Source organism: Pseudomonas sp. MF6776, assembly GCF_016613125.1.
Taxonomy (GTDB): domain Bacteria; phylum Pseudomonadota; class Gammaproteobacteria; order Pseudomonadales; family Pseudomonadaceae; genus Aquipseudomonas; species Aquipseudomonas iridis.
In genome coordinates this window covers 1-55,780 of the sequence record NZ_JAENSQ010000028.1, presented here as the reverse complement: position 1 = coordinate 55,780, position 55,780 = coordinate 1, and the positions used below count along the sequence as shown (strand labels likewise).

At 60.7% G+C, this 55,780-nt stretch carries 52 protein-coding genes; 26 read left to right on the top strand and 26 right to left on the bottom strand.

The genetic code is table 11. The features are described from left to right. The first annotated feature begins 131 nt into the window (after nucleotides 1–131). From JJD74_RS24385 to JJD74_RS24365, 5 genes are all read left to right on the top strand, one after another. Nucleotides 132–434, top strand: coding sequence for a MazG-like family protein (locus tag JJD74_RS24385; protein WP_007951009.1), 303 nt, complete (start codon nucleotides 132–134; stop codon nucleotides 432–434). After that, nucleotides 434–1,183 carry a methyltransferase gene (locus JJD74_RS24380; protein ID WP_200617008.1) on the top strand — a complete coding sequence of 250 codons (750 nt, stop codon included), beginning with the start codon at nucleotides 434–436 and terminating at the stop codon, nucleotides 1,181–1,183. The genes JJD74_RS24385 and JJD74_RS24380 overlap by 1 nt, the downstream gene beginning before the upstream one ends. 12 nt (nucleotides 1,184–1,195) lie before the next feature. Further along, nucleotides 1,196–1,816, top strand: a complete 621-nt coding sequence (locus tag JJD74_RS24375; protein WP_200617007.1) for a DUF4136 domain-containing protein — start codon at nucleotides 1,196–1,198, stop codon at nucleotides 1,814–1,816. Between the two features lie 27 nt (nucleotides 1,817–1,843). Then, a complete protein-coding gene (locus JJD74_RS24370) occupies nucleotides 1,844–2,401 on the top strand; it encodes a DUF4136 domain-containing protein (protein ID WP_042557488.1) in 558 nt (185 codons plus the stop codon). A gap of 251 nt (nucleotides 2,402–2,652) precedes the next feature. Further along, complete coding sequence (locus JJD74_RS24365) at nucleotides 2,653–4,650, top strand: pilus assembly protein TadG-related protein (protein ID WP_200617006.1); 1,998 nt, start codon at nucleotides 2,653–2,655, stop codon at nucleotides 4,648–4,650. Here JJD74_RS24365 and JJD74_RS24360 read toward each other — a convergent pair. Both JJD74_RS24360 and JJD74_RS24355 read right to left on the bottom strand, forming a co-directional pair. Continuing rightward, the gene (locus JJD74_RS24360; protein WP_200617005.1) at nucleotides 4,635–7,382 is read right to left on the bottom strand and encodes a PAS domain-containing sensor histidine kinase; all 2,748 of its coding nucleotides are present in this window, start codon (nucleotides 7,380–7,382) and stop codon (nucleotides 4,635–4,637) included. The two genes, JJD74_RS24365 and JJD74_RS24360, sit on opposite strands and share 16 nt — an antisense overlap. Beyond that, entirely contained in the window at nucleotides 7,379–7,819 is a 441-nt protein-coding gene (locus JJD74_RS24355) for a TadE/TadG family type IV pilus assembly protein (protein WP_047299555.1), read from the bottom strand. Before JJD74_RS24355 ends, JJD74_RS24360 begins: the two co-directional genes overlap by 4 nt. A 75-nt stretch (nucleotides 7,820–7,894) precedes the next feature. Here JJD74_RS24355 and JJD74_RS24350 point away from each other — a divergent pair, with 75 nt between their 5' ends. After that, the gene (locus JJD74_RS24350) at nucleotides 7,895–8,365 is read left to right on the top strand and encodes a prepilin peptidase (protein WP_042557492.1); all 471 of its coding nucleotides are present in this window, start codon (nucleotides 7,895–7,897) and stop codon (nucleotides 8,363–8,365) included. Nucleotides 8,366–8,489: 124 nt separating this feature from the next. Further along, the gene (locus tag JJD74_RS24345; protein ID WP_200617004.1) at nucleotides 8,490–9,263 is read left to right on the top strand and encodes a response regulator; all 774 of its coding nucleotides are present in this window, start codon (nucleotides 8,490–8,492) and stop codon (nucleotides 9,261–9,263) included. A 51-nt stretch (nucleotides 9,264–9,314) separates the two neighbouring features. Here JJD74_RS24345 and JJD74_RS24340 read toward each other — a convergent pair whose 3' ends face one another. Together JJD74_RS24340 and JJD74_RS24335 are read right to left on the bottom strand one after the other, a co-directional pair. Next, entirely contained in the window at nucleotides 9,315–9,722 is a 408-nt protein-coding gene (locus JJD74_RS24340) for a response regulator (protein WP_042557493.1), read from the bottom strand. 71 nt (nucleotides 9,723–9,793) lie between these two features. Further along, nucleotides 9,794–10,003, bottom strand: a complete 210-nt coding sequence (locus JJD74_RS24335; protein ID WP_047299557.1) for a Flp family type IVb pilin — start codon at nucleotides 10,001–10,003, stop codon at nucleotides 9,794–9,796. 336 nt (nucleotides 10,004–10,339) lie between these two features. Here JJD74_RS24335 and cpaB point away from each other — a divergent pair, with 336 nt between their 5' ends. The 8 genes from cpaB to JJD74_RS24295 are packed head-to-tail and all read left to right on the top strand — an operon-like array spanning nucleotide 10,340 to nucleotide 17,780. Beyond that, nucleotides 10,340–11,290 carry a Flp pilus assembly protein CpaB gene (cpaB, locus tag JJD74_RS24330; protein WP_200617003.1) on the top strand — a complete coding sequence of 317 codons (951 nt, stop codon included), beginning with the start codon at nucleotides 10,340–10,342 and terminating at the stop codon, nucleotides 11,288–11,290. Between the two features lie 21 nt (nucleotides 11,291–11,311). Beyond that, the gene (locus JJD74_RS24325) at nucleotides 11,312–12,559 is read left to right on the top strand and encodes a type II and III secretion system protein family protein (protein ID WP_200617002.1); all 1,248 of its coding nucleotides are present in this window, start codon (nucleotides 11,312–11,314) and stop codon (nucleotides 12,557–12,559) included. Then, nucleotides 12,556–13,746: a pilus assembly protein gene (locus JJD74_RS24320; RefSeq protein ID WP_200617001.1), complete on the top strand. Its 1,191-nt coding sequence runs from the start codon at nucleotides 12,556–12,558 to the stop codon at nucleotides 13,744–13,746. The genes JJD74_RS24325 and JJD74_RS24320 overlap by 4 nt, the downstream gene beginning before the upstream one ends. Beyond that, nucleotides 13,743–15,014 carry a CpaF family protein gene (locus tag JJD74_RS24315; RefSeq protein WP_115145880.1) on the top strand — a complete coding sequence of 424 codons (1,272 nt, stop codon included), beginning with the start codon at nucleotides 13,743–13,745 and terminating at the stop codon, nucleotides 15,012–15,014. Before JJD74_RS24320 ends, JJD74_RS24315 begins: the two co-directional genes overlap by 4 nt. Nucleotides 15,015–15,025: 11 nt before the next feature. Continuing rightward, nucleotides 15,026–15,910, top strand: coding sequence for a type II secretion system F family protein (locus tag JJD74_RS24310; RefSeq protein WP_200617000.1), 885 nt, complete (start codon nucleotides 15,026–15,028; stop codon nucleotides 15,908–15,910). Then, on the top strand, nucleotides 15,907–16,797 hold the full coding sequence (locus JJD74_RS24305) for a type II secretion system F family protein (RefSeq protein WP_042557500.1): 891 nt from the start codon (nucleotides 15,907–15,909) through the stop codon (nucleotides 16,795–16,797). Before JJD74_RS24310 ends, JJD74_RS24305 begins: the two co-directional genes overlap by 4 nt. Before the next feature lie 10 nt (nucleotides 16,798–16,807). Continuing rightward, nucleotides 16,808–17,497 carry a tetratricopeptide repeat protein gene (locus JJD74_RS24300; protein WP_042557501.1) on the top strand — a complete coding sequence of 230 codons (690 nt, stop codon included), beginning with the start codon at nucleotides 16,808–16,810 and terminating at the stop codon, nucleotides 17,495–17,497. A gap of 10 nt (nucleotides 17,498–17,507) precedes the next feature. Then, entirely contained in the window at nucleotides 17,508–17,780 is a 273-nt protein-coding gene (locus JJD74_RS24295; RefSeq protein WP_042557502.1) for a DUF3613 domain-containing protein, read from the top strand. 150 nt (nucleotides 17,781–17,930) lie between these two features. On the opposite strand, the gene JJD74_RS24290 is transcribed toward JJD74_RS24295, so the two are convergent. The 4 genes from JJD74_RS24290 to JJD74_RS24275 form a co-directional block, all read right to left on the bottom strand. Further along, nucleotides 17,931–19,598 (bottom strand): ShlB/FhaC/HecB family hemolysin secretion/activation protein, encoded by a 1,668-nt coding sequence (locus JJD74_RS24290; protein WP_200616999.1) that lies wholly within the window; start codon nucleotides 19,596–19,598, stop codon nucleotides 17,931–17,933. Nucleotides 19,599–19,731: 133 nt separating this feature from the next. Then, the gene (locus tag JJD74_RS24285) at nucleotides 19,732–21,507 is read right to left on the bottom strand and encodes a collagen-like triple helix repeat-containing protein (protein ID WP_200616998.1); all 1,776 of its coding nucleotides are present in this window, start codon (nucleotides 21,505–21,507) and stop codon (nucleotides 19,732–19,734) included. Between the two features lie 313 nt (nucleotides 21,508–21,820). Next, nucleotides 21,821–22,675: a MaoC family dehydratase gene (locus tag JJD74_RS24280; RefSeq protein ID WP_200616997.1), complete on the bottom strand. Its 855-nt coding sequence runs from the start codon at nucleotides 22,673–22,675 to the stop codon at nucleotides 21,821–21,823. Between the two features lie 2 nt (nucleotides 22,676–22,677). Then, on the bottom strand, nucleotides 22,678–24,030 hold the full coding sequence (locus JJD74_RS24275; protein WP_200616996.1) for a 3-oxoacyl-ACP reductase: 1,353 nt from the start codon (nucleotides 24,028–24,030) through the stop codon (nucleotides 22,678–22,680). Between the two features lie 177 nt (nucleotides 24,031–24,207). Here JJD74_RS24275 and JJD74_RS24270 point away from each other — a divergent pair, with 177 nt between their 5' ends. From JJD74_RS24270 to JJD74_RS24260, 3 genes are all read left to right on the top strand, one after another. After that, nucleotides 24,208–25,485 (top strand): acetyl-CoA C-acetyltransferase, encoded by a 1,278-nt coding sequence (locus JJD74_RS24270; protein WP_047299623.1) that lies wholly within the window; start codon nucleotides 24,208–24,210, stop codon nucleotides 25,483–25,485. Between the two features lie 256 nt (nucleotides 25,486–25,741). After that, nucleotides 25,742–26,638, top strand: coding sequence for a PA4780 family RIO1-like protein kinase (locus tag JJD74_RS24265; protein ID WP_200616995.1), 897 nt, complete (start codon nucleotides 25,742–25,744; stop codon nucleotides 26,636–26,638). A 103-nt stretch (nucleotides 26,639–26,741) separates the two neighbouring features. Then, a complete protein-coding gene (locus JJD74_RS24260; RefSeq protein ID WP_200616994.1) occupies nucleotides 26,742–27,944 on the top strand; it encodes an MFS transporter in 1,203 nt (400 codons plus the stop codon). Here JJD74_RS24260 and cueR read toward each other — a convergent pair. The 3 genes from cueR to JJD74_RS24245 all read right to left on the bottom strand — a co-directional run bounded on the left by cueR (nucleotide 27,898) and on the right by JJD74_RS24245 (nucleotide 31,275). Further along, nucleotides 27,898–28,311: a Cu(I)-responsive transcriptional regulator gene (cueR, locus tag JJD74_RS24255; protein WP_047299627.1), complete on the bottom strand. Its 414-nt coding sequence runs from the start codon at nucleotides 28,309–28,311 to the stop codon at nucleotides 27,898–27,900. The genes JJD74_RS24260 and cueR overlap by 47 nt on opposite strands. After that, nucleotides 28,308–30,701 (bottom strand): heavy metal translocating P-type ATPase, encoded by a 2,394-nt coding sequence (locus JJD74_RS24250; RefSeq protein ID WP_200616993.1) that lies wholly within the window; start codon nucleotides 30,699–30,701, stop codon nucleotides 28,308–28,310. Before JJD74_RS24250 ends, cueR begins: the two co-directional genes overlap by 4 nt. A 190-nt stretch (nucleotides 30,702–30,891) precedes the next feature. Beyond that, complete coding sequence (locus JJD74_RS24245) at nucleotides 30,892–31,275, bottom strand: hypothetical protein (RefSeq protein WP_042557512.1); 384 nt, start codon at nucleotides 31,273–31,275, stop codon at nucleotides 30,892–30,894. A 147-nt stretch (nucleotides 31,276–31,422) separates the two neighbouring features. On the opposite strand from JJD74_RS24245, the gene JJD74_RS24240 reads away from it, so the two are divergent. Both JJD74_RS24240 and JJD74_RS24235 read left to right on the top strand, forming a co-directional pair. After that, entirely contained in the window at nucleotides 31,423–31,620 is a 198-nt protein-coding gene (locus tag JJD74_RS24240; RefSeq protein ID WP_042557513.1) for a cation transporter, read from the top strand. Between the two features lie 205 nt (nucleotides 31,621–31,825). After that, complete coding sequence (locus JJD74_RS24235) at nucleotides 31,826–33,034, top strand: multidrug effflux MFS transporter (protein WP_042557514.1); 1,209 nt, start codon at nucleotides 31,826–31,828, stop codon at nucleotides 33,032–33,034. 3 nt (nucleotides 33,035–33,037) lie between these two features. Here JJD74_RS24235 and JJD74_RS24230 read toward each other — a convergent pair whose 3' ends face one another. Together JJD74_RS24230 and JJD74_RS24225 are read right to left on the bottom strand one after the other, a co-directional pair. Beyond that, nucleotides 33,038–33,211: a hypothetical protein gene (locus JJD74_RS24230; RefSeq protein WP_164488104.1), complete on the bottom strand. Its 174-nt coding sequence runs from the start codon at nucleotides 33,209–33,211 to the stop codon at nucleotides 33,038–33,040. A 153-nt stretch (nucleotides 33,212–33,364) separates the two neighbouring features. Next, nucleotides 33,365–34,378, bottom strand: coding sequence for a zinc-binding alcohol dehydrogenase family protein (locus JJD74_RS24225; RefSeq protein WP_200616992.1), 1,014 nt, complete (start codon nucleotides 34,376–34,378; stop codon nucleotides 33,365–33,367). Between the two features lie 115 nt (nucleotides 34,379–34,493). Between JJD74_RS24225 and JJD74_RS24220 the strand changes: the two genes are divergently transcribed. Then, nucleotides 34,494–35,423, top strand: a complete 930-nt coding sequence (locus JJD74_RS24220; RefSeq protein WP_042557516.1) for a LysR family transcriptional regulator — start codon at nucleotides 34,494–34,496, stop codon at nucleotides 35,421–35,423. Between the two features lie 316 nt (nucleotides 35,424–35,739). Continuing rightward, on the top strand, nucleotides 35,740–36,471 hold the full coding sequence (locus JJD74_RS24215; RefSeq protein WP_200616991.1) for an ArsR/SmtB family transcription factor: 732 nt from the start codon (nucleotides 35,740–35,742) through the stop codon (nucleotides 36,469–36,471). Nucleotides 36,472–36,629: 158 nt separating this feature from the next. Here JJD74_RS24215 and JJD74_RS24210 read toward each other — a convergent pair whose 3' ends face one another. The 3 genes from JJD74_RS24210 to JJD74_RS24200 all read right to left on the bottom strand — a co-directional run bounded on the left by JJD74_RS24210 (nucleotide 36,630) and on the right by JJD74_RS24200 (nucleotide 39,845). Next, the gene (locus JJD74_RS24210; RefSeq protein ID WP_042557518.1) at nucleotides 36,630–37,583 is read right to left on the bottom strand and encodes an adenosine deaminase; all 954 of its coding nucleotides are present in this window, start codon (nucleotides 37,581–37,583) and stop codon (nucleotides 36,630–36,632) included. Nucleotides 37,584–37,663: 80 nt separating this feature from the next. Then, nucleotides 37,664–38,629 (bottom strand): 2-oxoglutarate and iron-dependent oxygenase domain-containing protein, encoded by a 966-nt coding sequence (locus JJD74_RS24205; RefSeq protein WP_200616990.1) that lies wholly within the window; start codon nucleotides 38,627–38,629, stop codon nucleotides 37,664–37,666. A 142-nt stretch (nucleotides 38,630–38,771) separates the two neighbouring features. Further along, nucleotides 38,772–39,845: a BMP family ABC transporter substrate-binding protein gene (locus JJD74_RS24200; RefSeq protein ID WP_200616989.1), complete on the bottom strand. Its 1,074-nt coding sequence runs from the start codon at nucleotides 39,843–39,845 to the stop codon at nucleotides 38,772–38,774. A gap of 288 nt (nucleotides 39,846–40,133) precedes the next feature. On the opposite strand from JJD74_RS24200, the gene JJD74_RS24195 reads away from it, so the two are divergent. Further along, nucleotides 40,134–41,225, top strand: coding sequence for a calcium:proton antiporter (locus tag JJD74_RS24195; RefSeq protein ID WP_042557521.1), 1,092 nt, complete (start codon nucleotides 40,134–40,136; stop codon nucleotides 41,223–41,225). Between the two features lie 124 nt (nucleotides 41,226–41,349). Here JJD74_RS24195 and JJD74_RS24190 read toward each other — a convergent pair whose 3' ends face one another. The 3 genes from JJD74_RS24190 to JJD74_RS24180 all read right to left on the bottom strand — a co-directional run bounded on the left by JJD74_RS24190 (nucleotide 41,350) and on the right by JJD74_RS24180 (nucleotide 44,022). Beyond that, nucleotides 41,350–42,708 (bottom strand): 8-oxoguanine deaminase, encoded by a 1,359-nt coding sequence (locus tag JJD74_RS24190; RefSeq protein ID WP_042557522.1) that lies wholly within the window; start codon nucleotides 42,706–42,708, stop codon nucleotides 41,350–41,352. 253 nt (nucleotides 42,709–42,961) lie between these two features. Next, complete coding sequence (locus JJD74_RS24185; RefSeq protein WP_042557523.1) at nucleotides 42,962–43,648, bottom strand: SDR family oxidoreductase; 687 nt, start codon at nucleotides 43,646–43,648, stop codon at nucleotides 42,962–42,964. Nucleotides 43,649–43,665: 17 nt separating this feature from the next. Then, a complete protein-coding gene (locus tag JJD74_RS24180) occupies nucleotides 43,666–44,022 on the bottom strand; it encodes a MerR family transcriptional regulator (protein ID WP_200616988.1) in 357 nt (118 codons plus the stop codon). 84 nt (nucleotides 44,023–44,106) lie between these two features. Between JJD74_RS24180 and JJD74_RS24175 the strand changes: the two genes are divergently transcribed. Then, nucleotides 44,107–44,535 (top strand): hypothetical protein, encoded by a 429-nt coding sequence (locus JJD74_RS24175; protein WP_200616987.1) that lies wholly within the window; start codon nucleotides 44,107–44,109, stop codon nucleotides 44,533–44,535. A 59-nt stretch (nucleotides 44,536–44,594) separates the two neighbouring features. Here the strand turns inward: JJD74_RS24175 and JJD74_RS24170 are convergent, their stop codons facing one another. The 7 genes from JJD74_RS24170 to JJD74_RS24140 all read right to left on the bottom strand — a co-directional run bounded on the left by JJD74_RS24170 (nucleotide 44,595) and on the right by JJD74_RS24140 (nucleotide 52,506). Next, nucleotides 44,595–45,521: an ABC transporter permease gene (locus tag JJD74_RS24170; protein ID WP_042557525.1), complete on the bottom strand. Its 927-nt coding sequence runs from the start codon at nucleotides 45,519–45,521 to the stop codon at nucleotides 44,595–44,597. Continuing rightward, entirely contained in the window at nucleotides 45,521–46,627 is a 1,107-nt protein-coding gene (locus JJD74_RS24165) for an ABC transporter permease (RefSeq protein ID WP_200616986.1), read from the bottom strand. Before JJD74_RS24165 ends, JJD74_RS24170 begins: the two co-directional genes overlap by 1 nt. A gap of 13 nt (nucleotides 46,628–46,640) precedes the next feature. After that, the gene (locus JJD74_RS24160; RefSeq protein WP_200616985.1) at nucleotides 46,641–48,188 is read right to left on the bottom strand and encodes an ABC transporter ATP-binding protein; all 1,548 of its coding nucleotides are present in this window, start codon (nucleotides 48,186–48,188) and stop codon (nucleotides 46,641–46,643) included. 559 nt (nucleotides 48,189–48,747) lie between these two features. Then, nucleotides 48,748–49,329 carry an IMPACT family protein gene (locus JJD74_RS24155; RefSeq protein WP_200616984.1) on the bottom strand — a complete coding sequence of 194 codons (582 nt, stop codon included), beginning with the start codon at nucleotides 49,327–49,329 and terminating at the stop codon, nucleotides 48,748–48,750. Between the two features lie 7 nt (nucleotides 49,330–49,336). Beyond that, nucleotides 49,337–49,987 carry a TetR/AcrR family transcriptional regulator gene (locus JJD74_RS24150; RefSeq protein WP_047299649.1) on the bottom strand — a complete coding sequence of 217 codons (651 nt, stop codon included), beginning with the start codon at nucleotides 49,985–49,987 and terminating at the stop codon, nucleotides 49,337–49,339. 88 nt (nucleotides 49,988–50,075) lie between these two features. Beyond that, nucleotides 50,076–51,464 carry a uracil-xanthine permease family protein gene (locus JJD74_RS24145; protein ID WP_200616983.1) on the bottom strand — a complete coding sequence of 463 codons (1,389 nt, stop codon included), beginning with the start codon at nucleotides 51,462–51,464 and terminating at the stop codon, nucleotides 50,076–50,078. Between the two features lie 121 nt (nucleotides 51,465–51,585). Continuing rightward, nucleotides 51,586–52,506: a LysR family transcriptional regulator gene (locus JJD74_RS24140; RefSeq protein WP_042557531.1), complete on the bottom strand. Its 921-nt coding sequence runs from the start codon at nucleotides 52,504–52,506 to the stop codon at nucleotides 51,586–51,588. Nucleotides 52,507–52,644: 138 nt separating this feature from the next. Between JJD74_RS24140 and JJD74_RS24135 the strand changes: the two genes are divergently transcribed. Then, nucleotides 52,645–53,994 carry an aspartate aminotransferase family protein gene (locus tag JJD74_RS24135; RefSeq protein ID WP_200616982.1) on the top strand — a complete coding sequence of 450 codons (1,350 nt, stop codon included), beginning with the start codon at nucleotides 52,645–52,647 and terminating at the stop codon, nucleotides 53,992–53,994. Nucleotides 53,995–54,070: 76 nt separating this feature from the next. Further along, on the top strand, nucleotides 54,071–55,564 hold the full coding sequence (locus JJD74_RS24130; protein ID WP_115145860.1) for a CoA-acylating methylmalonate-semialdehyde dehydrogenase: 1,494 nt from the start codon (nucleotides 54,071–54,073) through the stop codon (nucleotides 55,562–55,564). Nucleotides 55,565–55,780: the final 216 nt, after the last annotated feature.

Sequence of the window (55,780 nt, the reverse complement as noted above, 5' to 3'; positions counted from 1 at the left end):
CGTCGTTTCAGGTAAATCAATGTTGGATGACCCAACGCTTTCGCGAGCAGGCTCGCTCCCACAAAAGCACCGCATGTTCGCTTGCGTTCAGTCGCCTTCCCCCCGAAGCTATACGCCTTCAGGAGAACCCGATGAACCTTGTTGAACTGACCGAACGCCTGCACGCCATTCGCGATCGCAATGACTGGCGGCAATTTCACAGCCCGAAAAACCTTGCCATGGCCGCCAGCGTCGAGATGTCCGAACTGGTGGAGATCTTCCAGTGGCTGACGGAAGACCAGTCGCGCCAGTTGCCGGCGGACAAACTCGCCCACGCCGGGCAGGAAGTGGGTGACATCGTCTTGTATCTGTTACTGCTGTGCAGCGAGTTGGGGTTGGACATGAATGAAGTGGTGCGCAGCAAACTCGCCGACAGCGAACGGCGGTTCAGCTGATGAGCGACCGGCATTTCGATCAGTTGGCGACGCGTTTCGCCGAAAAAATCTATGGCGGCGCCAAAGGTGCCATTCGCCTCGCGGTGTTGCAGGCCGACCTTGCCGACGCGCTGCCGGATCGCCCGTTGCGGGTGCTCGATATCGGTGGTGGTCTGGGGCACATGTCGCTATGGCTGGCAGAGCGTGGCCACGATGTGACCTTTACCGAGCCGGCCGAGCCGATGCTGGAAGGCGCCCGCCAGCGCTTTGCCGAAGCGGGGCAAACGGCGACGTTCATTCAGGCGCCGTGGCAGGAACTGCCCGGCCAGCTCACTGAACCCTACGACCTGGTGATCTGCCACGCCGTGCTTGAATGGCTGGCCGAACCCCACGCGATTCTGCCGGTGCTGCATCAGTTGACCAAGCCCGGTGGCTGGTTGTCGCTGGCGTTCTACAACCGCGATGCGCTGATTTATCGCAATCTGCTCAAGGGTCATTTCAAGAAAATGCGCAAGAACGTCATGGCTGGCGAAAAGCAGAGCCTGACCCCGCAGCAGCCCCTTGACCCGCGAGAACTTGCAACGCAACTCGAAGGCTTGTGGCAGGTCGAAAGCCAGAGCGGAGTGCGGGTTTTCCACGATTACATGCCGGTGGAATTCCAGGCCCGCGTCGAACTCGCGGATTTACTCGAGATGGAGCTCGCCCACCGTCGTCACCCAAGCTTCGCCGGGCTTGGGCGTTACTTGCACTGGATCTGCCGGCCGATCTGATCGGAGCGCGACATGAAAGCTCAATCCGGGTTATTGCTGATCTGTCTGGGGTTGGCTGCCTGCCAGGGCAGCAATCCGTATGTGGCGCAGTCGCGGCCCTTGCCACCGGCGCCGCCGCAAGCCGCCAACACGTTTGACCGCAGTGCCTATCCGGCGCCACCGCGTGATTATGGGCGCTATCGCAGTTGGGCCTGGCTCAACGGGCAATTGCCGCCGGGCACTGCGTGGGCGGATTCGGCGCAAGTGGCCGAAGCGGTGAGCAATGCGCTGGATCAGCGTGGTTTACGGCCGTTGCACGACAATCGCCCGGCGGATCTTTTCGTTACTGCCGACCTGCGTCTGGAAACCCGCTTGCGTCAGGAACGGGACGATTACGGCTACTACGGTGGATACGGCGGGTACGGCAGCCATGATCGTTACGGACGCGGTTACGGCATGTACAACACTGTGCCGATCGTCCGTACCTATCAGGAACAGGTCGTGGTGGTGCGGGTCGATCTGTTCGATGCCGGGACCGGTCAACCGGTGTGGAGCGCCAGCGCCGAAACCGCCAACAAGGGCAGCCAGATCGACCGCACCGATGCGATTCGCGAGGCTGTGGAAAAGGCCATGTCGGCGTATCCTCCGAGTTAGCTTCCTGCCTACGAGTGGAGAAAACCCATGTTCCGCCGTCTCGCTTTACTGGCCATGGCCGCGCTGCTCAGCGCCTGCGCCTCGAACCAGGTCAACCATGACTTTGATGCCAGCCGCGACTTCGCTGCCTATCGCAGCTGGAGCTGGAAAGATCCCGCCCTGCAATATCGCCCGGATGATCCACGGATCAAGAGCGACCTGACCGAGCAAAGGATTCGTCAGGCGGTGACCGATCAGCTTGATCAACGTGGTTTGCGTCCCGCTGCGGCAGGCGTGAAGGGTGACCTGAACGTGCAGACTTACTTGATTGTCGAGGATCGCCAGCAGCAAGTGACGACCAACTACGGCGGCGGTTGGGGTGGCCCATGGAATGGTTACTGGGGCGCGCCGATGTACAACGAAACCCGCAACATCACCTACAAGGTCGCGACCATTCAGGTCGACCTGCTCGATGGCAAGGACGGCAAACTGGTGTGGCGTGGCAGCGATGAGCAGATGCTCGCCAGCAGGCCGAATCCAGAGGACCGCAGCAGCGCCATACGCGAGACAGTCGCGCGCATCCTTGCGAACTATCCCCCGCGCTAAAACCTGCCAAGTATGGGAGCCACTGAGCTCCCATTTTTTTGCCCCACCACAAATCCCCTGTAGGAGCTGCCGAAGGCTGCGATCTTTTAAAAACAAGATCAAAAGATCGCAGCCTTCGGCAGCTCCTACAGGGGATTTGTGGCGGTGCCGTTAGTTTATGGCGCGTTGCCAGCAGTCTGGTCCAGCCCCGTCTACACTCAAATTCACCCATGGAGGTTGCGCTCGGCGGTGCGCCGGCAAAGGAGTGCGCGATGTTACCTCGTTCACAATTCAACAGCCCGGCCCCACAGCGCGGGGCGATCGGTTTGACGGCGGCAATGACCCTCGGCGTTGCGGTGTTGATGATGTTGCTGGTGGTCGATACCGGCCGCTTGTACATGGAGCAGCGCAAACTGCAGCGCGTGGTGGATAACGCCGCCCTGGAGGCGGTCAGTCGCGGTGGCAATTGCCTGCCTGGCCTGACGGCAGCCACTTATGCCGGGCAAAGCGCCGTGCGCAATGGATACACCGTCGATACCGCCAATACCCTGGCAATCAGTTGTGGCACTTTGCTGACCGGCGCCAACGGGATGCGCACGTTCACCGCTGATGCGGCTCAGACGGCAGCGGTCCAGGTCGCGGCCAGTCGCACGGTGACCACCAGTTTCGCCCGTGGCATACGCGCGTTGTTCTCGGGGGCATCGGTCAGCCAGAACACCACGTTGCAGGCTTCCGCCGTCGCCGCAAAACCGCAGCCGACCGTCGCCCAACTGAACATTCGCAGTAATCTGGCAAGCATCGATACCGCTCAGTCGAATATTCTCAACCCGCTGTTTTCGGGACTGCTCGGTGGCAACGTCAACCTCACCGCGCTGGGCTGGGATGGACTGTTGAAGACTGATATCAACCTGCTCAAATACCTTGATCAACTGGCGATCAATCTCAATGTTGCGGCCGGCAACTACACCCAATTGCTCAACACTCAAGCCTCGGTCACGCAACTGATTCAAGCCGCTGCGACCGTGGTGCAACTCAACGGCGCCACCGCTGAGGTGATCACCGCGCTCAGCGCGCTGCAAGTGGCCGCGATCAACGCGGCGCCGGTCAAACTCGGCGAGATTCTGCAATTGCAGACCGGCACCACGTCGGCCGGGCTGGATGCCAATCTGCAACTGCTGCAACTGATACAGGGCGTGGTGCAACTGGCCAACAGCAAAAGCGCGGTAGCGGCGACGTTGCCGATCAATCTGCCGGGGTTGGCGAACGTTACGGTGCGGGTGAAAGTGATTGAACCACCGCAGTTTTCGGCGATTGGCGACCCGGCCCGAGCCAAGGCCAACCCGCTGGGGCCGGACCGGATTTTTGTGCGCACGGCGCAGATTCGTACGATGTTGTCAGTCAATCTGCCGGTTCTTACGGGGGTAACCGGGTTGGCCAACGCGGTGCTGGGATTAGTGGGCACATTGACCCCGACGTTGAATGCATTGTTGAGCCTGAATCTGGTGGATACGCTCAACTCCGTGTTCTGTTTGCTGGGCGCTGGTTGCGAACAGCTTGACCCGAAATTGCTGCCATCCCCGCGAATCGATATCGCCCTCGATGCCGGCGGCGCGAAGAGTTATGTCACTGATTACAGTTGCCCGACCGGCAGCACGGGCACGAAAAGCCTGACCGCCCACACCATTACCTCTATCGCCGATCTCAAGGTCGGCCAGATCGACCCTGCCAACGCTTTCTCGTCGGTCGCCGAGCCGACGGTCATGCCGCTGCCGCTGATCGATCTTGGCACTGTCACGTGTCACAAGATTCTGGGTATTGGCTCGTGCAATCCGGCCACCCATGTGCCATACCGCGCCGGTGGAATCGGGATCAAACTCGACACCAGCGTTGCGCAAAATTCTCAGGACTTGCTGTTTTCCAGCACCACGCCGTTCGCCACCCCGGCCAACCTCAAACTGCCGCCAAGTATTCAGCCGGTGGTACCTACCAACGATATCGTTGCAAGCCTGGCCGATAGCCTGGCGGGCATCAACCTGATCGTCTACAGGCCGGTGGGCAGCAACCCGCTGGGCGCTATCGTGACGGGCGTGGCGTCCTTGATCAGCGATGTCACCAACCGTCTGCTGCCAGTGGTGACCGAGTTGATCTCGCCGTTGCTCGACCCTCTGCTCAACAACCTGCTAAAAAGCCTGGGCATCAACCTGATGGACGTCGATGTGGGCGCCAACATGACTTGCGGGCAGACTGGCAGAGCCTATCTGGTGATCTGATCGTCGGGTGCAATCGGTAGCTCAATACAGAACCGCGCGCCCTCGTCGCCATTGCGCACGCTCAGGCGTCCGCCCATGTTTTCGATGATGCCGTAACTCACCGACAAGCCCAGACCGGTGCCGACGCCGACGGGTTTGGTGGTGAAAAACGGCTCGAAGATTCGCTCCAGTAGACGCGGATCAATGCCGCCGCCGTTGTCCTCGACCCACAGTCGTACCACATGTTCGTCGCACTCGGCGTGCACGGCGATCCACGGCTGAAAGTCGCGATGGGTTTCACGCTTGCCGAGCAGGGCGTCGCGGGCGTTGACCACCAGGTTGATCAGCACTTGCTCAAGCTGATCGACGTAACCGCGCACCTGAACCTCAAAGCCAGCCTCTTTGATTCGCAATTCGACGCCTTTGCCGCGCAGGCCTTCGGACAATAGCGCCAGCGTGCCTTCAATGGCGTCGAGGGGGTTGAAGGGGTGTTGTTCGACTTCCGAGCGGCGGCCGAACACACGCATGTGATCGACAACTCGCGCCGCCCGTTGCACCTGGGCGTCAATGCGATTGAGCTTGTCGGTCAGATAGTCGATCTGCACATCGCCGTTGCTCAAACGCTTGAGCACATTGACGATGGCCATGCGCATCACGTTCAGCGGCTGATTGATCTCGTGCGCCAGGCCGGTGGCCATTTCGCCGAGGGTGGCCATTTTTGCGCTCTGCGTCAGTTGCTGCTGCGAGCGGCGCACTTCGGTATTGTCGCGGCCCACTGCTTGCACTTCGAGCAAGCGCCCGTGTTCATCAAACACGCCACGATCCGACCAGACCCACCACGCATGCTCGCGACCGGGCAGGCGCAGATTGATTTCGGCGGTACTCACCGGCAGTTCCGGGGTCAGTTGCGCCAGGCGCTGAACAAAGGCTTCGCGTTGTTCGTCAGACATCCAGTTGCCCAGATTCACCCCGGGCAACTGCTCCGGCGCGCACTCCAGATAAGTCGCCAACGGCCGGTTGCCGAAGGTCAGTGTCAGGTCCGGGCGGTAGCGGCAAATCATCGCCGGCGAATCTTCGACCAGAATCCGGTAGCGCTCCTCGCTGGCCTTGACCTGCTCGGCGGCGAGGGTCGCTTCTGTGACGTCCAGCCACAGGCCCACCGCTTCGACGGGCAGGCCGAGATCGTCGCGCAGCAGTTTGGCTTCATCGAGCAACCAGTGCGCCTGACCCTGACGGTCGAGCACCCGATAACGAGCGCTCACCGAGCCTTCACGCAGCAACTGGCGAGTGCGTTCGAAATAGCGCGGACGGTCTTCGGGGTGGACGTGCTCCACCAGTCGACCATCGGCACAATCGGCGAGATTCCACCCGAGCAAGGGATGCAGGCTGGCGCTGAAAAATGTCGGTTGCAGCGCGCCTTCGACGTAGCGCTGCACGTAAATCACCGCGGGTGCGCTGGCGATCAGATTGTCCAGTCGCGCATGGGCGGCGGCGGCCTGTTGCTGTTGATTCTTGATGTCGCTGATGTCGAGCATGAACCCTACCAGTCGGCGCTCGGCACCGATGCCCAGCGACCGGCCTTGCAGGCGATACCACAGCGGCAACGATTGCTCACTCGTTTGCAGGCGCACGCACAATTCCAGCGGGGTGCCGTCATCCTGCAGGGCTTGCAGATGACTGCGCAGCTCATCGCGGTCGGCTGGATGCACGTGGCTGAACCAGTTCTCGATCGAGATGCGCTCGGCCTGCAAGCCGAGGTGCTCAGCCAGTGTCGGCGCCAGTTGCACTTCGGCGCTGGCGCTGCTGACTTCCCACCAACCGGTGCCGAGCAATGCCTGGAGGATTTCCAGTCGTTCCAGTTGTTGATGATGACGATGCTCGCGCAGCCGCTCCAGCAACGGCGCGGCCACGGCGGCAGCCAACAACAGCCAGTCGTGAGCGTTCAGGTCGGGCGCCTGTTGCGCCGCGTTATAGCCCGCGCACAGCAACCATGCCGCCACGCCTTGAGCGTCGCGGTAGGGCACGGCAAAACCTTCGTTCGGGCCGAGCAGCGCACTCAGTCGCGGCTGCTCGCTCGCCAGCAAACATTGCGGCAGGGCGCCGTTCAGGCTGTCGAGAGCGGTGCCCAGGCGCTGCTGATCACGCCACACCTGCGGTGCATTCGGCGCCGCGTAGTGCTGATGAATCTGCCAGCCCTGACCCTGCTCATCGAGCAGGGCCACTGCCAGGCTGGGAATGTTCAAGTGCTGACCCAGGCGTTGCAGCTGTTCGCTCAGCTCATGCGGAAGGCGGGCGAGGCTGCCCAGGCGCAGTTGATCGCGAACCTGTGTGGCCAGCCACTGACATTGCTCACGACTGCGCGCCTGCCGCCGTTCGCCGAGCAGATCACCGATGTCCAGCAATTGCAGAAGCCAGCCGTCACCTTGCGCCTGCACCCAGCCGCGCAAATGCAATGGCGGGCCAGCGAGGCTGAAAAAATCCAGGTCTAGCAGTTGGCCTTGCCAGTCGGCCGGTCGACCTTCCAGCGCAAGGCTGCTGTGCGGCAATAAATAGTCCAGCAGCGGCGCGGTATGGCTGCCGGGCCTTTGTTGCACCAGCAAATGGCGCAGTGGTCCGCTCAAATGTTCGACGTGGCCGTCGTCATCCAGATACAGCTGCAAGCCAACGCTTGGCACCACAGGACTGTTCAGAGGCTGAGACGGGCCGGGTTGTCGATTGAGCAGGCGGGCGAACAGCTTGTCACCCGTATTCAAAATTGCAGGCTCGACGAGGCGCTCAGTGTCTCTGGCAGGCGCGGCACTGAACCGATCCCCGGCAGCACCAGAAACGGCAGCGCCTGATTCAATTTGCTGGTGGGATAGTGGATGGTTACGGTCAGCAGGCCACCGGCATAAGTGATGGTGCTGTCCGAAGTGGCGTTGAAGTCCAAGGCGCCGGGTAGCCAGGCCAGTTGCCGGGCCAGTTCGGTTCTGGCGGTGGTGGTGACGACGGTGGGGTAATTGTCGGTGGCCGGATCAAGCGCCACGCTGCGCCGCACAGCCTCGGCCGTCGATTCGTTGAACGACTGCATCAGCAACAGCGGCAAGCTGTAGCTGACCAGGCCATAAAACACAGCAAAAAAGATGATGAAGACCAAGGCGAACTCGATGGCGACTGCGCCTTTTTGCTTGCGGGGGAGGCCGGATTTCATGACTGCGTCTACCCTGACATTCACTACGTAATATCAGCATAGAATCATTCGGCCAAAACGGACGTTTTTTACCGCATGCACAGCTTTGTCCTACTGATCTGGCTGGCGCTATGCGCGGCGCAGGATGCCCGGCAACGGCATATTGGCAACGCCCTGACGCTGGGTGTCGGCAGCCTCGCCGCGGCGTACTTGCTGTTGACTGGCCACACCTGGATCGGGGCCGATGCGGCACAAGGCGGCTGGGCAGTATTGCTGGCGCTGGTGCTTACTCTTCCCGGTTATATTTTGAAACGTTTTGGTGCGGGCGATGTGAAATTAATGACAGCCTTGGCCCTTGCGACGGACGGTGCACACTTGCTCGGCGCATTTATCGGTGCGGCGCTGACCAGCGCCCTGTGGATGCTGCTGGCGCCAAAACTCTGGCTTCATATGAGTCAAGGACTTAGAGAACATCTTCGATATATGGCCCCAAATGTGTCAAAAAAGCTGCCATTTGCTCCGTTCGTGCTGTCTGGAATAATCCTCACTCTGCTCTGGTTCCATTAGTCGCCCCTTGCCACTACTGCTATGTACATAGTCAGAAAGTGCGTCTACTTTCAAAGCAACGCTGTACAGCATTGCGCTGTAAGTACAGGAACGGTCAGCCTTTGGCCTGGGCATGGAGTGGCAAGTGAACAAGCTTACGTCTGCGATAAAGGTTCTGGTAGTCGACGATCAGCCGCTGATTGTTGAGGAACTCTGCGAATTCCTCGAGAGCAGCGGTTACCGTTGCGTGCCTTGCGAATCGAGCAAGCAGGCGATCGAACAATTCATCGAAGACCCTGCTATCGGCCTGGTGTTGTGTGACCTGCACATGCCGGACATGGACGGCATTGAACTGGTGCAGGAACTGCAACGGTTGTCGGGCAAGCACCGTGCTTTCGAAGCCATCATGCTCACGGGGCGCGCCGACAAGCAGGACGTGATCAAGGCATTGCGCGCCGGGATTGCCGACTACTACCAGAAACCGATTGATCTGGATGAATTGCTCGAAGGTCTGCAACGCCAGGAAGTGGCACTGCAAGAGCGGCAGAAAACCCTGCAGTTGGGCCACCTGAATCAGAAGCTGCAATACCTGTCCGAGTCGATTGACGACCTTTACCAGGACCTCGACAAAGTCCGCCGCGGTCCTGCCACGGTGAATGACGAAGGATCGGCTGATGTCGAAGGGCTGGAGATACCGGCGATTTTCAATCAGCTGTCGCCACGTCAGCTCGATGTCGCACGGTTGGTAGGCAAGGGCCAGACCAACTACCAGATCGCATGTGAGTTGGGGATTACCGAGAACAAGGTAAAACTCTATGTCTCGCAGGTGCTGCGCCTGACGCATATGCACAACCGCACCCAATTGGCTTTGGCGTTGTCACCGAGCAATTCGGGACGTCAACGCGTGACCGCGCACTGACCCTTGTCGACCCCGCCCTTGCGCGGGGGCACTTATCTCAATCGCCGTGATTCAACCGATAAAGGCCTTCGACTTGGGGAACAGGTTGTCGAGGGTTTCCAGCAAGCGCACGTGATAAATCGGTTTGCGGAACAGATCCAGCACCTGCAGACGCAGCATGTCGCTGACATCCTCCATGTCCGCATGCCCGGACGTGACGATCACCGGCAAATGCTGGCGCGAGGTGTGTTCACGCAGACGCTTGATCAGCGACATGCCGCTTTCTTCCGGCATGCGCAGATCAGTGATCACCAGGGCGATATCGGGATGGCGGGTGAGATGGTGCAGGGCGAGTTTCACCGAGGTTGCGGTGTGACAGGTGAAGCCTTCGCCCTCCAGCAACTCCGCAAGCTCCAGCAGTGCGTCCTCTTCATCGTCGACGAGGAGCAACTGCTGGCGTGGAGTATGTGAAGAGTTCATAGGCAACACCTGCAATGGGCTGAGTGCTGACGTTAGAACCCAATGGCTGCATTGACAAGTTATCGGTTCGATCAAGGGGTTGGGGTCAATGCGGTCTGGATGGCGGTCAGGATCGCGGTCACCTGAGTGCCGATGCCGCCACCGAACGCAGCAATCACCAGCGCCACCAAGCCGACCACCAACGCATATTCGATGGCCGAAGCACCCTCGGTGTCTTTGGCCAGGCCTTTGAAGAACGCGAACTCGGATTTGATTTTTGCAACAACGCGCGAATACGACATAAGGATTCTCCTTGAGCGCACCAGGTGTTGCGCGTTCGCAACATGATTTCCCTGTGCCAGCATCAGCATTGTCGGCATTTCCTGCCCCAACAACTGTAAGAACGGATTAACGCTTTAGTAGTAGTGCGCCGTTTAACGGCATAAAACGACGTTTGGCGCGTGAGCCCTCTTATTTTCGCGGATATTTGAGTGGGTTTAATGGCGTTTTGTTCGCGCTGCGCTACCGTCAAATAGCGAAATAGTTACTTGTTCATAGCTGCCTGATTGCGAATTTGTCTCGATGGAAGTCACGGGTCATTGCAAAAGACACAACGCAGCAGGAAAGGGAGAGCCGTCATGAACAGTCGCGTCACTTTGGGTCTGGCCGGATTGCTTCTGCTAGGTGCCATCATCGCCGGATACTGGGGGCTGACTTTAAGCCGTCAACCGGTCGTCGAACCGGCCGCAGCGCCCGCTGCTGTCGCTGTCGTGTCACCGAACGCTGCGCCTGCGATACCGGTTGAAGACCCGACCCGCCAACCCGTTGTTGTCCTGCTGCGCGATATTGCGCCGTTCGTGAAAATCACCGCGGCCGATGTCGCCGTGGAAAAACTGCGCACCGCTCCCGCCGGCAGCCTTGGCGCTGTCGACCAGGTGATCGGCCGCACGCCTTGGCGCCCGTTGAGCGCCGGTAGTTGGTTGAGTGAAGAAAGCTTCGAAGCGGGCAGCCAACTGGCACGCATGATTCGCCCAGGTGAGCGCGCATTGGCCGTGGCGGTGGATGAAGTGATTAACGCCGGTGGGCAATTGGCGCCCGGCGATTACGTCGATGTGTTGCTGTTTCTGCGCAAGGACGAAAGCAATTCGCAGGCCTCGGCGCAACTGGTGGTGCCAGCGGTGCGCGTACTGGTCGTCGGCAGTCAGATGGGCCTGACCAACGAGGGTCAACCCGCCAGCCCCGCGCGCACCGATGAAGAGCGCCTGAGACAGGATCAACAACGCATGGCGGCGCGCAGCGTGGTGCTTGCGGTGCCGGAACCGTTGCTCAGCCGTTTGATGCTGGCGTCGGGCGCCGGTGTGCTGCGCCTGGCGGTGCGCAGCGCCGATGAGCAGCAACTGGCGAAATACTGGGCCGGCGAAAACGATGTGGCGACGCGGCTCGATACACCGCGCCGGGATTTGCTCGAGTTCAGCCAATTGTCCCTGACACCCCCGCCAAGGCCCGTCGCTGTGGCCGGCCAACCGGTTGCGCGCAAACCCGCCGTGGAAGTCATCCGCGGTGCCGAAGCCGCTCAACCCACTCCCTGACCCGAGCAAGGACGCCTTTACATGCGCAAACGCTTTACGCCCCTGTTCAATGTTTTTTTTCGAGCTGCGCTGCTGAGCATCGCCTCGATCTCAAGTGCAGGCGCCGCAGCCAGCAACTGTGCCGCACTTGGTCCGTTGCCGGCGACGCTGGAAGTCGGCGAAGGCCTGCAACAGGCGCTGCAATCACCCGTGCCCATCACTCGGGTTGCGGTGGGTGACCCGAAAATCGCCGATGTGCGCGTGACCGGCGATCAAGGCGTGTTGCTCACCGGCGTCGCGCCCGGTGCCACCACGCTGATGATCTGGAGTGCCTGCGCCAGCGCGCCGCGCCAAAGCATGGTGTTTGTGCAGGGCAAGGCCAGCGCGGCGATGACCGCTGTTGTACTGCCGGCCGATGACCCGAACCTGCCCTCGCAAGTGCAGACCGACATCCGTTTTGTCGAAGTCAGCCGATCCAAACTGAAAGAAGCCGGCACCTCGATCTACGGTAAAGGCTCCAACAACTTCCTGTTCGGCGGCCCGGGCACGGTGCCGGGCACCGTAGTCAGGCCGGGTACGGTGCCGGTCATTGCACCGAGCATTCCGTTGGTCAACGACGCGTTCAACATTGTCTGGGGCGGCGGCAGCAGCAAATTTCTTGGCATCGTCAATGCGCTGGAGGGCAGCGGTTTTGCCTACACCCTGGCGCGGCCAAGCCTGGTAGCGCTGAGCGGGCAGAGCGCGAGCTTCCTTGCTGGCGGTGAGATTCCGATCCCGGTGCCGAGCGCCAACAGCAACAGTTACTCCATCGAATATAAGGAGTTCGGTATTCGTTTGACGCTGACGCCGACCGTGGTCAGCAACAACCGCATCGCGCTCAAAGTCGCCCCTGAAGTCAGCGAGCTGGACTACAACAATGGCGTGACCATCGGCGGCACCAAAGTGCCGGCGTTCAACATCCGCCGCACCGACACCAGCATCTCTCTGGCCGACGGTGAAAGCTTTGTGATCAGCGGGTTGATCAGCACGCGCAACGCCTCTGAAGTGAATAAATTTCCCGGCCTTGGCGACATCCCGGTCCTGGGCGCATTTTTCCGCAACTCGTCGATCAATCGCGAAGAGCGCGAGTTGCTGATGATCGTCACCCCGCACCTGGTGCAGCCACTGGCTGCCAATGCACCGCTGCCTTCGCTGCCGGGGGAGAAACTGCGCAACTACGACCCGAACTGGTATCGCCTGTACTTCCTCGAAAACGGCAACTTCGATAAACGCAGCGGATTATCGCAATGAGCCAGAACCTGAGTCAGACCTTCCTCGCCATCACCCGCAACGACACCGACCTTGAATGGCTGCAAGGCGCGCTGGCGCCACTCGGTCAGGTGGTCAGCGCCGGTGGCGGCAGCCTTGACGAGTTGCTGGCGCTGGTCGATGTGACCTTCGCCAGCCTGGTGTTCGTGGGACTTGATCGTGATCATCTGGTGGCGCAAAGCGCCCTGATCGAAGGAGTGCTGGAAGCCAAGCCGATGCTCGCCATCGTCGCCCTCGGTGACGGCATGGACAATCAGTTGGTGCTCAACGCAATGCGCGCCGGCGCGCGGGATTTTGTCGCCTACGGTTCACGCTCCAGCGAAGTTGCCGGGCTGGTGCGACGCCTGAGCAAACGTCTGCCGGCGGTGACGCCGAGCACTCAGCTCGGTGGTTTGACGGTGCTCTACGGCGTACAAAGCAACGCCGACGGCGCACTGCTCGCCAACCACATGGCGCTGGTGGTGCAGAAGAGCGGCCAGCAAACCCTGCTGCTCGATCTGGGCCTGCCGCGCGGCGACAGTCTGGCCTTGCTGGGGCTTGAGAGTTCGTTCCATTTCGGCGACGCGCTGCGCCACTTGCGGCGGCTCGATACGACCCTGATCGACAGCGCCTTCACCAGCGCCGAAGCGGGCCTGCGCATTCTTGCCTACGCCAACGGCGACGAGCCGCTGGAGCGCACCAGCGCCGCCGAGTTGTACATGTTGCTCAGCGCCTTGCGCCAGCACTTCCAGCACATCGTGGTCAACCTCACCGGCCAGCCCGACAGCGAAGCGCTGCGCACCTTCGTCAGCCATTGCGACAAGCTGATCTGGTACACCGACCAGAACGTTCTCGACTGTCGGCGCAACCTCGCGGTGCTCAATCTGTGGCGCGAAAAAGGCATGAAACTCGACCATGGCCGGTTGCTGGTGGATCGCTACCTGCGCAACGTCGCGCCGGATTCCGACACCCTCGGCAAGACCTTCGGCCTGGAGGTGATCGCGGTGCTCGCCTACAGCCCGGAGATTCGTCTAAACGCAAAAAACCAGGGCGTCAGCCTGTTCGAACTGGCCCCGCGTGAGGCCATCAGCCAGAGCCTGCGTAGCCTCGGCGAACGCCTGGCGAAACGCTCCGAAGGCCTGGCCAAACCCAAAGTCAGCTGGTTCGACCGCTTGCGAGGCACCTCATGAACGGCGAGCAATTGTTCGGCGGGTCGCAGCGCCCCGCGTCCGGCAACACCGATCACGATGGCCTGAAACTGGTGCTGCACCGTTACATCATCGACGCTATCGAAGAGTCGGGGAAAAACCTGCTGGAAGGCTCGCGGCAGGTGCTTTCGCAATTCGTCATCGACAAGGTCGCCGAATACATCGCACGCCTGCATCTGGCGATTTCCCGTTATGAGATGGAGCGCCTGGCCGAAGAAATCGTCGATGAACTGACCGGTTTCGGCCCGCTGGAAGTGCTGCTGCGCGACAGCGCGGTGACCGAAATTCTGGTCAACGGCCCGCACCGGGTGTTCATCGAACGCGACGGCGTGCTGCACCTGAGCGACCTGCGCTTTATTGATGCGCACCACGTTGAACGGGTGATGCAGCGCATTCTCGGGCCACTCGGTCGGCGTCTCGATGAGTCGTCGCCGATGGTCGATGCACGCCTGCCCGATGGCAGTCGGGTCAACGCCATCATCCCGCCGATTGCTCTCGACGGCCCGTGCCTGTCGATCCGCAAATTTCGCAAGGACATGCTCAAGAGCACTGACTTGATGGCAATGCAAACCATCGATCAGGCGATCTTCGACTTCATCCAGGAGGCGGTGGGCAAGCGCTGCAACATCCTTATCAGCGGCGGCACCGGCACCGGCAAAACCACCTTGCTGAACATCCTCAGTCAATTGATCAATCCTAATGAACGTCTGGTGACCATCGAAGACGTTGCCGAACTGCAGCTCGGTCATCCTCACGTCGTGCGCCTCGAAACCCGGCCGCCAAACGCCGAAGGCCATGGCGAGGTGAAAGCCAGCGACCTGATCCGCAACGCTCTGCGCATGCGTCCCGACCGGATCATCCTTGGCGAGATTCGCGGCGTTGAAGTGGTCGATGTGCTGACGGCGATGAACACCGGTCACGACGGCTCGATGAGCACCGTGCACGCCAACAATGCCCAGGACGCCTTGCTGCGTCTGGAGACCCTGGTCGGCCTGACCGGGCGCACCATCGCCGAACGCACCCTGCGCCAGATGATTTGCGCCGCGCTGGATGTGGTGATTCAACTGACGCGCATGCCGGACGGCCGTCGCTGCGTCAGCGAGGTGGTGGAAGTGGTTGGCGTGCGCGAGGACGTCTACGTCACCAACACACTGTTCCGTCTCGACCGCCGCACAGGCTTCGGCTTCATGCGCGAGGCGCTCAACCCGGCTGGCGACAAGTTGCGCCGTGAACCGATGCTCGCGCACTGAGGGCCCACAGCATGCTTAAACCGCTGTTGCTGTACTTGCTCAGTCTGGCTTTGTTCGTGCAATCCATGCGTTTGTTCTATAAGGCATGGCACTTGAGTGGTGCCACTCGAGTAATGGAACGATTGAACGAGGGACAGCCGCAGGGCCTCTCGCCGAAACCCGGCTGGGCGGGCCTTGAACGTGCTTTCTTGCGCGCAGGCCTGGGGCGTCCGACCGAGCGTCTTGGTGCATGGATCCTGCTCTGGATGTTCGCCATCGTGCTGAGTCTGGCGCTCGCCGGATGGATCGGCCTACTGGTGATGCTGGTATTGCCGCCAGTGGCCGTGCGGTTGTACGTCAGTTGGCGCTACCAAAGGCGATTGCGGCGAATGATCGAACAATTGCCGCAACTGCTCGACTACACCGTACGCAGCCTGAAGTCCGGACGTACCCTGGCCGATGCGGTGCTCGGTGCCATCGAGGCCAGTGAAGATCCGCTCAAGGATGCCATGGGCCGTGTACAGCGCAGCGTGCAGTTGGGCGTGAGCCTGCCGGACGCCGTGTCGGATCTGGCCGAACTCTATGAGCGCGACGAGTTTCGCCTGTTCGCCCTCGGCCTCAAGGTCAATCATCGCTACGGCGGCAACGCCAGCGAGCTGCTGGAAAACCTGATCAAGATGATCCGCGAGCGCGATCAGGCTGCGCGTCAATTGCGCGCGATGACCGGCGAAACCCGCCTCACCGCGTGGGTGCTGGGCCTGCTGCCGATTACCATGGCCGGGTATTTCCTGATGGCCAATCCGATTTATCTGGTCGCCATGTGGCACGACCCTTCCGGGCAGCGGATGCTGGCCACGGCGTTCGGCATGCAGGTGATCGGCAGCCTGTTGCTCTGGCGGATGTTGCGCAGCCTATGACGACGCCACTGATGATCAGCGCCTTGCTCTTGCTTGGCGCCGCGCTGTTGCTGCTTTTCAGCCTGCTGGACCAGCGCCGCCGCAGCCAGCAGATCAGCCGGCGACTGGAGGGCGACCTGCTGCGCCAGAATCGCTTCGGAAACCTGCTGCAAGTGCTTGGCGAGAGCAAAGTCGGCCAGCACAGCGTCAAGCTCGACAACGAAACCCAGACCCTGCTCAACCGTCTGGGCTGGCGCAGTGCCCGTCAGCGCTCGCTGTTCGCCGCCTGCCAGATCGGCTCGCCGTTGTTGTTGCTGGCGCTGGCGGTGCTGCTGCAATCGGTATTTTTCCCCGCCGTGGAAAAACAGTGGATCGCGCCGCTGTTCGCCCTCGGCGTGGGCTACCTGTTGCCCAAACGGCTGTTGGTGATCGCGGTCGCTCGCCGGCAAAAACAACTGGCCAGCGAGATCAGCACGTTCATCCCGCTGTTGCGCATCCTCTTCGAATCCGGCATGGCCGTGGAGCAGGCGCTGCGTGTATTGAGCCACGAAAGTCAGGCGTTGCTGCCGGTGCTGACCCAGGAGTTACGTCTGGTGCTGGCGCGGGTCGACTCTGGCCTTGAACTGGGCGAAGAACTCAACAAGGCGACGCAGTTGTTGGCGGTCGACGAGTTCACCGACACCTGCGTGATCCTCCAGCAGTTGCTGTATCAGGGCGGCGGCGCGATGAAATCGCTGCTGTCGCTCAAGCAGCTACTTGATGACCGGCGCCTGACGCGCCTGCAGGAATACATCTCGAAAATGTCCGCAAAAATGTCCGTCGTGATGATGCTGTTTCTCTTCCCGGCGTTATTGATTGTCCTGGCCGGCCCGGGCTTCACTGCCCTGGCGAAGGCGTTGGGTGCTTGAAGGAGTGGTGATGAAAGCAATGATTGCAGGTGTCTGTTTGCTGATGCTCGGTGGCTGTGCCAACACCGGGCAAAACCCGTGGCAAGCGCTGACCAGTAACGCCAGTTGCGCCAAGTTGAGTTCCGATCAACAGCTGTCGCTGAACCTTGCCGATGACATGGCCAACGACGGCAAGTTGCACGCCAGCCTCGCCAACCTGCAAAGCCTGCCGGACAACATCGCGGATGTGCGTCTGCGCAAGGCCAAGGCGTACCGCTTGCTCGGTCGCAGCGAGGCCGAGCCTTTGTATCGCAGCCTGCTCGGTTCATGTCTGGCCGCCGAAGCCGAACATGGCTTGGGCCAATTGGCAGCGGCCAGGTCCGACTACGGCCAGGCGCAGGCGCACTTGCAACGCGCCGCACGCCTGGCGCCGACTGACGAAAAAATCCGTAACGACTTGGGGGTGGTTTACCTCAACCAGTTGCGCATTGAAGACGCACGCTTCGAATTCCTCACCGCCATGGAGCTCAAGCAGAGCGACCAATTGGCGGCGCTGAACCTGGTGACGCTGTTGCTGTATCAGGACGACTGGAACCGCGCCGCCGAACTGGTCAGCCGTCTCGGTCTGAGCCCTGCGCAGTTCAGCGAAGCCCAGGGCCGCGCGGAAAAACTCAAAGTGCCGAGCCCGGCCACCGCCGCCGTCACGGCGATGCTCAAGTAAGGAGACCGCGATGAAAGCTGCCATTTTGTTTGTTGGCCTGCTGGCACTGCCGCTGACCAGCCACGCCATCGACGCCGGCCCGGCCTCGGCCCAGCAACAGGAAACCGAAGGCTGGCTGCTGCTGCAAAGCCGCAACAAGGTTGCCTCGCCGACGGTGCAAACCCAGACGCCGACCGAGCGTGAACTGGCCATGCAGCGCTGGCTGAAAAGCTACCTGCATGAGATTCCGCAGTATTTCGATCAGGACGAGGGCGGGGAGGTCGACAGCGGATCGGGGGGCTGATCTGTTCGGCAGGTTCACCGCGTTATCGTTCATCGCTGGCAAGCCAGCTCCCACAAGGTCATGCGCTGATTCAAGACTGATGCAAAACCTGTGGGAGCTGGCTTGCCAGCGATGGCGGTCTGTCAGCCCCCGCAAATGGGTCTGCCCCCCCTACAACTGATAACTGAAGCTGATGCTGTACCGCGGTTTGCGATTGAAGGTGTCCAGTGCCTCATCGGACATCGCCTTCGCCGCCTCCAACGCAATGTTGTAGTACTTGGCGTCACCAAACCTTAACCCGATCGCTGCCGATGACAGGTTGTTGGCCTGCACCGGCAAATCATTGAACCAGCTGCGTGAGCGATCAAGCACTACGTACGGTTGCAGGATGCGCACCCAGTTGCCTTCACGGTTGAAGCTGTAGTTGACCTCGTAAGCCACCCCCCAACCCTTGTCGCCGGACGCCTGGTCATCGGGATAACCGCGACCGAAATTCTGCCCGCCGAACACGGCGCGCTCGCTGTCGGGCAGGGTGTCGTCGCTCCAGTACAACGCCGCCGACAGCACGCCTTGCCAGTTGTCGAAGAACTTGTCGCTCTGCACGCCGGAGAGTCGCGCGCGGAAGAAGTCCAGGTCGATGTCGTCGAAGTTGGTATGCGCGCCCAGGCTGTCGAAACCCTGATAGACGCCAGCGCTGAGGATGCGCAATTGGCGGGCATCGGCCTTGCGCCAGTCGCCTTCGAAGGCGAGGGCGCGGATGTCGGTGCGAAATTCCGTGCTGAACGGAAAGTTGATGCCGTCGTAGCGGGTCTTGTCGTCGACCGCGTACAGGCGCGAGCCGGCAGTCAGCAGTTCGTTGGCGGAGGCAATCAACGGCACGCTGAAGCCGATCGAGTAACGGTCGTTTTCGCGGTGGGTATCGAGGCGGCCGCCATTGTTGACCAGCACCTCGGTGCCGGGGTCGGCGCGATAACGCGAGGCCGACAGATTCAGTTGTGTGCCTTCAGCATCGAGGAACTGGCTGTAGTCGAGGCGATAGTAACGTTCGTGGTCATCCCCCGGCGGGAACAGGCCGCTGAGGGTCAGTTGCTCGCCCATGGACGTCTGCGAGTTGCTGCTGACGCCGAGCAACGCTTGCGTGCCGTTACGGTTGTTTTCGGTGGCGCTCAGCGTGCTGGTGAACGGTTTGCGGCTGGCCTCGGCGATCAGCGTCGTCGCGCCGTCAGTGGTGCCGGGCGGCGGCACCTGGGCCTGAATCGTCACGCCGGGGATGCGCGTCATCAGCGTGGTGTAGCGCTCGAAGGTCTTGCGGGTCAGCGGCCGTTCGGCCTGGATTTTCGCCGCCAGTTTGTCGAGCAGGCCTTTGACCCGACCGACATCGCCCTGCATCTGCACATCGCGAACGTAGCCTTCGACCAACACCACTCGCGCCACGCCGTCGTCGAAATTCTGTTGCGGCAGGAAGGCGTAGGACAACAGATAGCCGTCCTGTTGATAGCGTCGGGTGATGTTGCGCGTGGCTTCGATCAGGTCGGCGAGGCGGGTCTGGCGGCCGATCAGCGGCTTGTAGACTTCGGCCAGTTCGTTGAGCGGATAAATCGTTCCGCCTTCGATCTGCACGGTCCTCAGATTGATCCTGGTCTCCATTTGCAACGGTTGCGCGGCGGCGCCGGGGTCAGGCACTTGCAGCGGCGCGGCGCTCGGACGATAGGCGTCCGCCGGCAGATTCGGCACGGGCAGGTTGCGGATGGTTTCGTTGCTATTGAGAAAGCTGGGCAGGGTGTCGGCGAGGGCGGCGGAACTGAGACTGAGGAACAGCAGGGATGCCATAACGCGCATAGGACACTCCATGGTCAGAACACAGCAAGGGGCTGGTTTTTCCTAAGAAAAAAGCGGAAGACTCGTGGGAATCTTCCGCCCTCAACCAAGCGTAGGCGCTGTAGGTAAGGCCGTCGAATCGGCCAGGTGCAATTTAGCGTTTATTGCCTCCCAGAGCGCCGGTCAAACCACCGAGCACACCGCCCAGCCCACCACTTGTGGTGCCGCCGGTGGTGCCTGCACCGGCACCGCCATTGACCAGCCCACCGACGGCGCCGACGGTAGCCCCCACGTTGTTGACCAGACCTCCGACGGCTGTAGTGACCGGGTTGTTGGTGGCAGCGATCGTGTTGCCGATGTTGCTGACTGCGCCGCCGACCTGGGTGGTGAGACCGGCCACAGGTGCGGAGATACCGGTGGTGGCGCCGACATTTTGGGTCAGGCTGGTGACAGCGCTGGTAACCGGGTTCAGACCAGCACCCACAGTGGCGCCGACGGTGGCCAGTGCTGAAGTCGGAGCGGTGATCGGTGTGCCCGATCCGCCAAGTGCAGTGTTGAGCGAAGCGATGGTATTACCCAAACCACCCGCCGCGACACCACCTGCACTGACCACGCCGTTGGTGCTGCCGGCATTCAAGCCTGCGCCGACGTTGGCCACTGCGCCACCGACGGTTTGCAGCAGGCCAGTGCCGGCCAGAGCGCCGCCAACCCCACCGACCCCACCGCCACCGACACTGCCGCCACTGATAGCGCCACCGACAGCCACGACCGCGCCGCCGACACCACTGACCGCCCCACCCACAGCACCGCCGATACCCCCGACACCGCCGATACCACCGGTACCCGAGCCGGTGCCGTTGGACACCAGGCCACCGGCCTTGCCAGCGGCTGTGCCGGTATTGCTCAGCGCACCGCCGAGGGTGTTGGTCAAGGCATTGCCATGACCGGCGTCGGTGACCTTGCCGCCCAAGCCATTCACCGCGCCGCCGACTTGCGAGATCACACCTTTGAGCGGAGTGCCAAGGCCGGTGGCGCTACCGATTTTGTCCGTAGTACTTTCAACCATGGCGATCACCGGCACCAGTTTGCCGCCGACAGTGTTGGTCAGTTGGCTGGTTGGGCCGGTACTGAGTGTTGTGTTCAACGTGTCGCCGAGCATGGTGACTTTCTCGCCGACGCCATCGAGCAACGGAGCCACTTTGGTGACCACGCCGCCGACCACCGGGACGCGATTGGTTGCGGTCGCCAGTTTGCCGCTCAGATCGGAGACGCCGTCACCGACATCCTGCACAACGCCGCCGACTGAAGAGACGGTGGTGGTCAGGCCTTTTGGATCAGTCGCCAGTTTACCGATGCCGTTGGTTACGCCATCGCCCAGTGTGGTGACGACGTTGCCAGCGGTGTTGGCCGCGCTCTGCACTACGCCGCCGACGACTGGCACGCCGCTCAGAGAGTCGCCAATCTGGCCGACACCATCGCCGACGCCGCTGACTGTTTTACCGACATCCTGCACGAGGGTGGTGGTCACCAGCGCTGGTGGGGGATTAGTCGGGTTGGTTGGATCTGTCGGGTTCGTTGGATTGGTTGGATTGGTTGGATCTGTCGGGTTTGTCGGATTGGTAGGATTAGTGCCACCCGTGCCACCCGTGCCCCCGGTTCCACCCGTGCCGGCGGTATCACCGGGTCCGCCAGTGCCGCCAGTGCCTCCGGTATCGCCAGTGCCGCCAGTGCCGCCAGTGCCACCCGTTCCGGCGGTGTCACCTGTTCCACCCGTTCCACCAGTCCCATCGGTGCCAGCGGTGCTGCCCGAAGAAGAGCTGCCGGGAGTGCTCTTGTGGCCGCCACCGCCGCTGCTGCAACCGGTGAGGCCGAGGGAAAGCATCAATGCCAGAGCGATTGCCGATTTGCACCACACGTTTTGAGTTTTCATGATCGTATTCCTTGCACCAGTCACAACGTTCGTTGTCTTCGATGGCTCGCCGATCTGCTGTCGGTGATGCCTCGTCCGTTGTGTCAATCTCAGTCCGGGGGCAGGGTTCGCACCATTCTCAAGTTGGTATTAACGCCTTTATATATAAGGTGCTGTTCAGCGCCTAAGGACTAATACCCACGATATAAACGCACAAAAAAAGCCTTGAAAATCAAGGCTGGGGATTTGTCGGAGCGGGGGGCAGAGCGCGGAAAAACTTAAGTGATATATACACAATTTACAGGCTTGCCCCCCGACACGATCGAAGTGGCATTCAGGCAGTCGGCTGCCAATTACCCACCATGTGCTCAAGGTCCCCCGCGCCCACCAGTCGCAATTGGCCGCTGGACCCTGCCTCGCTCGCGAGCAATGTCACTTCACTCGGCAATCGCACCGGTTTGCGAAAGTGCACGGTGACTTCGAAATTGGCCTTGGGCAAATGATCCGCCAATGCCGCGAGTGTGCGTGCCTTGTTCCACAAACCATGGGCAATTGCCGTGGGGAAACCGAACAGCTTGGCGCTGGCCGCACTCAAGTGAATCGGGTTGTAGTCACCGGACACCTTGGCGTATTGCCGGCCGATGTCTGCCGGTGCTTTCCAGTGCGTCACTTCAGTCAGCGCTTGCGACGGTTCCCAATGTTGCTCGACGGCCTCACCGTCGAGTTTCACACCGCGACAGAGCATCTGGCTTTCGGCTTCCCACAGCGGTCCGAGCTGATCGTCCAGGGTGGTCAACAGATCGAACGTCGCCCCCTTGGGATGCGGTTGCAGGTTGTGCACGCGCACGCTGACTTGCGCCCGACTGATCCCGCCCATCGGCCGCAGCACGCGAATGCGGTTGCTCAAATGAATCAACCCCAGCAGGGGAAAGGGAAAGTCCTTGGCCGTCAGCAATTGCATCTGCAAGGCAAACGCGAGGATGTGTGGATAAGTCGGCGGCAGCAGACCATCGTCGTTAAAACCGCAGACCTTGCGATAGTCCGCCAGCCGTTTGCCGTCGACATCGATCCCGCAGCGCAAACCACTGTCGGGCAGTTGCGTGCCGGTGATTTTGCGTCGTGTCGCGGCCCGCGCGTACAGCCCGGGCAGACTCGGTTCGCGGTCCAGCGTGTGCCATTCGATGCTCATGCCTATGCCCCCAGAACACTTTGCCCACAGACGCGCAGCGCCTGCCCGGTGAACGCGCCGGTGCCCGGTTGCGCCAGCCACGCCACGGCTTCGGCGACGTCCTGCGGCAAGCCGCCCTGGCCCAGCGAACTCATGCGTCGGCCGGCTTCACGCAGGCCAAACGGGATGTGTGCGGTCATCTGGGTTTCGATAAAACCCGGGGCCACGGCGTTGATGCTGATGCCGCGCTCCTGCAACGTCGGTGCCCAGGCCTGCGCGAGGCCGATCAAACCGGCCTTGCTCGCGGCATAGTTGGTTTGCCCGCGATTGCCGGCGATGCCGCTGATCGAGGCCAGCAGGACCACCCGCGCATCGTCATGCAAGGTGCCGCTGTCGAGCAGGGCCTTGGTCAGTACCTGCGGGGCGTTGAGGTTGACCGCCAGCACCGCGTCCCAGAATTCCGGGGTCATGTTGGCCAGGGTCTTGTCGCGGGTGATCCCGGCGTTGTGCACCAGAATGTCGAGGCCGTCCGGCAACTGTTCGATCAACTGCGCGGCGGCGTCTTCGGCGCAGATATCGAGGGTGATACTGCGAGCACCCAGGCGTGCGGCGAGGGCTTCCAGATCGGACTTGGCCGGTGGCACGTCGAGCAGGATGACGTCAGCGCCATCGCGCGCGAGGGTCTCGGCAATCGATGCGCCAATACCGCGCGCCGCACCGGTGACCAACGCCTTGCGCCCGGCGAGTGGCCGTGTCCAGTCGGTCACCTGTTTTTCGCATGCGGTCAGGCGAATCACCTGCCCGGAGACAAAAGCGCTTTTGGGCGAAAGAAAAAACCGCAGCGGCCCTTCCAGTTGATCCTCGGCGCCTTCGCCGACATAGATCAGTTGCAGCGTGCCGCCGCTGCGCAATTCCTTGGCCAGCGAACGGGAGAAACCTTCCAGTGCACGTTGGGCGCTGGCCGCGAACGGATCGCGCAAGCCTTCCGGCGCCCGGCCAAGAATGACCAGATGGGCGCTGTGCTCAAGGTTTTTCATCAGGGGCTGGAAGAACTCGCGCAGCTGTTTGAGCTGGTCGGTGTGCTGCAAGTCACTGGCGTCGAACACCACGGCTTTGAGTTTTGGGCCAAGGCCCGGAATCCACTCAGTGGCCTTCGCCGGTTGCTCGCCGTAACGGTAAATCCCCTCGGTCAAACGGTTGGCGAAAGCACTGATGCGCTCGGTCAGCGGGCCACCCCCGATCAGCAGCGCACCGTCCACCGGCCGCAGGCGCCCGGCCTGCCAGCGTTCCAGTCGCACCGGCGACGGCAGGCCCAAAGCCCCGACCAGGCGATGGCCGATGGACGAGTTGGCGAAGTCGATATAGCGGTCAGACATGGAACGCTCTCCAGAAGTTGGGGTTCAAAGTGTGGACTGCCCAAGGCAATCAATCGTTCGATCCACGCAATAAGGCCTACGCTAGAACAGCAGAGTAGACCAACGCCTCTGTAGGAGCTGGCATGCCAGCTCCTACAGAGGGCTATGTGAATCTGGAAATCCAGACAGGAGCTTTTCATGAGTCAGCTGCGCCGCGTCGCGATCATCGGCGGTAACCGTATTCCTTTCGCCCGTTCCAATGGCCCTTATGCCGCGGCCAGTAATCAGGCGATGCTCACCGCAGCCCTCGAAGGCCTGATCGAACGCTACAACCTGCACGGCCAGCGCATTGGCGAAGTGGTGGCGGGCGCGGTGCTTAAATTGTCACGGGATATGAATCTGACCCGCGAATGCGTGCTCGGCTCACGCTTGTCACCAGCCACCCCGGCCTATGACATCCAGCAAGCCTGCGGCACCGGGTTGGAAGCGGCGTTGCTGGTGGCCAATAAAATCGCCATCGGCCAGATCGATTGCGGCATTGCCGGCGGTGTCGACACCACCTCCGACGCGCCGATCAGCGTCAGCGAAGGCCTGCGCAAAATCCTCCTGCAAGCCAACCGCGCGAAGACCACCGGCGAAAAACTGAAAACGTTTCTGCAACTGCGCCCGCAACACCTGATCCCGGAGTTTCCGCGCAATGGCGAAGCGCGCACGGGCCTGTCGATGGGCCAACACTGCGAGTTGATGGCGCAGACCTGGAATATTGCTCGCGAAGATCAAGATCAGTTGGCCCTAGAAAGTCATCACAAACTGGCCGCGTCTTATGGTGAAGGCTGGCACAACGATCTGATGACGCCGTTCCTCGGCCTGACCCGTGACAACAACCTGCGCCCGGACCTGACCCTGGAAAAACTCGCCGCGCTGAAACCGGCGTTCGAAAAAAGCGCCAAAGGCACGCTGACGGCGGGTAATTCCACACCCCTCACGGACGGTGCGTCGGTGGTGCTGCTTGGCAGTGAGGAATGGGCGAAGGAGCGTGGTTTGCCGATCCTGGCCTACCTGCGCGATGGCGAAGCGGCGGCGGTGGACTTCGTCAACGGCGCCGAAGGCCTGTTGATGGCGCCGGTGTACGCGGTACCCCGGTTGCTGGCGCGCAACGGCCTGAGCTTGCAGGATTTCGACTATTACGAAATTCATGAGGCGTTTGCCGCGCAGGTTTTGTGTACGCTCAAGGCCTGGGAAGATCCCGAGTACTGCAAAACCCGTCTGGGGCTCGATGCGCCGCTGGGTTCTATCGACCGCAGTCGCCTCAACGTCAAAGGCAGCTCACTGGCGGCGGGGCATCCGTTCGCCGCAACCGGCGGGCGAATTGTCGCGAATCTGGCGAAGTTGCTGGATGCGGCGGGGCAGGGAAGGGGGTTGATTTCGATCTGCGCGGCGGGGGGGCAAGGTGTTACTGCGATTATTGAGCGCTAGAAGAGCCCCTCACCCTAGCTCTCTTCCTCCGGGAGAGGGCTTGAACACGCGATGTCAGATTCTGTCGCAAATGCCCTCAACACCGTTTACCAACATTTACCACCGGCTCAGCTATGATTCGCTGCGGTCGATTTTTCGGCACAGTGTGTGCATTCATGAGGTTCACAGGTCGGCAACCCCTCCCCGAAGCGCGAGGATTGCCGTATAACGAGTGACATTCGCGTGTTTGGTAATAAAGGACCCACAATAAAAGCTGATGAAGACTCCAAAACGCATTGAACCCCTGATCGAGGACGGTCTGGTCGACGAAGTGCTGCGCCCACTGATGAGTGGTAAAGAAGCAGCTGTTTATGTGGTGCGCTGCGGCAATCAGTTACGTTGCGCAAAGGTCTACAAGGAGGCGAACAAACGCAGTTTCCGCCAGGCGTCCGAGTATCAGGAAGGTCGCAAGGTTCGCAACAGCCGACAGGCTCGAGCGATGGCCAAAGGCTCGAAGTTCGGCAAGAAAGAAACCGAAGACGCCTGGCAGAACGCTGAGGTCGCCGCGCTGTTCCGGCTGGCTGGCGCTGGCGTTCGGGTTCCGCAACCGTACGACTTCCTTGAAGGCGTTCTGTTGATGGAGCTGGTGGCCGACGAGTACGGCGATGCCGCGCCGCGTCTGAACGACGTGGTGCTGGAGCCGGATCAGGCGCGTGAGTATCACGCGCTCCTGATTTCGCAGATCGTGCTGATGTTGTGTACCGGTCTGGTGCACGGTGACCTCTCGGAGTTCAACGTGCTGCTGACGCCAACCGGGCCGGTGATCATCGATCTGCCGCAGGCAGTGGACGCGGCGGGCAACAACCACGCGTTCAGCATGCTCGAGCGTGACGTTGGCAACATGGCTTCGTACTTCGGACGCTTTGCCCCGGAGTTGAAGAAGACCAAATACGCCAAGGAAATGTGGGCGTTGTACGAAGCCGGCACCTTGCACCCGGCCAGCGTGCTGACCGGTGAGTTCGACGATCCGGAAGAGCAGGCGGATGTTGGCGGCATTCTGCGCGAGATCGAAGCGGCGCGACTCGATGAGGAGCGCAAGCAAGCGATTCGTGCGGCGGATGACGAGCCGAAGGGCAAGTCGGACGAGCCACCGCCTCCCCCGTGGATGCAGTGATTGCTTGAACAGAAACCCGGCTTCGGCCGGGTTTTTTGTGCCCGATACATTCCCATAAGCAACCACAAACATATTTGATGCTGCTGACCTACAAGGATCGTATGTGAACGCCAACACCCGCTTCATCATCACGGCCCGGCTGATCTCCGATTTCGGCGCCTTCCTCAACATGGTTGCGCTGGCTACCTACGTCTATCTGCTCAGCAACAGCGCCATGAGCGTGGGGATTTTCCTTGCGAGCCGCGTGGGGGGCGGGATTTTTGCCAGTCTGATCGGCACGCGTTTTTATAGACGCTGGAGCGGCCGTCTGCCGCTGATCGCGTTTGATCTGTTACGCGCCGGCGTGCTCGGATTGTTGCTGATCGTGCCGGTCAGTCAGCAAGCGCTGCTGTTGCCGGTGATCGCCTTCGCTCTGGGCTTGGGCAATTCGATGTTTGCCATCGGTCTCAACAGTCAGTTACCACGGCTGATCGAGCCGTCGCAGTTGCTGAAGACCAACGCCTGGATCACCTCGGCTTCTTCCGCAGCCATGGTCGGTGGCAGTCTGGTCTCGGGGTTGCTGGTGGCGGGGTTTGGTTTCGAAACGGTATTTGCCCTGAACGCGCTGACCTATTTGCTGGCGGCGTTGATGATTGTGCCGCTGCGTTTCGCACCTGCGACTGTTAATCCAGCGTCCGAGCGCGGCGAGTGGTCGGCCCTCAAGCAAGGTTTGCGCAGTGCTCCGGTGATTGCGGCGATGCTCGCAGTGACGATGGCCGACACCTTGGGCAGCGCCGCACATAACGTCGGATTTCCGATCATTTCCAAACTGCTGTCACCGGATTCAGCGAGCACAACCCTGGGCCTGATGCTGGCGGTGTGGGCCAGTGGCAAACTGCTCGGCGCGCGGATCGCCAGTCGTTTGAAAGGCTCGGACAACATTCATCTGGAGCGTCGATTTTTCTTCGGGGTGGCGTTGATGTCCTGCGGTTTTATCCTGATGTTCCAGCAACACAGCCTGTATGGACTGCTGTTGTTTTCGTTGCCGGCGGGGCTGGGTGACGGCTTCTCCGAGGTTGGTCTGATGTCGCGCCTGCAACGCGAGCCCGAGCATTTGCGCCTGCCGATTTTCAGCTTTTTGACGTTACTGCAGATGACCGGGTTCGGCGTCGGCATGCTGATCGCCGCACCGTTTTACGCATGGTGGACGCCGGGTGCCGTGGTCATGTTGTTCCACGGCATTCCACTCGGCACGTTGCTGACGGTGAAGGGGCTGGCGCTCAGGCGCGGGCGGGTTGCGCGCAGCAGCCCGACGCCAGTTCCTTGAGGATCGGGCAGTCGGGGCGATGATCGCCCTGACAGTGCTCGACCAGGTCCTGCAACGTGTCGCGCAACTGGCCGAGTTCGCGGATCTTCTGGTTCAGCTCGTCGATGTGCTGACGCGCCAGTGCCTTCACATCGGCGCTGGCTCGTTGACGGTCCTGCCAGAGCGTCAGTAGCTTGCCGACTTCTTCCAGTGAAAAACCGAGGTCTCGCGAACGCTTGATGAAGGCCAGTGTGTGCAAGTCATCAGCGCCGTAGACCCGGTAGCCGCTGTCGGTGCGATGGGCCGCTTTGAGCAGGCCGGTCGACTCGTAATAGCGAATCATTTTCGCGCTCAGGCCACTTTGCCGGGCCGCTTGGCCGATGTTCATCGATGCTCCTCCAGATCCTTGGGTTTCCAGGTTTTCAACAGTAGCGCATTGCTCACTACGCTGACGCTCGACAGTGCCATCGCCGCGCCGGCCAGCACCGGGTTGAGAAAGCCGAACGCCGCCAGCGGAATGCCGATCAGGTTGTAGACGAAGGCCCAGAACAGGTTCTGGCGAATCTTCGCGTAAGTCTTGCGGCTGATTTCCAGTGCCGCCGGCACCAGCCGAGGATCACCGCGCATCAGCGTTATGCCCGCCGCGTGCATGGCGACGTCGGTGCCGCCGCCCATGGCAATGCCGATGTCGGCCGCCGCGAGCGCCGGGGCGTCGTTGATACCATCGCCGACCATCGCCACGACGCCGGTTTTTTTCAGTTCGGTGACGGTGGCGGCTTTGTCGGCAGGCAGAACTTCGGCGTGGACGTTGTCGATGCCCAAAGCCTCAGCCACCACGCGCGCGCTGCCCCGGTTATCGCCGGTCAGCAAATGGCTGTGGATATTCCGTGCGGCCAGTTGTTGCACCGCCTCCAGCGCACCGGGCTTCAAGGTGTCACCGAACGCGAACAAGCCCAGCACACGGGGCTCGGGGCTTTGTTCGATCAGCCACGAAAGCGTACGGCCCTCGGCTTCCCAGGTCTTCGCCGATTCAGCCAGGTCACCTGCGCTCAGGCCACTTTCTTCGAGCATTCGCCGATTGCCCAATGCCAGACGCCGACCGTCGAGATTGCCGGCAATGCCGCGACCGGTCAGCGACTGGCTATCGCTGACGTCCGGCACGCTCAAGTCGCGTTCAGCGGCGGCGTCGAGCACCGCTTTGGCCAACGGGTGTTCACTGCCGCGTTGCAGGGCGCCGGCCAGTTGCAGCAGATGATCTTCATGACCGTCGACGGCACTGAAGTGCGCGATGCGCGGCGTGCCGGAGGTCAGCGTGCCGGTTTTGTCGAACACCACGCTGCTGACTTCATGGGCGCGTTCCAGGGCTTCGGCGTCCTTGATCAGAATGCCGTGGCGCGCCGCCACCCCGGTGCCGGCCATGATCGCGGTGGGTGTGGCGAGGCCGAGGGCGCAGGGGCAGGCGATCACCAATACCGCGACGGCGTTGATCAGCGCTGTCTCCAACGGCGCGCCGTACAGCCACCAGCCGACCAGTGTCGCCAAGGCCAATACCAGCACGGTCGGGACGAACACCTGGCTGACTTTATCCACCAGTTTCTGGATCGGTGCTTTCGCCGCTTGGGCGTCTTCTACCAGGCGAATGATGCGCGCCAGCACGCTTTCCGCGCCGAGGGCGGTGGTGCGCACCAGCAGCCGGCCTTCACCGTTGATGGCGCCGCCGGTAACGTTGTCCCCGGGCTGTTTCGGCACCGGCAGGCTCTCGCCGCTGATCAAGGCTTCGTCAGCGTGGCTTTGGCCTTCCAGCACTTCGCCGTCGACCGGGAAGCGCTCGCCGGGTTTGACCAACACCCGATCGTTGAGGCGCAGCGCGCTAATGGCGACATCCTGTTCGCGGCCGTCAATCACTTGAATCGCCCGCTCCGGACGCAAAGCCTCGAGGGCGCGGATGGCGCTGGCGGTCTGGCGTTTGGCGCGGCTTTCCAGATATTTGCCGAGCAGGACCAGCGCGATGACCACCGCCGACGCTTCGAAATACAGGTGCGGCATGCGCCCGGCGGCGGTGGCCCATTCGTAGAGACTCAAGCCGTAACCGGCGCTGGTGCCGAGGGCGACGAGCAAGTCCATGTTGCCGGCCCCGGCGCGCACGGCTTTCCATGCCGCCACGTAAAACCGCGCGCCGAAGATGAATTGCACGGGGGTGGCGAGGGCAAACTGCGCCCAGGCCGGGAGCATCCAATGGATGCCGAACGGTTGCAGCAACATCGGCAACACCAGCGGCAAGGCCAGGGCGATGGCGCAGATCAGTGCCCAGCGCTCACGTTGCAGACGCTGTTGCTGGTTATCGCTTTGAGGGTGTTCGGCTTGCCAGACGCTGGCGGCGTAACCAGCCTTGCTCACCGCGTCGAGCAGGACCTGCGGATCGATTTGACCGAGCAACTGGAGGTGAGCGCGTTCGTTGGCCAGATTGACGCTGACGCTCTTCACCCCGGGGACTTTGTTCAGGGCGCGCTCGACACGACCGACGCAGGACGCGCAGGTCATGCCGTCGATGCTCAATTCGAGGGTCTGTTGCGGCACGCTGTAACCGGCACGTTCAACGGCGTCCATCAACGCTGGCAGACTGTCCCCGGGCGCCTTCACGCGGGCCTGTTCGGTGGCGAGGTTGACGCTGACGGCACTGGCGCCGCTGACTTTACTCAAGGCCCGTTCGACACGCCCGGCGCAACTGGCGCAGGTCATGCCGGCAATCGGCAGATCGAAAGTGATGGATTCGGACATCGTTCACGCTCCCTGTAGAAGTTGCCTACAGGATCAACCTTGCCATGCGGGCAAGGTCAAGCGCCAATCTTGATGTGGTCGCAAAACCAAAATGTGGGAGCGAGCCTGCTCGCGAAGGCGTCATGTCAGTCAATATCGTGCTGCATGACACACCGCTTTCGCGAGCAGGCTCGCTCCCACATGAGTTTGCTTAGTAACCGAGGTCGGCGCGCTTGAGGTACATACCTTCCTGCGTCATCGCGATTCGGTACTTCTGGATTTCACCGGACTGCAATTTGATTTCCTGCGAGCCCGGCGCCAGCAATCCCGGACTGCAACCGACGACTTGCCCCGGCAGCAATTTCAGGCGCAACGACACGGTGCCTGGCGGCAGGTTGAACGAGGCACTTTGTTCCTGGAACAGCCGCGCCGACAGTTGATCCTGGATGTACACGCCGATTTCGCAGGAGGTCGCTACTTCAAGACGCTCGCGGGAAATGATCAGCACGCCATAGTCTTCACCTGCGGCGTGCACCGAAGGGATGGCGGCAAAGAGGCCGAGAAAGCCCAACAGGCTGAAAGCTGACCAGCGCATGGCTGAATCTCCTGAATTCATATCATTGATGGATGCAGCTTGGCCGAGCGCGACGCCGATTGCCAGCCCGGCAGTTTATTCAAGAACTTGACCTTGCCATCGTGGCAAGCTCGAAACTGCCGGCAACCTCACTGAAGGAGTCATCCCATGCAAGTGTTCAATGTTCAAGGCATGTCCTGCGGTCACTGCGTCAAAGCCGTCACTCAAGCCGTCCAGGCAAAGGATCCGGCGGCCAGTGTGCGCGTTGACCTGGCCGCAAAAGAGGTCGGCGTCGAAAGTACTTTGAGTGCCGAGCAGGTCATCGAGATCATCAGCGAAGAAGGTTACGCGGTAAAACTCGCCTGATTGTTCTTAACTGAAAAAAGCCAAAGATCGCAGCCTTCGGCAACGCCTACAAGAGCAAAGCAAATCCCCTGTAGGAGCTGCCGAAGGCTGCGATCTCTTGATCTTCTGATCCTCGGTTTTTAATTGTTAGCCAGCTATCGGAATGTTCAAGGCGTCCATGCCCGGCTAGACTGTCGGGCTGCCGACCTGCCAACGTGGATGCCTGATGAACTTTCGTACCATTCTGATTCTCGGAGCCCTGACCGCTTTCGGTCCGTTGGCGATCGACTTCTATTTACCTGCATTTCCGTCGATGGCGCTCGCGTTCGGCACCGACGAGAAACATGTGCAGATGACGTTGGCAGCGTATTTTCTCGGTCTGTCCATCGGCCAGCTGGCTTACGGCCCGGTGGCCGATCGCTTCGGTCGACGGGTTCCGTTGCTCATAGGTCTGGCGCTGTTCACGCTGGCATCACTGGCCTGCGCTTATGCACCGAACCTGGAATGGCTGATCGGCGCACGTTTCGTGCAGGCGTTGGGCGGTTGTGCAGGGATGGTGATCGGTCGGGCGGTGGTCAGCGATAAATGCGACGCCGTGGACTCGGCAAAAGTCTTCTCGCAGTTGATGCTGGTGATGGGCCTGGCACCGATACTGGCGCCGATGCTCGGCGGGCTGTTGGTCAACACCACGGGTTGGCAGTCGATCTTTTTGGTGCTGACCGGGTTCAGCGCGTTGGCAGGTTTGGCTGTGGCGCTCGGTCTGCCGGAAAGTATGCCCGCGGACATGCCGCGCCAGCCGCTGTCCGGTGCACTGCGCCAGTATGGACGGCTGCTGAAGGATCGGGTTTACCTCGGCCATGCCTTGACCGGCGGCATCGCCATCGCCGGAATGTTCGCTTACATTGCCGGCTCACCGTTCATCTTCATCAAACTGTATGGCGTCCCGGCCGAGCATTTCGGCTGGCTGTTCGGTACGAACGCGGCGGGGTTCATTCTGGTGGCGCAGGTCAATGCGCGGTTGTTGGCCAAGCGTGGCCCGGCGTTTCTGCTGTCGCGTGCGGTCTGGGTTTACCTGGCTGCCGGGCTGACATTGCTGGCCGTCAGCGCCTTGCACACCAATGCGCTTTGGCCGTTGCTGATTCCATTGTTCATCTGCGTGTCCAGCCTCGGCTGCATCAGTCCCAACGCTGCCGCCTGCGCGATGAACGGACAGGGCGCGCGCGCCGGCAGCGCGTCAGCGTTGCTCGGTTGCATGCAATTCAGTGTCGCGGCCGGCGCCTCGGCACTGGTGGGGATATTGCACGATGGCACAGCCGTGCCGATGGCTATCGTCATCAGCATGTGCGGTTTTCTGGTGGTCAGCGTCGCGATGCTCACCCGACGTCTGCAAAATGCCCGAGCCCGAGCCTTGGCTCAGGCCCAAGCCGAGGCTTGAACCTCAGCCGGCCGCGCGTTGCTGGCCTTGATCGGGAATCTTGTGGGGCGCGCAGAGTCGCGCTTCGAGGGTGCGAGTGAAGGCCAGCGCTTCGGCCTCACTGCGGAATGTCACGGCGTGCTGGTCGAGTCGAACCTGCCATTGAGACTTTGCCACTTCTTTTATCAGGATCTTCATTGCTGACCTCCCTTGCGTAAAAGATGTATCGCAGAGGCTTCGATTGTAGACCTGAATACGATCGCAATTGTGACAACGGTCAAGCATCTGACTGACGGCAAAAGAAGATCGCAGGCCCTGCAGGAGCTACCTCAGCCTGCGATCTTCCGATCCTTAGAAACCTTCTAAAACAATTTTCCCCTTGGCTTTGCCGCTCTCCAGCAACTCATGCGCGCGACGCAAGTTCGCCGCATTGATCGCGCCGAAGTGCTCGCCGACGGTCGTCTTCAATGTGCCTGCATCAATCAACTCGGCCACGCGGTTGAGCAGTTTGTGCTGTTCGATCATGTCGGGTGTCTCGAACAGCGAGCGGGTGTACATGAACTCCCAGTGCAGCGAGAGGCTCTTGCGCTTGAGTTTGGTCACGTCCAGCGACTTCGGGTCGTCGATCAGGGCCAGTTTGCCTTGCGGCGCCAGGGCTTCGACCAGTTGATCCAGATGCTGATCGGTCTGAGTCAGGCTGGCGACGTGGGTGACGTGGTTGATGCCGGCGCGCTTGAGTTCTTCACTCAGCGGTTGGCTGTGGTCGATGACCAGATCCGCCCCCAGTTCGCTGACCCAGTCGCGGGTCTGTGCACGGGAGGCGGTGCCGATCACTTTGAGACCGGTCAGTTGCTTGGCCAATTGGGTGAGGATCGAACCGACGCCACCCGCCGCACCGACGATCAGCAGGCTCTGGCCATTATCGGCTTGCCCTTCGCTGACTTGCAGGCGTTCGAAGAGCAACTCCCATGCGGTAATTGCGGTCAGCGGCAGGGCCGCGGCTTCGGCGAAACCGAGGGACTTGGGCATATGGCCGACGATTCGCTCATCGACCACGTGCAGTTCGCTGTTGCCGCCCGCGCGGGCGATGGAGCCGGCGTAGAAAACCTTATCGCCAGCCTTGAACAGCGTTACCTCGCTGCCAACCGCCTTGACCACGCCGGCCACGTCCCAGCCCAGCACTTTCGCGGCCCCGCCCTCAGGCGCCGCATTCTGCCGCACCTTGGTGTCGACCGGATTGACCGAAATGGCTTTGACCTCCACCAGCAAATCACGCGGGCCGGCTACTGGCTCAGGCAGATCGATGTCTTGCAGGGATTTGGCGTCGCTGATGGGCAGTGAGGCGTAATAGGCAATGGCTTTCATGGAAGGCTCCGCACAGGTAGTAGAAGATGGTGCTGATGATTAGCTATTTCTCTGCGAGATAAAACCGGCTAAAACAGCAGTCTCTTTCAATGTTTTTTTGATAATCGAGGCTGACATGCTGCGTTTCGATGACTTGCAATTGTTCGTCCGGGCAGCGGATCTGGGCAGTTTGTCGGCGGCGGCGCGGGTGATGGACATGTCTGCGGCAGTGGCCAGCGCGGCGTTGAAACGGATCGAACAGCAACTCGGTGCGCGCCTGCTCGCCCGGTCGACGCGCAGCTTGCGCCTGACGGCCGAGGGCGAGGGCTTCCTCGAATACGCTCGGGCGGCGTTGAGCAATCTCGATGAGGGGCGACGTTTGCTGGCCAGCGGGCAGGATCAGGTCAGCGGGGTCTTGCAGCTGTCGGCGCCTTCGGACTTTGGCCGCAACCTGTTGTTGCCGTGGCTCGACGAGTTCCAGCGCGAGCACCCGAAACTGACCGTACGCTTGCTGCTCGGCGACCGCATTGCCGACCTGTTTCGCCAACCGGTGGACATTGCCCTGCGGTATGGCGAACCGGAAGATTCCAGCCTGATTGCCTTGCCGATCGCGCCGCACAACCGCCGCGTGTTGTGCGCGTCACCGGCGTATCTGGCGCAGCACGGCGAACCGCGGCAGCTCGAACAACTGGCCCAGCACAATTGCCTGTTGTTCATGCTCGGCAGTCGGGTTCATGACCATTGGAGCTTCACTGACGGCAAGCGCGAAGTAAGCCTTACTGTCACGGGTGACCGCTTCAGTGACGACGCCGACGTGGTACGTCTGTGGGCCGTGGCAGGTGCCGGGATTGCCTATAAATCCTGGCTGGACGTGGGCGCCGATGTTCTCGCCGGGCGCCTCAAAGTGCTGTTGCCAGAGCTGCTGTGTGAGCGCGCTCCGCTGAATTTGTTGTGCGCCCATCGCGCACAATTGAGTAAGCCTGTGAACCTTTTAAAGGAGATGCTCGCCAGCCGATGCGCTGATCTAAGTAGTCAATTTCCCGCTTTCTCGAAAGTTGATCATTAGTCGCAGGTAAATAGAGAAATTTCTGTCAGGAACAATCACCACCCGTGCAGTCCGCAGCGCGGGACGGCGCGTGCATCCCGCTTATACTAGCGCCCGCCTCACGCCAGTACCGAAACCCGGCCCGAACGCCATCAATGCTGAGCTGCCTTGTTTAACTTCGGGTACTGCTGCGGTTGCGGGTTCGGTGCCGGAACATGTTGTGCCAATGGCCTGCCTTGCCCCGGCTCAGGGCGTTTTTCGCGTCTTGGCCGCTGGCTCATTACTGGTCAAGATGTCTCCGAGCAGTAGACGATACGATTCCACAGGGAGTGAATACATGGAACATGCACCTTGCATCAGCCAGATCGCCACGTTGCTGGCCGACCCCAAGCGCAGCGCGATGATGTGGGCGTTGATGGATGGCTCGGCCCGGCAGACCGAGGAGCTTGCGCTACTGGCAGGGCTGTCGCCGTCGTCGGCCAGTGCGCATCTGGCACGGTTGTCCACTGGCGGTCTGTTGAAGGTCGAAGTCCGGGGGCGTAAACGGTTTTTCCGCCTCTCGGCGCCGGAGGTAGGCGCTGCGATCGAAGCGTTGGCCAGCGCCACCATCGCCAGTGCCCCGCGAGAAGTCGCCGAGGTGTTCAAACGCAATACGCCGATGGCCAAGGTAGCGGCGGCGCCGTCTTCACTGCTGCGCGCTCGTTTCTGTGATGACCATTTGGGCGGCACGCTGGCGGCTGATCTGTATCAACGCCTGCTCGACGCCGGCTGGATCGAACAGCTTGAGCAACGCGTGGTGGTGACCCATAAAGGCGCGAGCAAGTTGGCTGGCCGTGGCGTGTTCATCCAGGCGTTGGCCCATCGCAACGTGCGGGTGGCCTGTGCCTGCCCGGACTGGAGCGAGCGTCGTCCGCACATGGGCGGCTCACTCGGCGCGGCGTTGCTGCAGTTGTTCATGCAGTCCGGTTGGCTGACCTTGCCCCATGACTCCAGGGCGTTGCAACTGACCGCCCTTGGCCAGCGGGAGCTGCATCGATTCGCCAAGGAAACAGAGCTGGAACTGGCGTAGCAGAGCCTGTGAAATCGCTGCCTGAGCCGCAATCCATCAGCTAACACTGTACTTGTGGGCGCGGGCTTGCCCGCGATAGCGGTCTGTCAGTCAACAATGATGTTGGAATTGATGACCTCATCGCGGGCAAGCCCGATCCCACAGTTTTTGTATTGCTCTTAAGGTTTTACGAGCCGTGCATCCAGGCTGTTCTGTGCCAGGCGTTTGGCCTGATCCTGGGTCATGCCCAAGTGTTCGTACAGCGCATGGAAGTTCTCGGTCACGTAGCCACCGAAGTACGCAGGGTCATCGGAGTTGACCGTCACCTTCACGCCACGCTCAAGCATGTCGAGGATGTTGTGCTGCGACATGTGATCGAACACGCAGAGTTTGGTGTTCGACAGCGGGCAAACGGTCAGCGGAATCTGCTCGTCGATGATCCGCTGCATCAGGCGCTCGTCTTCGATGGCGCGTACGCCGTGGTCGATGCGTTGGATTTTCAGCAGGTCGATGGCTTCCCAGATGTATTCCGGCGGGCCTTCTTCACCGGCGTGGGCGACGGTCAGGAAGCCTTCGTGACGGGCACGGTCGAACACGCGCTGGAACTTGCTTGGCGGATGGCCCATCTCGGAGCTGTCCAGACCTACGGCGACAAACGCGTCACGGAACGGCAGCGCCTGATCGAGGGTTTTCTCGGCTTCTTCTTCGCTCAAGTGGCGCAGGAAGCTGAGGATCAAACCGCTGGTGATGCCCAGTTGCTGCTCGCCATCCTTCAACGCGGCGGCGATGCCGTTGAGCACCACTTCGAACGGGATGCCACGATCGGTGTGGGTCTGCGGGTCGAAGAACGGTTCGGTGTGAATCACGTTTTGCGCCTTGCAGCGCAGCAGGTAGGCCCAGGTCAGGTCGTAGAAGTCCTGCGAGGTGCGCAGCACATCGGCGCCTTGGTAATACAGGTCGAGGAATTCCTGCAGATTGTTGAAGGCGTAAGCCTTGCGCAGGGTTTCGACGTCGTTCCACGGCAGGGCGATCTTGTTGCGTTCGGCCAAAGCGAACAGCAACTCAGGCTCCAGCGAGCCTTCCAGATGCAGGTGCAGTTCGGCCTTGGGCAGGGCGTTGAGCCAGTCGTACATATTCTTTTCTCATCAGGTGCAATGACGGCATTCTACAGATGCTTGCTGAAATAATTGGCAAAACCTGACCAAGCGATCTGTCACACCGCTTCCTGTTCCCGGCGATAAGCGTAGGTATCGGCGAAGCGCGACAGCAGGAATTCAGCACAAGTGGTCGTCGGATATTTCGCCGGGTGTTCTGCGCTCTGGCAACCGGGCAGGCACTCGATACGGGTGTCCGGGTGAGGCTCGGCAAAGAACGGCATCGAGTAGCGATCCACCCCGAGCGGGCTGATCACCCGGTGCGGTGTCGAGCGATATCGGTCATTGCTCCAGCGCGCCATCATGTCGCCGAGGTTGACCACAAACGTCCCGTCAATCGGTGGAGCGTCGATCCACTCGCCTTTGACGTTCTTCACTTGCAAGCCACCGGCGCTGTCCTGATAGAGCAGGGTGATGCAGCCGTAATCGGTGTGCGCACCGGCGCCTTGCTGCTCGGCGGAACTGGCGGTGTGACGCGGCGGGTAATGGATCATGCGCAGCACACTCACGGGCTCAAGAAAGCGCTTGTCGAAGAAGTCGCGTTCGATGTCCAGGGCAAGTGTCATGGCGCGCAGCAGCGTTTGCGCGAGGGCCTGCATGTCGAGGTAGTGCTGTTCCATCAGCGACTCCCAACCGGGAATTGCCGGATGACGGTTGGGCCCGCGCAAGGGTTTTTCCGCCAGCACTTCGGGATGGTTCGCCGACAGGTGCAGACCCATGTCGAAGGTTTCTTTGAGGTCGCTGGGTTTGTTCGGGTCGAGCTGTTCGGTGGCGATGGCGCCGTAGCCGCGATGGTGGCGGGTCCGGGTGATGTCGATCTTGAGCTTCTCTGCCGCCGGCAGATCGAAAAAACGCTGCGCGTGATCGAGCAGCGCGTCGATGCGCTGTGCGGAAATCGGATGTCCCTTGATGTAGAAGAAACCCCACTCGCGGCACGCCTGGTCGATTTGCTCGGCGACGGCGGGCCAGGCGTTTTGGTTGTCGGTGTAGAGCGGGCTGATGTCGATGATGGGCAGCTGATCCATACGCAATCCTTGGGGCGGTGAGTTTCCAATGTGGGAGCGAGCCTGCTCGCGAAGAGGGCGTGTCAGACAACATCTTTGTTCAATGACACAGCGCTTTCGCGAGCAGGCTCGCTCCCACAGGGTTTCGTGTGGTCAGCAAAAATTACTTCGGCATCTCGGCCTTCATGCCTTCCACGTAATAGTTCATCGACGCCAGTTCCGCCGTGGTCGCACTCACCCCAGCGGGAATTTTCTCGACCCCGGCCTGATCCTTGATCGGCCCGGTAAACGGCTGCAACGCACCGCTCTTGATATCGGCAATGATTTGCTCGGCTTCGGCTTTGACCGGTGCTGGCACCAGGTCGCTGATTGGTAGTTCAACCGTGCCTTCCTTCAACCCGCCCCAGTAATCCTGAGACTTCCAGCTGTGATTGATCACGCTTTGAGTCGCCTGAATGTAATGCGGCGCCCAGTCGTTGACGATCGAGGTCAGCACCGCTTTCGGCCCGAAGTGGGCCATGTCGGAGGCGTAACCCACCGCATAGACACCGCGGCGTTCGGCAGCCTGAATCGGTGCCGGGCTGTCGGTGTGCTGGAACACCACGTCGACACCCTGATCGATAAGCGCGTTGGCGGCATCGGCTTCCTTGCCCGGATCGAACCACGAGTTGACCCAAACCACTTTGATCTCGGTGCCGGGGTTGTACTTGTTCAGGGCCAGTTGAATGGCGTTGATGTCGCGGATCACTTCCGGGATCGGGAAGGAGGCGACGTAGCCGATCTTTTTGGTCTTGGTCATCTTCGCCGCGAGGAAGCCACCGACGTAACGGCCCTCGTAGGTGCGCGCCAGATAGGTGCCGAGGTTCTTGTCCTGCTTGTAGCCGGTGGCGTGCTCGAAGGTCACCTTGGGAAATTGTTTGGCGACTTTCAGCGTCGGGTTCATGTAACCGAAGGACGTGGTGAAGATCAGGTCGTACTTGTCCTTCGCCATGTTGCGGATCACCCGCTCGGCGTCGGCACCTTCGGCGACGTTTTCCACATAGTTGGTGGTGATCTGCGCGCCGAATTTCTCCGCCAGCGCCTTGCGCCCCTGCTCATGCTGATACGTCCAGCCGTGGTCACCGATCGGGCCGATGTAGACGAAACCAACCTTCAGCGGATCGGCAGCGCTGGCGCTCAGGCTTATCCCCAGACCAATGGCGGCGCACAGCAGTTTGTGCAGCGGACGTATTTGCATGAATTGGAGCTCCATTTTGTTGTGTGTGGTCAGGGGCAATGCAAATTGCTGACCAACAAGACAACAAACTGGTTGGAAACCGTGTGAAAGCCTTCGCGAGCAGGCTCGCTCCCACAGGGGATTGCATTCCAAGGTGGGAGCGAGCCTGCTCGCGAAGGGGCCGGTCAGGCCAATAAAAGTGCATCAGGCAAAAGTCCCGCCATCGCTTGGTGCGCTAATGTGTAACGAAACGTTAGCGCCGCGCCGCAGTCAGTAGCTCATTCGAATCTTTGGCAAAAAAGGCCCGCCATGCTCTCAATCCTCAAGCAAGAAAGCTTTCTGCTGCTGGCCCTGCTCGCCGCAGTCGTCGCTTATCCGTTGGAACACTGGATGCTGCACAGCGGCCAGATCGTCGCGCTGACTGCCGGTCTGCTCCTGATCGCATTCATCGTCGCCGCTTCGATGCGCGTCGCCCATCACGCCGAATTGCTCGCCGAAAAGGTCGGCGACCCTTACGGCACGATGATCCTCACGCTGGCCGCCGTGCTGGTGGAAGTGGTGATTCTGGCGATCATGATGAGCAACGAAGCGTCGCCCACACTGGTGCGCGACACGATTTATTCGGCAGTGATGCTCGACATCAACGGCATCCTCGGCCTCGCTGCGCTGATGGGCGGGATCAAGCATGGCGAGCAGTCCTACAACGACGATTCGGCGCGCAGCTACAGCGTAATGATCCTCACCGCGATGGGCGTGTCGATGGTGGTGCCGGAGTTCATTCCCGAGGCCAACTGGAAGATTTATTCGGCGTTCACTATCGGTGCAATGGTGGTGCTCTACGCGCTGTTCCTGCGCATGCAGGTCGGCCCGCACAGTTATTTTTTCAGCTACAGCTACCCGGACAAACGTCGCAAGAAAGAGCCTCAGGACGCGCAGGCAAAAGCACCGAGCATCGGCCTGTCGATCGGCATTCTGGTGTTTGGCATTGTAGTGATCGGCGCATTGGCCGAGGTGATGTCCAAGACCCTCGATCTGGGCCTGGAAGGTACGGGCGCACCGCCGGTGATCACGGCGATTCTGGTGGCGGCGATTTCAGCGGCGCCGGAGATTTTGACCGCGTTGCGTGCGGCGTTGGCCAACCGCATGCAGTCAGTGGTCAATATTGCGATGGGCGCGTCGCTGTCGACGGTGATCCTCACCGTGCCGGTGATGGAAGCGATGGCGCTGTACACCGGTCAGCCATTTCAGATGGCAATGACCCCAGTGCAGACGGTAATGATCTTTCTCACATTGATCGTCAGCGCGATCAATCTCAATGACGGCGAGACCAATGCCATTGAAGGCATGACGCACTTTGTGTTGTTTGCGACGTTCATCATGCTGTCCCTGCTAGGCCTTTAAGCCCACTGCAAAACAATTGTGGGAGCGAGCCTGCTCGCGAAAGCGGAGTGTCATTCAACAAAAATGTTGTCTGATGCTCCTTCTTCGCGAGCGGGCTCGCTCCCACCGTTTTGAACCGATGGGATCAGGTACCGGCGATCAGCTGGCGAGCAGCCTGGCTGTGATCGGCGATCAGGCCTTTCAGATCCAGTCCTTCGACCTGGCCATCAACCACGCGCCACTTGCCGCCAATCATCACCCGATCCGCTCGATCTGCGCCGCACAGCAGCAGCGCCGAAATCGGATCGTGGCTGCCAGAGAAGCGCAGTTCATCGAGCTTGAACAATGCCAGATCAGCCTGTTTGCCCACCGCCAGTTCACCAATGTCGGTACGGCCCAACAGGCTCGCCGACCCCTTGGTCGCCCAGCCCAGCACGCGCTCAGGGGTAATTTTCTCGGCGCCGTATCGCAGACGCTGGATGTACAGCGCCTGACGCGCCTCAAGGATCATGTTCGATGCATCGTTGGACGCCGAGCCATCCACGCCCAGACCGAACAGCGCACCGGCGTCAGTCAAATCGATGCTTGGGCAAATGCCCGAGGCCAGACGCATGTTCGAGCTCGGGCAATGACAGATGCCGGTGCCGGCCTGGCCGAGGCGGGCGATTTCGTCCGGGTTGAAGTGGATGCCGTGGGCCAGCCAGGTGCGCGGGCCGAGCCAGCCGACGCTGTCCAGATAGTCGACGGTGCGCAGGCCGAAACGCTGCAGGCAGAAATCTTCTTCGTCGAGGGTTTCGGCCAGGTGCGTGTGCAGGCGCACGTCGAGCTTATTCGCCAGTTCGGCGCTGGCCGACATGATTTCCGGGGTCACTGAAAACGGCGAGCACGGTGCCAGAGCGATCTGGATTTGCGCACCGTCGCCACGCTCGTGGTACTCGTGGATCAGGCGCTGACTGTCGTCGAGAATCACCTGGCCTTCTTGCACGGTCTGCTGCGGCGGCAGGCCGCCGTCCTTCTCGCCGAGGCTCATCGAGCCACGGGTGAGCATGGCGCGCATGCCCAGTTCACGCACGGTTTCGACTTGCACGTCGATGGCGTTTTCCAGGCCGTCCGGGAACAGATAATGATGGTCGGCAGCGGTGGTACAACCCGACAGCAGCAACTCGGCCAAAGCGACTTTGGTGGCGAGGGCGAGTTTTTCCGGCGTCAGACGTGCCCACACCGGGTACAGGGTTTTCAGCCACGGGAACAACGGCTGATTGACCACCGGCGCCCAGGCGCGAGTGAGGGTTTGATAGAAGTGATGGTGGGTGTTGATCAGGCCCGGCAGGATCACATGCTCGCGGGCATCGAACACTTCATTGCACGGCGCTGAAGGCTGTTGACCGGCGGCAAGCACTTCGACAATCACGCCGTCTTGCAGCACCAGACCGCCACGGGCATCGAGCTCGTTGGAGGTGAAAATGGCGAGGGGGTTTTTTAACCAGATACGGGTCGCAGGCATTGTCGCCGGCTCCTCTGAAAGTGGGTTCAGGGTTGCCAGCTCAGTGTTGCCCTGTCTGCTGATCCAGGTTCGCCGCGACGGACGAGGTGCGCAGTTTCAAACAAATCACTGCGCCGGGCAAGCCCCACCCGACAGGACACCGTTCATCCCTGTGGGAGCTGGCTTGCCAGCGAATGCGTCGGATCAGCCACCTTATATGGCGACTGGCACTCCGTCATCGCGGGCAAGCCCGGCTCCCAAAGGATTTGTGCGTTTACCAGGGAATGGTTTCGCCTTTGTAATTGATGAAGTGATGCCCGCCCTTGCCGGTAAACGCATTCACCTGATCAATCAGTCCGCGTGTGCTGGTGTCCACATCGAGGTCAGCCCCTTCACCGCCCATGTCGGTCTTCACCCAACCCGGATGCAGCGACAGCACGGTCAGTTTCTGTTCGCCCAATTGCGTGACAAAACTGTTGGTCATCGAGTTCAGCGCAGCCTTGCTCGCCTTGTACAGCGCCAGCTCCGGCGCATCCGGCACCGTCACGCTGCCGAGCCCGGAGCTCATGAACGCCAGCACACCGCTGCCATCGCGGATCTGTCCGGCAAAGCGTTGCGCCAGATTGATCGGCGCCACCGCGTTGGTGAAAAACAGCTGACCGACTTCCGCCAGGGTCGCGCCGCCCGGGGTCTGTACTGCCGGGCCTTTGACCCCGGCATTGACGAACAGCAGGTCGAAAGTTTCACCCTTCAACTGTTGGCTCAAGGCGATCACCGCTTGCTGGTCATCCATGTCGAGCTTCTCGATCCGCACGTCGCCCAGCGCTTGCAGCGCCTCGGCGTTCGAGGGATTGCGCACGGTGGCAGTCACTTGCCAGCCGTCGCCCAGCAGGGTCTTCACCAAGCCGAGGCCCAAGCCACGGGAGGCGCCGATGATCAGTGCATTTTTTGCCTGGGACATGATGGGTTCCTTGAAAATTATCGTTCAGGGTTCAATGGACAGGCCTGGCCGAGCCGTAGTTGCAGCTCATGTCTTAGCGCGTCGAGTTCGCTCATGCGGGTTTCAATCAGTTGTAGCTTGTCGCGCAGCAATTGCGCCACAGCGTTTTCCGGATCGGGCGTGTTCCACAGTGCGGCAACGCTGTCGCCGATCTCGCCGAGGGTAAAACCCAAACGCTGCGCCGTCCTGATGTAGAGCACCAGTTGCAGCATTTCCGGCGGGTAGTCGCGATAACCATTGGCACTGCGTTGCGCCGCGATCAACCCGCGTTGCTCATAGAAACGCAGCGTGTCGCGACTGACTGCGCTGGCCTGTGCCAATTCACCGATGCGCATTTGTGATGCTCTGAAGAGGGCTTGACCCTGGAGCATACTCCAGGCTTTACCGTGGTTGCTCCTCAAATTTCTGGAGCATGGACGATGTGGACTTCAACACAATATCGACACGTGGTGCGCGGCAGCGCCTGGTACGACCTGATCGTCACGGCTGCATTTGTGACGCCGTGGAGTTTTGCCGCGTTGCACGGGGTTTTGACCGCGCTCGGTCAGGCGCTGGATTTGCCCGGTGAGTTGCCGGCGTTCGCGCCGATGCACATGTTGATGGCGAATCTTTTGGGCTCGGTGGTTTGTGTGTGGGCGGTGCTGCGGATTCGTGATCCGCAGGCACTTTATGGACGTTATGACGCGGTGGCGCGGTTTCTGTTTGCGGCTTGGCAGGGGTATGCCCTAGTCCATGGCGCCAGTTCGATTTTGCTGATTTTCCTCGTCTTCGAACTGGCGTGGGGCATTGCTCAGGTGTTGCCAGCGCGGGCGCCTTCGCGAGCAGGCTCGCTCCCACAGGGAGTTTGAGCGAACTCGGTCAATCGTGGGAGCGAGCCTGCTCGCGAAGAGGCCCGTCCGGTCAACCGCTAATGCCCCGACTGCCACGGCTGCCCCAACGACACCGGCGCATACAACCGTGTCCGCAGTGCATCGCGCGACAACAACACCAGCACCACAATCGTCGCCACGTACGGCAGCATCGCCAGCAGGCTCGACGGAATCGCCAGCCCCAACCCCTGCGCCACCAGGTGCAGGATGCTGGCGAGGCCGAACAGATAGGCGCCCAGCAACAACCGCCACACCCGCCAACTGGCAAATACCACCAGCGCCAAGGCAATCCAGCCACGCCCAGCCGTCATGTTTTCCGCCCACATCGGCGTGTACGCCAGCGACAGATACGCCCCGGCCAGCCCGGCCATCGCACCGCCGAAAAGCACCGCCAAGGTGCGCACGGTCAACACCGGCAAGCCCATCGCACTGGCCGCATCCGGGTTCTCGCCGACCGCTTGAATGATCAGCCCGACACGGCTTTTGATGATCACCCACGCCACCAGCGCAAACAGCCCGAACGACAGATACACCAGCAGATCCTGCGCGAACAGCATCCGCCCGATCAGCGGGATTTCACTCAGATACGGAATCGCCAAAGGCTCGAATCCAGCCAATGGTTTGCCCACCCACGCCGCCCCCACGAAAGTCGACAACCCCACGCCAAAAATCGTCAGGGCCAACCCGGTCGCTACCTGATTGGCGTTGAACACCAGCGCCACCAAAGCAAACAGCGACGACAGCAACATCCCGGCGAGCATCGCCAGCAATACGCCGAGCCACAGGTTGCCGCTGTTGAGCGCGACTATAAAACCGATCACCGCACCAAACAGCATCATCCCTTCCTGCCCGAGGTTGAGCACGCCGCTCTTCTCGCAGATCAGTTCACCCAGCGCTACCAGCAGCAGCGGCGTGCCGCAACGCACCATCGCGAAGAAAATATTGCTCAGCAGATCGATATCCATCACAGCGCTCCGGCGGTTACGGTGGGGGTCTGTGTGCGCCGTGCCCAGCGCAGATTCAGACGTGGCCGATAGAGAATCAGCACATCACTGGCGAGCAGGAAAAACAGCATCATTCCCTGAAACAGTTGAGTGATCGCTTGCGGCAGATTGAGGCTCATCTGCGCGTTCTCGCCCCCGATATACAGCAGCGCCATCAGCAGACTGGAGAACAGAATCCCGATGGGGTTGAGCCGCCCAAGAAACGCCACGGTGATCGCCGCATAGCCATAACCCGGTGACACTTGCGGCACCAATTGACCGATTGGGCCGGTGACTTCGCAGACACCTGCAAGCCCCGCGAGCCCGCCGCTGATCACCAGGGCAAGCCAGATCAAACGCTTCTCGCGAAAGCCGACGAACCCTGCCGCACGCTTGTCCAGCCCGAGCACTTTGATCTGGAAACCGATAAAACTTTTCTGCAACAACACCCACACCGCGACCAGCGCGAGCAGGGCGAAATACACCCCGGCATGCACGCGGCCATCCTCCAGCAACAGCGGCAAACGGCTGGCGTCGCCGAACATTGCCGACTCGGGAAAATTGAAACCGGCGGGGTCCTTCAGCGGCCCATGTACGCAGAACAGCAGCAAGTTCAGCGCGATGTAATTGAGCATGATGCTGGTGAGGATTTCGTTGGCGTTGAAGCGTGTGCGCAGCCATGCGGTGAGCCCCGCCCATGCGGCGCCGGCGAGGGTGCCGGTCAGCAGAATCAGCGCCAGCGCCCAACGGCTTTGCATGTCGATGATATTCACCGCCAAGGCACTGCCGGCGAGCGCGCCAAGCAGCAATTGACCTTCGGCGCCGATGTTCCAGATTCGCGCTTGGTAGGCCACCGCCAGGCCCAGCGCGCAGAGCAGAATCGGCAAGGCTTTGACCAGTAATTCCGAAACACCGTACAAGTCACTGACCGGCGCGATCAGCAGCGTATGCAAGGTTTGCAGTGGATCATGACCGAGGGCGATGAACAGCAGCGAACCGCAGCCGAGCGTCAGCGCCGCCGCCAACAGCGGCGAGCACCAAAGCATCAGACGCGATTGCTGGCCACGGGGTTCGAGGGAAAGCAGCATGTTTGAAACTCCGTTAAACCGTGGCGTGTTGTTGAGGGGCATCGAACTGACCGGCCATCCAGCCGCCGACGTCACTCAGTTGCGTGTCCGTGGTGTTTTGCAGCGCCGACAGCTTGCCGCCGCACAAGGCGCCGAGGCGGTCGCTGATCTGGAACAGTTCATCGAGGTCTTCGGAAATCACCAGAATCGCCGCGCCGGCATCGCGCAAGGCGATCAACGCGCGGTGGATGGTTGCGGCGGCGCCGACGTCCACGCCCCAGGTCGGGTGCGCGGCGATCAGCAGTTTTGGTTGCTGGAGGATTTCCCGGCCGAGGATGAATTTCTGTAGATTGCCGCCGGACAGGCTGCGGGCGGCGGTTTGCGTATTCGGCGTTTTTACCCCGAAGCGTTGAATGATTTGCTGGGCGAGGGCATCGACTTTGCCGCGTTCGATCAAACCGTTGCTCACCAGCCCTTGTTGAAAGGCTGTCAGCAGCGCGTTGTCGGCCAGACTCAGCTCTGGCACCGCGCCATGGCCGAGGCGCTCGGCCGGGACGAAAGCCAGACCGAGTCTGCGTCTCGCATCGGGGCGTAAATCAGCAACGGCCTGATGACCGAAACGAATCGTTTCGGCCTCGACCCGTGACAGCGTTTGCTCCCCACTGAGCAGGGTAAGCAATTCGTCCTGACCATTGCCCGCGACCCCGGCGATGCCAACGATTTCACCGCTGCGCACCTGCAAGTCGATGCCTGCCAGTGAGCAGCCAAACGGGTCCGTGTTATGCCAGCTCAAACCGCGGACCTGCAAAAACACCGCGCCACCGCTGACCTTCGGATAGTCGCCAATCAACGCCGCCGCTTCGCCCACCATCATCTGCGCCAACTGTTGATCCGAGCATTCGGCCGGTACGCAATGCCCGGCCACTCGCCCGCCGCGCAACACCGTTGCGCTGTGGCACAAGGCGCGAACTTCTCCGAGCTTGTGGCTGATAAACAAAATGCTGCAACCCTCGGCGGCGAGACGGCGCAGGGTGATGAACAAATCGTCGGCCTCCTGCGGCGTCAGCACCGAAGTCGGTTCATCGAGAATCAGCAGACGGATGTCTTGCATCAGGCAGCGAATGATTTCCACCCGTTGCCGCTCGCCAATCGACAGGCTGTGGACAAGTCGCTCAGGCTCCAGCGCCATGCCGTAGCGCCGCGAGACTTCGCGAATCTTCGGTTCAAGCTGTTTCGGCGTACCCGCTGCCGCACCCATCGCCAGCGCAATGTTCTGCGCCACGCTGAGGGTTTCGAACAGCGAGAAATGTTGAAAGACCATTCCGATCCCCAGCTGTCGCGCCTGGGTCGGGTTGCGCATGTTCACGCGCTGACCTTGCCAGAGCATCTCGCCCGCGTCGGCCTGAGTGACGCCGTAGATGATCTTCATCAGCGTGCTTTTGCCTGCGCCGTTTTCACCGAGCAAGGCATGGATTTCTCCGGGCGCAATGCTCAGATCAATAGCGTCATTGGCCAGACATCCGGGGTAGCGTTTGCTGATATGGCGCAGTTGCAGGCGCGGAGTAGGAGGGGCGATGGGCATGACAGGCTCGACTTGCTTGGAGTTGTGCCTGTGGATAAAGCAATTTCCTGGCCATTGAGTCAGGAACACCTGAAGACACCGATACCCCGCGCCTGTCGCAGAGCACTTGCAGTAAATTGGGCATAACAACGAGCACCACTTGGGGGCGAAGCCGTTGATCAAGCTCCACTTTTGCCCGCAGCCAATTGATCAAAAAACGAGCAACTGCGTCGGAGCTATGTGCAATCTGCAACTGCGCCAGTCATGAACGGCTTATCCACAGGTTGTTCCACAGTATTTGTGCGCAACATGGAATCAAGGGCATAAGCACCGTGATGCTTTCTTCCAATAGTGCTAAACCTGGTTAACTTATTGTTTTTACGAAAAAAATACGCGTTCGCAGAGTGATTGAGCGAAAAGTGAACAAATCGCGCAAAGCCGCATGACAGAAGGGTTACAGCGGGATGTGCTCAGGTTATCCACAGCCGGGTGCACAGCAGATGTGGGCAACTGCGTGGAATAAGGAAAACGGCGGATGCCCTAAAAGATCGCAGCCTTCGGACGATCTTTTGATCTTGCTTTAGCGCTGCAGCAAAATCCTTCCGCGACTCAAATCTGCCAATTGGCTCTGCAACAATTCAATCTGCGCTTCACCCACCGCCAACCCCAACTCAACCCCGTTCGCGGTGAACTGCTCCTCAACTACCAATCCGCCCAGATCCGCCACCCGCAGCTTCACCAACGCCAACTCGGCAAAGCCGCAGGCACAACGCAAGGGCACGCGGCTGATCAACTCGACTTTCGCCGCCGTTTGCAGGCACTTGTTCGCACCACCGCCATAGGCTCGCGCCAAACCGCCGGTGCCCAGCTGAATGCCGCCGTACCAGCGGATCACCAGCACCGCGACCTGATCGCAATCCTGCGCTTCAATCGCTGCCAGAATCGGTCGCCCGGCCGTGCCGCCCGGTTCGCCGTCGTCATTGCTGCGATATTGATCGCCGAGTTTCCACGCCCAGCAATTGTGCGAGGCGTTCAAGTCGCTGTGCTGTTCGAAGAACGCCTGCGCGTCAGCGGGACTGCTGATGGGGGCAGCGAAAGTGATAAAGCGGCTTTTGCGAATCTCTTCGCGGTACTCGCAAAAACCGCTGAGGGTGAAAGGCATAAACGTCTTATAGAGAAGGAGTGAGGCCGCAGCCTTTGAGAATGATGCGGATCAGGTTGTTGCTGGCGTCTTCCATGTCCTGCTTGGTCAACTTGCTGCGGCCGCTGACGCGGCAGATCTGCGTGGCGAAGTCGGCGTAATGCTGGGTGCTGCCCCACAACAGGAAGATCAGGTGCACCGGGTCGACCGGGTCCATTTTGCCGGCATCGATCCACGCCTGAAACACCGCCGCGCGGCCCTGGAACCAGGCGCGGTAATCCTGATTGAAATACTCGCTCAGGCATTCGCCGCCGCTGATCACTTCCATCGCAAAGATTCGCGAGGCTTGTGGCTGGCGACGGGAGTATTCCATTTTGGCGCGGATGTAGCGGGTCAGCGCTTCGGCCGGATCGTCTTCGGCGGTGAGGGTGTTGAAGGTGCTGTCCCACAACTCGATGATGTTGCTCAGCACCGCCACGTACAGCCCCAACTTGTTGGTGAAGTAGTAATGCAGGTTAGCCTTGGGCAACCCGGCATTCTGGGCGATGGTGTTCATGCTGGTGCCTTTGTACCCGTGGCGGGCGAACTCGTCTTCGGCGGCTTTGAGAATGGTCTCTTCGTTCTTCTGACGAATGCGGCTGGCGGGCTTGCCGCCGTGAGCGGGGACTTCAAAGGTCATAGGCACTTCCGGGTTTGTCTGTGGGTGCAACCAATTGCGTTGATAGCGCACCCACAAGCATCCGACAAGTCCTCAGGCGATAAAACCGTTACGCCTGTTCGATCTTGTTCAGCGGCACTTGCACTTCAGCGGGTGCTGTTTTGGCTTCCGGCAGCAGCAGGCAAAGGATGATTGCCGTTAGCCCGCCGCTGGTAATCGCCGAGTCGAACAGGTTTTGCACCAGTTTGGGTAGCAGGTGCAGCAGGTTCGGTTGTGCGGCGATGCCCAGGCCGACGCCGAACGAAGTGGCGATGATCAGCATGCTGCGCCGATCCAGCGGCGACTGCGCGAGGATGCGCACACCGGCGGCGGCGACGGCACCGAACATAACCAGAGTGGCGCCGCCGAGTACTGGTTTCGGTATCTGTTGCAGCACCGCACCAATCATTGGAAACAAGCCGAGACAAAACAGGATCGCGCCGATGTAAAGGCCAACGTAGCGGCTGGCAACGCCGGTCAGCTGAATCACGCCGTTGTTCTGCGCAAATGTGGTGTTGGGGAAAGCGCTGAACGTTGCGGCGATCATGCAGCTCACGCCATCACCCAGTACACCACCGCGCAAGCGGCTTATATAAGAAGGGCCGCTGATGGGTTGGCGGGCGAGCATGCAATTGGCGGTGAGGTCGCCGACGGTTTCGATGGTGCTGATCAGATAAATCAGCGCGACCGGCAGGAAAGCGGTCCAGTCAAAACTGAATCCGAACTTGAACGGTGTAGGAAAACTCACCAGCGGCAAGTCAGGCAACGGCTGCGGGACCAGTTTCCCACTGAACCACGCCGCGAGGCTCCCGAGCAGCAGACCAATGATGATTGCCGACAGCCGCACCCACGGCGTGTTCGAGCGGTTGAGCAAAATGATCGTCAGCAACACGAATACGCCAAGCGCCAGATTGCCCGGCGCGCCGAAGTCCGGGGCATTGAAGCCGCCGCCGAGATCGGTGATGCCGACCTTGATCAGGCTGATGCCGATCAGTGTGATGACAATCCCGGTCACCAGCGGCGTGACCACTCTGCGCAGTTGACCAATGAAACGGCTGAGCACGATCTGCACAATCGCGCCGAAAAAGCACACGCCAAAGATCATCGCCAGAATGTCTTCCGGGCTACCGCCGCGCTGCTTGACCAGAAACCCGGCCGACAGCACCGCGCCGAGAAAGGCGAAACTGGTGCCTTGCAAGCAGATCATCCCCGCGCCGATCCCGAACGGCCGGCGAGCCTGAATAAACGTGCCGACCCCGGACACCATCAGCGCCATGCTGATCAGGTAAGGCAAATGCGCGGTCAGCCCAAGCGCCGAGCCGATCACCAGCGGTGGGGTGATGATGCCGACGAAACTGGCGAGCACGTGTTGCAGGGCGGCGAGGGTTGCGGCCAGCGGTTTCGGGCGGTCGTTGAGGCCGTAGATCAAGTCGCTGGACGGTTCGGAATCTGGCTGCATGGCGTTGGGCTTCTTGTTGAAGGATCGGGGTTGATCCTGCTTTGCAAAAAGCTGTCCACTTGCTCAGGTTATTGCTTGGTTTTGTCTCTAAGGCTTAACGTGGTTGGGCGGCGGGCAATGTTTAACGCGTCGCCGCCAGACTCTCCAGAAAGCTTTCCAGCACCAAATGAGGGCGCCGGCCTTTGCGCGTGACCGATGCCAGACTCAAATCATAAAAACGTGTGTCGGCCTTGAGTGCGCGTAAACGCCCTTGCTGTACCCAAAGGCTGGCGTAATGATCCGGCAGATAACCAATGTAGCGCCCGGTCAGAATCAGAAACGCCATGCCCTCACGGTCGGAGGCACTGGCAGTGCAGTTGAGCGCCTGATAATGCGCCTGGATTTCCCCCGGCAAGCGAAACGTCGGGGCGATGGCGTCCTGACTATCAAGGCGTTCGTCATCGAGTTGTTTGTCATCGACATAAAACAGTGGATGACCGACCGCGCAATAAAGCAGTGAGCGTTCGCTGTACAGCGGTTGATATTCCAACCCGGAAAGCGCACTGGCCTGCGGCACCACGCCGACATGCAGGCGACCGTCGAGCACGCCTTGTTCGACTTCATTTGGCGCAATCATGCGGATCTGGATTTGCACATCCGGCCCGCGCTCCTTCAATTGGGCGAGGGCGTGGGTGATGCGCATGTGGGGCAGGGTGACCAGGTTATCGGTCAGGCCGATGATCAACTCGCCACGCAAGTGTTGGTGCAGGCCGTTGACCTCGGTGCGAAAACTTTCCAGCGCACTCAATAACTGCAGGGCTGATTGATAAACCTCGCGACCTTCTTCGGTCAGGGAGAATCCAGCGCGGCCACGCTGACACAAACGCAACCCGAGGCGTTGCTCCAGATCGCTCATCTGCTGGCTGATCGCCGAGCGCCCGATGCCGAGCACGGTTTCCGCCGCCGAGAAGCCGCCGGATTCCACCACGCTGCGAAAGATCCGCAGCAGGCGAATATCAAAGTCACTGACCTGGGCCAGCGGATCGGGGCGGCGGCTGCTCATGTTTAATTGCTCAAAGTTTAGTGATGGTCTAACTGAAGGTTAGAAGAGTTGGATTTCACCGACTTTATCCGCGTGGCAATTTAGCTGCAACAACGACTTTTATCTCCCTGAAGCTTAAGCCCTGCGAGGTTTTGCCCGATGAACATGCCCGAAAACGCTCCGTCGCCACTGGCCAGCCAACTGAAGCTGGACGCGCACTGGATGCCGTACACCGCCAACCGTAACTTTCAGCGCGATCCGCGTCTGATTGTTGGTGCAGAAGGCAGTTGGCTCATCGATGACAAAGGCCGCAAGGTGTACGACTCACTGTCGGGTCTGTGGACCTGCGGCGCCGGACACACCCGCAAGGAAATTCAGGAAGCGGTCTCTAAACAATTGGGCACCCTCGATTACTCGCCAGGCTTCCAGTACGGCCACCCTTTGTCCTTTCAACTGGCCGAAAAAATCACTGACCTGACCCCGGGCAACCTGAACCACGTGTTCTTCACCGACTCCGGCTCCGAGTGCGCCGACACGGCGGTGAAAATGGTCCGTGCCTACTGGCGCCTGAAAGGTCAGGCGACCAAGACCAAAATGATCGGTCGTGCCCGGGGTTATCACGGCGTGAACATCGCCGGCACCAGCCTCGGCGGCGTCAACGGCAACCGCAAGCTGTTCGGTCAGTCGATGATGGACGTCGATCACCTGCCGCACACGTTGCTGGCGAGCAATGCGTTCTCCCGCGGCATGCCGGAGCAGGGCGGTATCGCTCTGGCCGACGAGTTGCTGAAGCTGATCGAACTGCACGACGCATCGAACATCGCCGCGGTGTTCGTTGAGCCGATGGCCGGTTCCGCCGGTGTATTGGTGCCGCCGCAGGGTTACCTGAAACGTCTGCGTGAAATCTGTGATCAGCACAACATCCTGCTGGTCTTCGACGAGGTGATCACCGGTTTCGGCCGCACCGGCTCGATGTTCGGTTCCGACAGCTTTGGCGTCACCCCGGACCTGATGTGCATCGCCAAACAAATCACCAACGGCGCGATCCCGATGGGCGCGGTGATTGCCAGCTCCGAGATCTACCAGACCTTCATGAACCAGGCGACCCCGGAATACGCCGTGGAATTCCCGCACGGCTACACCTACTCGGCGCACCCGGTGGCGTGCGCCGCTGGCCTGGCAGCACTGGATCTGCTGCAAAAGGAAAACCTGGTGCGGAGCGTCGCCGAAGTCGCTCCGCATTTCGAGAACGCGCTGCACGGGCTGAAAGGCTCGAAGAACGTCATCGACATCCGCAACTACGGTCTGGCCGGTGCGATTCAGATTGCCGGTCGTGATGGCGATGCCATCGTGCGTCCGTTCGAAGCGGGCATGGCATTGTGGAAAGCCGGGTTCTACGTGCGCTTCGGCGGCGACACCCTGCAGTTCGGCCCAACCTTCAACAGCAAGCCGCAAGACCTGGATCGTCTGTTCGACGCGGTCGGCGAAGTGCTGAACAAGCTCGACTGATTTTTCCTTCTATATATACCTACAAAACACAGGCACCCCGCTCGGGTGTCTGTGGACAAAAATTCAGGAGTTTTCGATGAGCGTTATCCCGCATTTGATCAATGGTGAACTGGTGACCGAGAACGGTCGCGCGGTTGATGTATTCAACCCGTCTACCGGCCAGGCAATCCACAAGCTGCCACTGGCCACCCGCGAAACCATCCAGAAAGCCATCGATGCCGCCAAGGCTGCGTTCCCGGCCTGGCGCAACACCCCACCGGCCAAGCGTGCGCAGGTGATGTTCCGCTTCAAGCAACTGCTGGAGCAGAACGAGGCGCGCATCTCGCAATTGATCAGCGAAGAACACGGCAAGACCCTGGAAGACGCTGCCGGCGAGCTGAAGCGCGGTATCGAGAACGTCGAGTTCGCCTGCGCCGCCCCGGAAATCCTCAAGGGCGAGTACAGCCGCAACGTCGGCCCGAACATCGACGCCTGGTCGGACTTCCAGCCACTGGGCATTGTTGCCGGTATCACGCCGTTCAACTTCCCGGCCATGGTGCCGTTGTGGATGTACCCACTGGCGATCGTCTGCGGCAATTGCTTCATCCTCAAGCCGTCCGAGCGTGATCCAAGCTCCACGCTGCTGATCGCTCAGCTGCTGCTGGAAGCGGGCCTGCCAAAAGGCGTAATGAGCGTGGTACACGGTGACAAGACTGCAGTAGACGCGTTGATCGAAGCGCCGGAAGTCAAAGCGCTGAGCTTCGTCGGTTCGACGCCGATTGCGGAATACATCTACGCCGAAGGCACCAAGCGCGGCAAACGCGTTCAGGCACTGGGCGGTGCGAAGAACCACGCGGTGCTGATGCCGGACGCCGATCTGGACAACGCGGTCAGCGCACTGATGGGCGCGGCTTACGGTTCCTGCGGTGAGCGCTGCATGGCGATTTCGGTAGCCGTGTGTGTGGGCGACCAGGTTGCGGATGCGCTGGTGGCCAAACTGGTTCCACAGATCAAGGCGCTGAAAATCGGTGCGGGGACTTCCTGTGGTCTGGACATGGGGCCGCTGGTTACCGGTCAGGCTCGCGACAAGGTCAGCGGCTATGTGGATGACGGCGTGGCGGCGGGCGCGACTCTGGTGGTCGACGGTCGTGGTCTGAGCGTGGCGGGGCATGAGGAAGGCTTCTTCCTGGGTGGCTGCCTGTTCGATAACGTCACCCCTGAGATGCGCATCTATAAAGAAGAGATATTCGGTCCGGTGCTGTGCGTTGTTCGCGTCAACAGCCTGGAAGAGGCTATGCAGCTGATCAACGATCACGAATACGGTAACGGCACCTGCATCTTCACCCGTGATGGTGAAGCGGCGCGTCTGTTCTGTGATGAGATCGAAGTCGGCATGGTTGGCGTCAACGTTCCTCTGCCGGTGCCGGTGGCTTACCACAGCTTTGGCGGTTGGAAGCGTTCGCTGTTCGGCGACCTGCATGCCTACGGCCCGGATGGTGTTCGCTTCTATACCCGTCGCAAGGCGATCACTCAGCGCTGGCCTCAGCGTGCGAGCCATGAGGCTTCGCAGTTCGCATTCCCTAGCTTATAAGTAGAGGGGCATGCAGAAGGCCGACCTTTTAAGGTCGGCCTTTGCGTTTTCGGGCTTTTTTGACTGATATGACAGAATTATGAAAATAGCGGTTGACGGCAGATTCCAGACGTCTATAATTCGCCCCACTTCCGGCGCAGTCGAAACGGAAAACTCCTTGAGATTCAATGAGTTAAGTAGGTTTCGAGAGTGGGTCGCTTCAGTTCATCGAAGCCT

Bases quoted from the DNA above. Each gene is read 5' to 3' on its own strand.
- JJD74_RS24385 (WP_007951009.1), top strand. From the start codon at position 132: ATGAACCTTGTTGAACTGACCGAACGCCTGCACGCCATTCGCGATCGC.
- JJD74_RS24380 (WP_200617008.1), top strand. From the start codon at position 434: ATGAGCGACCGGCATTTCGATCAGTTGGCGACGCGTTTCGCCGAAAAA.
- JJD74_RS24375 (WP_200617007.1), top strand. From the start codon at position 1,196: ATGAAAGCTCAATCCGGGTTATTGCTGATCTGTCTGGGGTTGGCTGCC.
- JJD74_RS24370 (WP_042557488.1), top strand. From the start codon at position 1,844: ATGTTCCGCCGTCTCGCTTTACTGGCCATGGCCGCGCTGCTCAGCGCC.
- JJD74_RS24365 (WP_200617006.1), top strand. From the start codon at position 2,653: ATGTTACCTCGTTCACAATTCAACAGCCCGGCCCCACAGCGCGGGGCG.
- JJD74_RS24355 (WP_047299555.1), bottom strand. From the start codon at position 7,819: ATGAAATCCGGCCTCCCCCGCAAGCAAAAAGGCGCAGTCGCCATCGAG.
- JJD74_RS24350 (WP_042557492.1), top strand. From the start codon at position 7,895: ATGCACAGCTTTGTCCTACTGATCTGGCTGGCGCTATGCGCGGCGCAG.
- JJD74_RS24340 (WP_042557493.1), bottom strand. From the start codon at position 9,722: ATGAACTCTTCACATACTCCACGCCAGCAGTTGCTCCTCGTCGACGAT.
- JJD74_RS24335 (WP_047299557.1), bottom strand. From the start codon at position 10,003: ATGTCGTATTCGCGCGTTGTTGCAAAAATCAAATCCGAGTTCGCGTTC.
- cpaB (WP_200617003.1), top strand. From the start codon at position 10,340: ATGAACAGTCGCGTCACTTTGGGTCTGGCCGGATTGCTTCTGCTAGGT.
- JJD74_RS24325 (WP_200617002.1), top strand. From the start codon at position 11,312: ATGCGCAAACGCTTTACGCCCCTGTTCAATGTTTTTTTTCGAGCTGCG.
- JJD74_RS24320 (WP_200617001.1), top strand. From the start codon at position 12,556: ATGAGCCAGAACCTGAGTCAGACCTTCCTCGCCATCACCCGCAACGAC.
- JJD74_RS24315 (WP_115145880.1), top strand. From the start codon at position 13,743: ATGAACGGCGAGCAATTGTTCGGCGGGTCGCAGCGCCCCGCGTCCGGC.
- JJD74_RS24310 (WP_200617000.1), top strand. From the start codon at position 15,026: ATGCTTAAACCGCTGTTGCTGTACTTGCTCAGTCTGGCTTTGTTCGTG.
- JJD74_RS24305 (WP_042557500.1), top strand. From the start codon at position 15,907: ATGACGACGCCACTGATGATCAGCGCCTTGCTCTTGCTTGGCGCCGCG.
- JJD74_RS24300 (WP_042557501.1), top strand. From the start codon at position 16,808: ATGAAAGCAATGATTGCAGGTGTCTGTTTGCTGATGCTCGGTGGCTGT.
- JJD74_RS24295 (WP_042557502.1), top strand. From the start codon at position 17,508: ATGAAAGCTGCCATTTTGTTTGTTGGCCTGCTGGCACTGCCGCTGACC.
- JJD74_RS24290 (WP_200616999.1), bottom strand. From the start codon at position 19,598: ATGCGCGTTATGGCATCCCTGCTGTTCCTCAGTCTCAGTTCCGCCGCC.
- JJD74_RS24285 (WP_200616998.1), bottom strand. From the start codon at position 21,507: ATGAAAACTCAAAACGTGTGGTGCAAATCGGCAATCGCTCTGGCATTG.
- JJD74_RS24280 (WP_200616997.1), bottom strand. From the start codon at position 22,675: ATGAGCATCGAATGGCACACGCTGGACCGCGAACCGAGTCTGCCCGGG.
- JJD74_RS24275 (WP_200616996.1), bottom strand. From the start codon at position 24,030: ATGTCTGACCGCTATATCGACTTCGCCAACTCGTCCATCGGCCATCGC.
- JJD74_RS24270 (WP_047299623.1), top strand. From the start codon at position 24,208: ATGAGTCAGCTGCGCCGCGTCGCGATCATCGGCGGTAACCGTATTCCT.
- JJD74_RS24265 (WP_200616995.1), top strand. From the start codon at position 25,742: ATGAAGACTCCAAAACGCATTGAACCCCTGATCGAGGACGGTCTGGTC.
- cueR (WP_047299627.1), bottom strand. From the start codon at position 28,311: ATGAACATCGGCCAAGCGGCCCGGCAAAGTGGCCTGAGCGCGAAAATG.
- JJD74_RS24250 (WP_200616993.1), bottom strand. From the start codon at position 30,701: ATGTCCGAATCCATCACTTTCGATCTGCCGATTGCCGGCATGACCTGC.
- JJD74_RS24245 (WP_042557512.1), bottom strand. From the start codon at position 31,275: ATGCGCTGGTCAGCTTTCAGCCTGTTGGGCTTTCTCGGCCTCTTTGCC.
- JJD74_RS24240 (WP_042557513.1), top strand. From the start codon at position 31,423: ATGCAAGTGTTCAATGTTCAAGGCATGTCCTGCGGTCACTGCGTCAAA.
- JJD74_RS24235 (WP_042557514.1), top strand. From the start codon at position 31,826: ATGAACTTTCGTACCATTCTGATTCTCGGAGCCCTGACCGCTTTCGGT.
- JJD74_RS24230 (WP_164488104.1), bottom strand. From the start codon at position 33,211: ATGAAGATCCTGATAAAAGAAGTGGCAAAGTCTCAATGGCAGGTTCGA.
- JJD74_RS24225 (WP_200616992.1), bottom strand. From the start codon at position 34,378: ATGAAAGCCATTGCCTATTACGCCTCACTGCCCATCAGCGACGCCAAA.
- JJD74_RS24220 (WP_042557516.1), top strand. From the start codon at position 34,494: ATGCTGCGTTTCGATGACTTGCAATTGTTCGTCCGGGCAGCGGATCTG.
- JJD74_RS24215 (WP_200616991.1), top strand. From the start codon at position 35,740: ATGGAACATGCACCTTGCATCAGCCAGATCGCCACGTTGCTGGCCGAC.
- JJD74_RS24210 (WP_042557518.1), bottom strand. From the start codon at position 37,583: ATGTACGACTGGCTCAACGCCCTGCCCAAGGCCGAACTGCACCTGCAT.
- JJD74_RS24205 (WP_200616990.1), bottom strand. From the start codon at position 38,629: ATGGATCAGCTGCCCATCATCGACATCAGCCCGCTCTACACCGACAAC.
- JJD74_RS24200 (WP_200616989.1), bottom strand. From the start codon at position 39,845: ATGCAAATACGTCCGCTGCACAAACTGCTGTGCGCCGCCATTGGTCTG.
- JJD74_RS24195 (WP_042557521.1), top strand. From the start codon at position 40,134: ATGCTCTCAATCCTCAAGCAAGAAAGCTTTCTGCTGCTGGCCCTGCTC.
- JJD74_RS24190 (WP_042557522.1), bottom strand. From the start codon at position 42,708: ATGCCTGCGACCCGTATCTGGTTAAAAAACCCCCTCGCCATTTTCACC.
- JJD74_RS24185 (WP_042557523.1), bottom strand. From the start codon at position 43,648: ATGTCCCAGGCAAAAAATGCACTGATCATCGGCGCCTCCCGTGGCTTG.
- JJD74_RS24180 (WP_200616988.1), bottom strand. From the start codon at position 44,022: ATGCGCATCGGTGAATTGGCACAGGCCAGCGCAGTCAGTCGCGACACG.
- JJD74_RS24175 (WP_200616987.1), top strand. From the start codon at position 44,107: ATGTGGACTTCAACACAATATCGACACGTGGTGCGCGGCAGCGCCTGG.
- JJD74_RS24170 (WP_042557525.1), bottom strand. From the start codon at position 45,521: ATGGATATCGATCTGCTGAGCAATATTTTCTTCGCGATGGTGCGTTGC.
- JJD74_RS24165 (WP_200616986.1), bottom strand. From the start codon at position 46,627: ATGCTGCTTTCCCTCGAACCCCGTGGCCAGCAATCGCGTCTGATGCTT.
- JJD74_RS24160 (WP_200616985.1), bottom strand. From the start codon at position 48,188: ATGCCCATCGCCCCTCCTACTCCGCGCCTGCAACTGCGCCATATCAGC.
- JJD74_RS24155 (WP_200616984.1), bottom strand. From the start codon at position 49,329: ATGCCTTTCACCCTCAGCGGTTTTTGCGAGTACCGCGAAGAGATTCGC.
- JJD74_RS24150 (WP_047299649.1), bottom strand. From the start codon at position 49,987: ATGACCTTTGAAGTCCCCGCTCACGGCGGCAAGCCCGCCAGCCGCATT.
- JJD74_RS24145 (WP_200616983.1), bottom strand. From the start codon at position 51,464: ATGCAGCCAGATTCCGAACCGTCCAGCGACTTGATCTACGGCCTCAAC.
- JJD74_RS24140 (WP_042557531.1), bottom strand. From the start codon at position 52,506: ATGAGCAGCCGCCGCCCCGATCCGCTGGCCCAGGTCAGTGACTTTGAT.
- JJD74_RS24135 (WP_200616982.1), top strand. From the start codon at position 52,645: ATGAACATGCCCGAAAACGCTCCGTCGCCACTGGCCAGCCAACTGAAG.
- JJD74_RS24130 (WP_115145860.1), top strand. From the start codon at position 54,071: ATGAGCGTTATCCCGCATTTGATCAATGGTGAACTGGTGACCGAGAAC.